The 57671-nt window shown below is 72.2% G+C and carries 35 protein-coding genes and 3 pseudogenes (2 of these 38 cut by a window edge); 20 read left to right on the top strand and 18 right to left on the bottom strand.

The features are described 5' to 3' along the window. Positions 1–600, bottom strand: partial view of an ATP-binding protein gene (locus ACGFI8_RS30090; RefSeq protein ID WP_392810024.1) — the beginning only. The gene continues 2151 nt to the left of window position 1, outside the view; only the first 600 of its 2751 coding nucleotides appear in the window; it begins with the start codon at positions 598–600; the stop codon falls past the left edge of the window. Between the two features lie 378 nt (positions 601–978). Between ACGFI8_RS30090 and ACGFI8_RS30095 the strand changes: the two genes are divergently transcribed. Next, complete coding sequence (locus ACGFI8_RS30095; RefSeq protein WP_392810026.1) at positions 979–3891, top strand: BTAD domain-containing putative transcriptional regulator; 2913 nt, start codon at positions 979–981, stop codon at positions 3889–3891. Here the strand turns inward: ACGFI8_RS30095 and ACGFI8_RS30100 are convergent. Next, positions 3879–4793, bottom strand: coding sequence for a BTAD domain-containing putative transcriptional regulator (locus ACGFI8_RS30100; protein ID WP_392810027.1), 915 nt, complete (start codon positions 4791–4793; stop codon positions 3879–3881). The genes ACGFI8_RS30095 and ACGFI8_RS30100 overlap by 13 nt on opposite strands. Positions 4794–5138: 345 nt before the next feature. Here ACGFI8_RS30100 and ACGFI8_RS30105 point away from each other — a divergent pair, with 345 nt between their 5' ends. Beyond that, positions 5139–7154 carry an ATP-binding protein gene (locus ACGFI8_RS30105; RefSeq protein WP_392810029.1) on the top strand — a complete coding sequence of 672 codons (2016 nt, stop codon included), beginning with the start codon at positions 5139–5141 and terminating at the stop codon, positions 7152–7154. A 162-nt stretch (positions 7155–7316) separates the two neighbouring features. Further along, the gene (locus ACGFI8_RS30110) at positions 7317–8438 is read left to right on the top strand and encodes an FAD-dependent oxidoreductase (protein ID WP_392810032.1); all 1122 of its coding nucleotides are present in this window, start codon (positions 7317–7319) and stop codon (positions 8436–8438) included. Between the two features lie 34 nt (positions 8439–8472). On the opposite strand, the gene ACGFI8_RS30115 is transcribed toward ACGFI8_RS30110, so the two are convergent. The 3 genes from ACGFI8_RS30115 to ACGFI8_RS30125 form a co-directional block, all read right to left on the bottom strand. Beyond that, the gene (locus ACGFI8_RS30115) at positions 8473–9291 is read right to left on the bottom strand and encodes a DNA-binding response regulator (RefSeq protein ID WP_392810034.1); all 819 of its coding nucleotides are present in this window, start codon (positions 9289–9291) and stop codon (positions 8473–8475) included. Continuing rightward, positions 9276–10442, bottom strand: a complete 1167-nt coding sequence (locus tag ACGFI8_RS30120) for an ATP-binding protein (protein ID WP_392810036.1) — start codon at positions 10440–10442, stop codon at positions 9276–9278. The genes ACGFI8_RS30115 and ACGFI8_RS30120 overlap by 16 nt, the downstream gene beginning before the upstream one ends. A 256-nt stretch (positions 10443–10698) precedes the next feature. After that, positions 10699–10980 carry a DUF2277 domain-containing protein gene (locus ACGFI8_RS30125; RefSeq protein WP_392810037.1) on the bottom strand — a complete coding sequence of 94 codons (282 nt, stop codon included), beginning with the start codon at positions 10978–10980 and terminating at the stop codon, positions 10699–10701. Positions 10981–11075: 95 nt separating this feature from the next. Here ACGFI8_RS30125 and ACGFI8_RS30130 point away from each other — a divergent pair, with 95 nt between their 5' ends. Genes ACGFI8_RS30130 through ACGFI8_RS30150 form a run of 5 tightly spaced genes read left to right on the top strand, consistent with a single transcriptional unit; the run spans position 11076 to position 23775 of the window. Then, positions 11076–11951 carry a DUF4132 domain-containing protein gene (locus ACGFI8_RS30130; RefSeq protein ID WP_392810038.1) on the top strand — a complete coding sequence of 292 codons (876 nt, stop codon included), beginning with the start codon at positions 11076–11078 and terminating at the stop codon, positions 11949–11951. Then, entirely contained in the window at positions 11948–16774 is a 4827-nt protein-coding gene (locus ACGFI8_RS30135) for a hypothetical protein (protein ID WP_392810040.1), read from the top strand. The genes ACGFI8_RS30130 and ACGFI8_RS30135 overlap by 4 nt, the downstream gene beginning before the upstream one ends. Next, positions 16771–17931: an AAA family ATPase gene (locus tag ACGFI8_RS30140; RefSeq protein WP_392810042.1), complete on the top strand. Its 1161-nt coding sequence runs from the start codon at positions 16771–16773 to the stop codon at positions 17929–17931. The genes ACGFI8_RS30135 and ACGFI8_RS30140 overlap by 4 nt, the downstream gene beginning before the upstream one ends. Further along, the gene (locus ACGFI8_RS30145) at positions 17915–21604 is read left to right on the top strand and encodes a DUF5682 family protein (protein WP_392810044.1); all 3690 of its coding nucleotides are present in this window, start codon (positions 17915–17917) and stop codon (positions 21602–21604) included. Before ACGFI8_RS30140 ends, ACGFI8_RS30145 begins: the two co-directional genes overlap by 17 nt. Continuing rightward, on the top strand, positions 21601–23775 hold the full coding sequence (locus ACGFI8_RS30150; protein WP_392810045.1) for a hypothetical protein: 2175 nt from the start codon (positions 21601–21603) through the stop codon (positions 23773–23775). Before ACGFI8_RS30145 ends, ACGFI8_RS30150 begins: the two co-directional genes overlap by 4 nt. A 16-nt stretch (positions 23776–23791) precedes the next feature. Here the strand turns inward: ACGFI8_RS30150 and murD are convergent, their stop codons facing one another. Genes murD through ACGFI8_RS30170 form a run of 4 tightly spaced genes read right to left on the bottom strand, consistent with a single transcriptional unit; the run spans position 23792 to position 28530 of the window. Further along, entirely contained in the window at positions 23792–25156 is a 1365-nt protein-coding gene (gene murD, locus ACGFI8_RS30155; RefSeq protein WP_392810047.1) for a UDP-N-acetylmuramoyl-L-alanine--D-glutamate ligase, read from the bottom strand. A gap of 11 nt (positions 25157–25167) precedes the next feature. Further along, positions 25168–25917 carry a succinate dehydrogenase/fumarate reductase iron-sulfur subunit gene (locus ACGFI8_RS30160; RefSeq protein WP_392810049.1) on the bottom strand — a complete coding sequence of 250 codons (750 nt, stop codon included), beginning with the start codon at positions 25915–25917 and terminating at the stop codon, positions 25168–25170. Beyond that, positions 25917–27854 (bottom strand): fumarate reductase/succinate dehydrogenase flavoprotein subunit, encoded by a 1938-nt coding sequence (locus ACGFI8_RS30165; protein WP_392810051.1) that lies wholly within the window; start codon positions 27852–27854, stop codon positions 25917–25919. The genes ACGFI8_RS30160 and ACGFI8_RS30165 overlap by 1 nt, the downstream gene beginning before the upstream one ends. Position 27855: 1 nt before the next feature. Continuing rightward, positions 27856–28530: a succinate dehydrogenase cytochrome b subunit gene (locus tag ACGFI8_RS30170; RefSeq protein ID WP_392810103.1), complete on the bottom strand. Its 675-nt coding sequence runs from the start codon at positions 28528–28530 to the stop codon at positions 27856–27858. A 130-nt stretch (positions 28531–28660) separates the two neighbouring features. On the opposite strand from ACGFI8_RS30170, the gene ACGFI8_RS30175 reads away from it, so the two are divergent. The 3 genes from ACGFI8_RS30175 (at position 28661) to ACGFI8_RS30185 (ending at position 31238) form a co-directional block, all read left to right on the top strand. Continuing rightward, positions 28661–29569 carry a LysR family transcriptional regulator gene (locus ACGFI8_RS30175; RefSeq protein ID WP_392810053.1) on the top strand — a complete coding sequence of 303 codons (909 nt, stop codon included), beginning with the start codon at positions 28661–28663 and terminating at the stop codon, positions 29567–29569. Positions 29570–29643: 74 nt separating this feature from the next. After that, the gene (locus ACGFI8_RS30180; RefSeq protein ID WP_392810055.1) at positions 29644–30339 is read left to right on the top strand and encodes a hypothetical protein; all 696 of its coding nucleotides are present in this window, start codon (positions 29644–29646) and stop codon (positions 30337–30339) included. A gap of 62 nt (positions 30340–30401) precedes the next feature. Continuing rightward, on the top strand, positions 30402–31238 hold the full coding sequence (locus ACGFI8_RS30185; protein ID WP_392810058.1) for an undecaprenyl-diphosphate phosphatase: 837 nt from the start codon (positions 30402–30404) through the stop codon (positions 31236–31238). A 7-nt stretch (positions 31239–31245) separates the two neighbouring features. On the opposite strand, the gene ACGFI8_RS30190 is transcribed toward ACGFI8_RS30185, so the two are convergent. From ACGFI8_RS30190 to ACGFI8_RS30200, 3 genes are all read right to left on the bottom strand, one after another. Beyond that, complete coding sequence (locus tag ACGFI8_RS30190) at positions 31246–31656, bottom strand: DUF2809 domain-containing protein (RefSeq protein ID WP_392810059.1); 411 nt, start codon at positions 31654–31656, stop codon at positions 31246–31248. A 1418-nt stretch (positions 31657–33074) separates the two neighbouring features. Next, the gene (locus tag ACGFI8_RS30195; protein WP_392810060.1) at positions 33075–34601 is read right to left on the bottom strand and encodes a hypothetical protein; all 1527 of its coding nucleotides are present in this window, start codon (positions 34599–34601) and stop codon (positions 33075–33077) included. After that, positions 34583–38989: a hypothetical protein gene (locus ACGFI8_RS30200; protein ID WP_392810063.1), complete on the bottom strand. Its 4407-nt coding sequence runs from the start codon at positions 38987–38989 to the stop codon at positions 34583–34585. The genes ACGFI8_RS30195 and ACGFI8_RS30200 overlap by 19 nt, the downstream gene beginning before the upstream one ends. A gap of 151 nt (positions 38990–39140) precedes the next feature. Here ACGFI8_RS30200 and ACGFI8_RS30205 point away from each other — a divergent pair, with 151 nt between their 5' ends. Next, the gene (locus ACGFI8_RS30205) at positions 39141–39746 is read left to right on the top strand and encodes a hypothetical protein (protein ID WP_392810065.1); all 606 of its coding nucleotides are present in this window, start codon (positions 39141–39143) and stop codon (positions 39744–39746) included. Between the two features lie 26 nt (positions 39747–39772). Here the strand turns inward: ACGFI8_RS30205 and ACGFI8_RS30210 are convergent, their stop codons facing one another. Further along, a complete protein-coding gene (locus tag ACGFI8_RS30210) occupies positions 39773–41278 on the bottom strand; it encodes an NYN domain-containing protein (RefSeq protein ID WP_392810068.1) in 1506 nt (501 codons plus the stop codon). A gap of 526 nt (positions 41279–41804) precedes the next feature. Here ACGFI8_RS30210 and ACGFI8_RS30215 point away from each other — a divergent pair. Further along, complete coding sequence (locus tag ACGFI8_RS30215; RefSeq protein WP_392810071.1) at positions 41805–43454, top strand: LuxR C-terminal-related transcriptional regulator; 1650 nt, start codon at positions 41805–41807, stop codon at positions 43452–43454. 173 nt (positions 43455–43627) lie between these two features. Here the strand turns inward: ACGFI8_RS30215 and ACGFI8_RS30220 are convergent, their stop codons facing one another. The 3 genes and pseudogenes from ACGFI8_RS30220 to ACGFI8_RS30230 form a co-directional block, all read right to left on the bottom strand. Then, entirely contained in the window at positions 43628–46174 is a 2547-nt protein-coding gene (locus tag ACGFI8_RS30220) for a hypothetical protein (RefSeq protein ID WP_392810072.1), read from the bottom strand. Beyond that, positions 46171–46569: a hypothetical protein gene (locus ACGFI8_RS30225; RefSeq protein WP_392810105.1), complete on the bottom strand. Its 399-nt coding sequence runs from the start codon at positions 46567–46569 to the stop codon at positions 46171–46173. The genes ACGFI8_RS30220 and ACGFI8_RS30225 overlap by 4 nt, the downstream gene beginning before the upstream one ends. A gap of 95 nt (positions 46570–46664) precedes the next feature. Beyond that, positions 46665–47231, bottom strand: a pseudogene (locus ACGFI8_RS30230) (hypothetical protein); the annotation flags it as partial. A 191-nt stretch (positions 47232–47422) separates the two neighbouring features. On the opposite strand from ACGFI8_RS30230, the pseudogene ACGFI8_RS30235 reads away from it, so the two are divergent. Further along, positions 47423–47734 (top strand): annotated as a pseudogene (locus ACGFI8_RS30235) (transposase); the annotation flags it as partial. A 126-nt stretch (positions 47735–47860) separates the two neighbouring features. On the opposite strand, the pseudogene ACGFI8_RS30240 reads toward ACGFI8_RS30235, so the two are convergent. After that, positions 47861–48268 (bottom strand): annotated as a pseudogene (locus ACGFI8_RS30240) (transposase); the annotation flags it as partial. A gap of 235 nt (positions 48269–48503) precedes the next feature. On the opposite strand from ACGFI8_RS30240, the gene ACGFI8_RS30245 reads away from it, so the two are divergent. The 5 genes from ACGFI8_RS30245 to ACGFI8_RS30265 all read left to right on the top strand — a co-directional run bounded on the left by ACGFI8_RS30245 (position 48504) and on the right by ACGFI8_RS30265 (position 55659). Beyond that, the gene (locus ACGFI8_RS30245; RefSeq protein ID WP_392810074.1) at positions 48504–53333 is read left to right on the top strand and encodes an Hsp70 family protein; all 4830 of its coding nucleotides are present in this window, start codon (positions 48504–48506) and stop codon (positions 53331–53333) included. Between the two features lie 126 nt (positions 53334–53459). After that, the gene (locus tag ACGFI8_RS30250) at positions 53460–54293 is read left to right on the top strand and encodes a hypothetical protein (RefSeq protein WP_392810076.1); all 834 of its coding nucleotides are present in this window, start codon (positions 53460–53462) and stop codon (positions 54291–54293) included. Positions 54294–54691: 398 nt separating this feature from the next. Next, entirely contained in the window at positions 54692–54895 is a 204-nt protein-coding gene (locus ACGFI8_RS30255) for a hypothetical protein (RefSeq protein ID WP_392810078.1), read from the top strand. A gap of 123 nt (positions 54896–55018) precedes the next feature. Then, positions 55019–55519 carry an FAD-dependent monooxygenase gene (locus tag ACGFI8_RS30260; RefSeq protein WP_392810081.1) on the top strand — a complete coding sequence of 167 codons (501 nt, stop codon included), beginning with the start codon at positions 55019–55021 and terminating at the stop codon, positions 55517–55519. Then, positions 55450–55659 (top strand): hypothetical protein, encoded by a 210-nt coding sequence (locus tag ACGFI8_RS30265; protein ID WP_392810083.1) that lies wholly within the window; start codon positions 55450–55452, stop codon positions 55657–55659. The genes ACGFI8_RS30260 and ACGFI8_RS30265 overlap by 70 nt, the downstream gene beginning before the upstream one ends. 70 nt (positions 55660–55729) lie before the next feature. Here ACGFI8_RS30265 and ACGFI8_RS30270 read toward each other — a convergent pair whose 3' ends face one another. Further along, positions 55730–56332, bottom strand: coding sequence for a TetR-like C-terminal domain-containing protein (locus ACGFI8_RS30270; RefSeq protein WP_392810085.1), 603 nt, complete (start codon positions 56330–56332; stop codon positions 55730–55732). A 138-nt stretch (positions 56333–56470) separates the two neighbouring features. On the opposite strand from ACGFI8_RS30270, the gene ACGFI8_RS30275 reads away from it, so the two are divergent. Further along, on the top strand, positions 56471–57671 hold the 5' portion of the coding sequence (locus ACGFI8_RS30275; RefSeq protein WP_392810087.1) for an MFS transporter. 287 nt of this gene lie beyond the right edge of the window; only the first 1201 of its 1488 coding nucleotides appear in the window; it begins with the start codon at positions 56471–56473; its stop codon lies off the right edge, out of view.

Here is a 57671-nt window from a genome sequence, read left to right on the forward strand (position 1 = left end):
GTCGGCGTCGAGCGGCTCCGGCCGCACCACGGAGGCGGCCGTGGCCTCGACGAGGCCGCGCAGCCGCTCCAGCTGCGGGGGCTGCGCGTACGGGCGGCATGTGCCGACCAGCAGCAGCGGCATCTGGTCGACGGTCTCGGCCAGGCGCTCCCACAACACCGCGGTGCACGGGTCGGCCCAGTGCAGGTCCTCGAACATCAGCATCATCGGCCCGGCCGCGCAGCGCCGGTCGACGAACTCGAGGGTGCGCTCCACCGCCGCCAGGCCGGCGTCGAAGACGCGGTCGTCGCCGCCGTTGAGCAGCTCGGCGATCTCCTTGTACGGCCGGTCCGCGGAGCCGTCCGCGATGTCGAGGGCCTGCACGAGCGGCCGCAGCGGGAACGGCTGGAGCAGCTCTTGGGCGACCGCGCGCACCACCGCGGCGCCGGCCTCGGCGACGTCGGCGGCGAGGCGGTCGCACAGTGCCGTCTTGCCGATGCCGGCCTCGCCCTCGATCCACAGCACCCCGCCCTGGCCGCCGGCCAGGTTCCGGGCGCGTGAGCGGAGCACCGCGAGCTCCCGCTCACGGCCGACGATTCGCTGCGATCCCACGACGTCCACGTGAATCAGGGTAGTCGCGGTCAAAACCGCCGTCAGGTTGCTGACGTCTCGTGCGTCCACGCCTCGAACACTGTGTGTCATGACTATGACCGTGCGATTTCAGCGTGCTCGGGCCGAACACTAAACTCGACGTTTCCCCGGTCGGCCGAGTGGCGATCCCACCACCGCTGAGCTGGGTTCGCGGCCACAAGCACCACGCGACACCGCGCCGAGCCCGAGGCCGCCGGCCGTCACCGCGCCCGGCGCGGCCGGATCACCCCGCTCGCCGTTGCGCACCGGCCGCACGTGCACCTGGGCGACGCGCGCGACACCACCCGGCACCAGGCGCCCGGGTGCCCGCCGTGTAATCGCACCGAAGATGAGCTGGGAGTACAGCACATGCGTGACAGAGAACGGCCGGCCGTCCGCTTCTCGGTGCTCGGGCCTGTGCGCGGCTGGGAAGGCGACGCGGAGCTCGACCTCGGCGCACCGCAGCAGCGGGCGCTGTTCGCGCTTCTGCTGGTCCACGCCGGACAGCCTGTCCCGCTGACCAGCATCGTCGACGTCCTGTGGCCGGCCGGCGCGCCGGCGACCGCGGTGAACATCGTGCACCGGTACGTCAGCCGGTTGCGGCGGCTGGTGCCCGACGGCACGCTGGCCCGCTCGTCCGGGGGCTATCGCCTGGATCTCGACGACGCCGAGTTGGACCTGCTGGCGTTCCGCCGACATGTCGCGGAGGCCCGGTCCGCCGCCGAGCACGATCCGCACAGCGCCCTCGCTTCCGTGGTCCAGGCCCTGCGGATGTGGCGCGGCCCGGTCGCGGTCGGCGTGGAGGCCCAGATCCGCGCCGCGCCGGCATTCGCCGCCATCGACCAGGAGATCGCGGACGTCCTGTTACAGGCCGCCGGCCTCGCCGAGCATCCCGACTGCGCCTCCGCGCTGCTGCCCTTCCTGCGCCAGGGATGCGCGTCCGCGCCGCTGGACGAGCCGATGCACGCGGCGCTGATCCGTACGCTCGGCCGGTCGGGCCGGCAGGCGGAGGCCTTCGCCGCGTTCGCCGCGCTGCGCGGACGCCTCGTCGACGAACTCGGGGTCGACCCGGGCCCCGAGGTCGCCGCCGCCCACCGGGATGTGCTCCTGGCTCACACGACCGCGCAAACGACGCCCCACCCGGCTTCCCCCCAGGCCCAACCCACCGGCCCCGGGCCGGTCGGTGCGCAGCCGACCGTGCGGCCGGCGCAGCTACCGATGGACCTGCCGACGTTCTCGGGACGCGCCGAGCAAATGCAGCACCTGACGACCTTCCTGCGCGGCGAAGGGGCCGGGCCGACGGCGGCGCGGGTCGCCGTCATCAGCGGCATGAGCGGCGTCGGCAAGACGACCCTGGCGGTGCACTGCGCCCATGTCGTGGCCGCCGACTTCCCGGACGGCCAGCTCTACGTCAACATGCGCGGGTTCGACCCGTCGGCCCGGCCCCTGCCCGTAGACGAGGCCGTACGCGGTTTCCTGGCCGCCCTCGGCGTGCCGGACTCGGACCTCCCCGCCGGGCTGGACGAGCAGGTCGCGCTGTACCGGACCATGACCTCCGGCCGCCGGATCGTGGTGGTGTTGGACAACGTCCGCGACACCGAACATGCCCGAGTCCTGCTGCCAGGGGCGCCGGAGTGTGTGGCCATCGTCACCAGCCGTCACCTGCTGACCGGACTTGTCATCCGCGAGGGCGCAGATCCGACGGTGCTGGAGCCGATGTCGGCAGCCGAGTCCGAGACGTTCCTGGAGCGGCGGCTAGGACGGCGGTCCGTGGCCGAGCCCGCGGTCACCAGGCAGATCGTCGCGCTGTGCGGCGGACTCCCGCTCGCCCTGGCCATCTTCAGCGCCCGGGCCACAACCCATCCGCATTTCACGCTGCATGAGCTCACCGCCGAGCTGCAGGCGTCGCTCAACCGGCTCGACGCCTTCGACCTGGCCGACGGGACCCTCAACCTTCGCGTGGTGTTCTCGTGGTCGTACCAGTTGCTGACCCGCGACGCGGCGGAGCTGTTCCGCCTGCTGAGCCTCGACCCGGGCCCGACCCTCGAGCTCGCGACCGCGGCGAGCCTCGCCGGGCGCGAGCGGACGCAGACGCGGGACCTGCTCGCCGAGCTGGCCCGCGCCAACCTGGTCACCGAGTTGGCGCCGGGGCGCTTCCGGGTCCACGACCTGGTGCGGGCGTACTCCGCCGAACTGCTGCACAGTGAGGACCCGCCGGGCGCACGGCAGGCGGCCTCCGCCCGGCTGCTCGACCACTACGTGCACAGCAGCCTACGGGCCGCCGTGCTCATCAACCCCCGGCGCAGGCCCGAGATCGTCGGCGCCCGGGCACCGCTGCCCGGGGTGACGCCCCACGCACCGGCCGGCTACTCCGAGGCGGTGGGTTGGTTCTTCCAGCAGCGCTCGACGCTGCTGAAGATGATCGACCTCGCGCTCGCCGCGCCGGCCGACCCAGCCGTCTGGCAGCTGGCCTGGTCGATGGAGAACTATCTGCAGCGGCACCACTACTGTGCCGACTGGGAAAGCGCCCAGCAGGCCGCGCTGACCGCGGCCCGGCGGGCCGGTGACGTCGGCGCGCAGGCACGCGCGCAGCACGGCCTCGGCATCGTCTACTCGGATCGCGCCCTGAACATCCCGGAGCGCAGCCGCACCCATCTGCTCGAGGCCATCCGGCTCTTCGGGGAGAGCGGCGACGCGCTCAACCAGGCGACAGTGCACCTGCGGTACGCGACCATGGAGACGCCCGGCAGCGGGAATCAGCAGCGGCACGTGGCCGAGGCGCTGCGGCTGTACCACGAGCGCGAACGCCAGGGGTACACCGACGCGCACGACTACATCGCCGCCGCGTACGTCCGCCTGGGCGACTACAAGCAGGCCCTGCCGTATGCGCTGGCCGCCGTCGACCTGCTGGAGAGGGTTGGCGACCGGCATCACCAGGCGTGCGCGTGGTCCGAGCTCACGACCATCTACACGGCGCTCGGCGATGATGTGCGTGCACTCGGGGCATGCGAGCGTAGTGTGACCCTGTTCCTGGACGCAGGCGACCGGTTCCTCGCCGCTGACGAGCTGGAGATGATGGCCCGCCGCTACGCCAACGCCGGCCGACCGCTGTTTGCCCTCAACACGCTACGGCGCGCGCTGGCGCTGTACAGCGAGATCTGCTCGTCACGAGCGGCGTCGGTCCGCGCCGCGATCACCGCGCTCGCCGCCGAGGCCGGGTGGCCCACGCCGGCCGGAACCGGCAGCACCGCCGGGCGGGGCCGGACACCTCAGCGGCGCTGACGCGTCCGGCCGCCGTAGGGCGCCGACACCGACCGACGGCGGGCGACGCTGCGCCGGCCGGGCATCCGGGCCGGCTCGGCCGAGCCCTGGTTCGGGCCGCCGAGCAGGATCTGGCGGTGCAGGTCGCGCAGACGCGCTCCGGGCTCGATGCCGAGCTCCTCGACGAAGCGCTGCCGCATGACTTGGTAATGCGTCAGCGCGTCGGCCTGCCGCCCCAGCCGGTAGAGGGCGGCCATGAAGAGCTCGTGGAGCCGTTCGCGCAGCGGATGCTCCACGAGCAACGCCCGCAGGTCGGGCAGCACCTCCTGGTATCGGCCGAGCCGGAACTCGGCCTCCACCAGGCTCACCTCGGCGTCACTGATGAGCTGCTGCAGCCGGGCGCGCTGGCCCTGAACATAGGGCCCGGGCAGGCCGGTGAGCGGCAGCCCGTGCCGCAGGGCGAGCGCCTCGCGGAGGCTCCGCGCCGCGCCCGCCGCGTCGTCGCGCCGCATCGCCGCGCCGGCCTCGAGCGTCAGCCGCCTGAAGCAGACCACGTCCACCGACTGGGGTGGCACCCGCACGGCATAGCCGCCGGCCATCGAGTCGATGCGGATCTGCCCCGAAGGCGACGCGTCGCCGATGACCTGCCGAAGCCGGGAGATGTAGGTGCGGATGACGGTGACCCCGGAGCGCGGCGGGGTGGTGCCCCACAGCGCGTCGATGAGCGATTCCACGGTCGTCACCACCCCGTCGTGCAGCAGCAACGTGGCCAGCAGCGCCCGCTGCTGCGGCGCGCCGAGGTCCACCTCCTGCCCGCCTGCCCAGCACCGGAACGGGCCGAGCAGGCTGAATGCGACCGGCACCGGCCGGCGGCCGGCGTCGACCGCACCGACGGCGCCAGTACCAGTGAAATCAGTATGCAAATCAGGATCCTTCGGCTTCGTTCGGAGTTGCACGAGCTCTCCGAGCCTAGAAGTCCCCGTTGGTAAGGATCGTGACTGGAATCTGAACGAGGGAACGGAGCCCGGTCAGCCGACGGCAAGAACCGCCCCGCCGAGGACTCAATACGCGTCCGGGCCCCTCGGGGGCCCCTTCCCCATTCGAACCGACGGCGGTCAACATCCGGTTGACGTCGGCTCACCGCGGCCGGGCGCGACGTCCACCGATCGCCGGTCTGTCGACGTCCGCAGGGGAGCATGGGCCCTGTGGGCCTTCCCCCGATCGCGATCCGGACTAGAATTCCGCCGGGCGATGACGGAAGGGCGCCTATGGCCACATCAGCCTGGGTTCGCCCGGCGCAGTTACCGGCCGACCTGGCCACGTTCGCCGGCCGGGAGGCCGAGCTCGCGGTCATCGGCGAGCCGCCCGCTGGGCCGGGTGCGGGCCCGGCCACCGTCGTCATCACCGCGCTCGGGGGCATGGCCGGCGTCGGCAAGACCACCCTGGCGGTGCACTGGGCCCACCGGGTGGCGGACCGGTTCCCAGACGGGCAACTGTATCTGGACCTGCGCGGATTTGGCCCGGCCGACCGCCCGGTCGAACCGGCGGATGCGCTGCCGGGGCTGCTGCGCTCCCTCGGCGTGCCCGGCGGCGACCTGCCGTCCGGCCTCGACGCGCAGGCCGCCCTCTACCGCAGCCGCCTCGCCGGCAGACGGATGCTCATCCTGCTCGACAACGCCCGCGACAGCGAGCAGGTCCGGCCACTGCTGCCTGGCACACCCGGCTGCCTGGTGCTCGTCACCAGCCGCAACGAGCTCACCGGCCTGGTCGTCGTCGACGGCGCTCACCCTGTGCGGGTCGACCTGCTCGACGACGCCGCGGCCCGGAAGCTGCTGGCCCGGCGGCTGAGCAAGCGGTTCGACGAGGCCGCACCGGCCGCGGTCGCCACGATCGTCGGGCTGTGCGCCGGCCTGCCGCTCGCGCTGGCCGTCGTCGCGGCCCGGCTCGCCACCTCCCCCGGCCACACGCTCGACTCGGTCGCCGACGACCTGCGCGCCGCCGGCGGCGGCCTGGAGGCGTTACGCGGCCCGGACGCCACGACCGACCCCCGGGCGGTGTTCTCCTGGTCCTACCGAGCACTCAGTCCCTCGGCGGCGGCGCTGTTCCGGGCGCTCGGCGTGCACCCGGGGCCGGACATCGGCCGGGCGGCCGCGGCGAGCCTGCTCGGCGCCCCACCCGGGACCGCCCGCGCCGCCTTGCTGGAGCTGGAACGCGCCAGCCTCGTGGTCGAACACCGGCTCGGCCGGTTCGTCGTGCACGACCTGCTGCGGGAGTACGCCCGGGAACGCTTCGCCGACGCCCCGGCCGACGAGCGTGACGCGGTGCACCGCCGGCTGTTCGACCATCACCTGCACACCGCGCACCGGGCCGAGACGCTGCTCACCCCGACCCGTGTCCCGGTCGAGTTCCCCGCGCCGGCCCCCGGTACCACCCCCGAGCCGCTCGCCGACGAGGAGCAGGCCCTCACGTGGTTCGCCGCCGAGTACCCGGTGTTGGTTGCGCTCCTGCACCGGGCCGCCGACCAGCGCCGCGACGCGGACGTGACGCGGCTGGCGTGGGCGCTCGGCACCTTTCAGCGCCGGCACGGGCACTGGGCCGACCAGCTGGCGACGCAGGGCCTGGTGCTCGCCGCCGCGCAGCGCCTCGGCGACCCCGCAGCGGTGGCCGACGCGCAGCGCGACCTCGGCCACGCGCTGTCCCGCACCGGCGACAGCGACGCCGCGCGGGAACAGATGAAGCTTGCCATCGCCGGCTACGCGGCGCTCGGCGACCACACCGGCGAGGCGCACGCCGAACGCGGCCTCGGCTTCGCGCTGCTGTCCGCCGGCCGCCACGCCGAGGCGCTGCGGCACATCGGCCGGGCCGGCGAGCTGTACGAGGCGCTCGGCAACCGGGGCGGGCTGGCAAAGTCGCTCAACGAGACGGGGTACATCGAGACCCTGCGCGGCGACCACCGCGCGGGGATCACGCGCTGCGAACAGGCGCTGGTGCTGTTCCGGGAGCTCGGTGACCGGCACGGCGAGGCGGCCACTCTCGACAGCCTGGGCAACGCCTACCACCGCGCCGGCGACCTCGACCGTGCCCTCGCCGCTCACGCCGCCTCCGTGGAGCTGTTCAAGCAGGTCGGCGACCGCTACGAGATGGCCGTCGGGTACGACAGCCTCGGTGACGTGCACCGCGACGCCGGCGATCCGGACGCCGCACGGTCGATGTGGCAGGCCGCGCTCGCGCTGTACCGGGAGCTGGAGCATCCGGCCGCGGACGCCGTCGCCGCCAAGCTCTGAGCGGCCGACCCGGCGCGACGAAAGGCCGTCGATTCCTTGTCGATCGGGAATTGACGTACGCGCGATTCGATGTCGCGAGACGCGCCGGCAGTAGCGCCGATCGATCAGCCCATCACCGCTCGTTACGTGGGCAACCAGCGATGAAGGAGGCGTTGAGGCGTCATGGATGACCGAGTCCTTGTCGTGGGTGGCGGGATCGCCGGTCTGGCCGTGGCCCGCGCGCTGCACCGACATGGCATCCCGACGGTGGTATCGGAACGGCTGGCCAGCCCACCCCACCAGGGGCTGGCCGTCAACCTGCCGGGAAACGCGGTCCACGCGCTGACCGCATTGGGGATGGCTGACGACCTTACCGGCCTGGGTGTGCCGATACGTCGGCGTGAATACCGCAACGCACGGGGGCGGTTGCTGTTCTCCGTGAACGAGAGCGAGTTCTGGGGTGAGGCGGCCACGCCGCGATGCGTGCGTCGTTCAGATCTCATCGATCGGCTCGGGCGCGGCCTGCCGGCCGGTACGGTACGACCGGATTGCCAGGTGACCTCAGTACGGCCGACCTCGCTGGGCGTCGAGGTGGGGCTGGCCGGGGCTGCTACCGAGAGTCACCCGTTCGTCGTCGGCGCCGACGGGGTCCGCTCGACGGTACGTCGGGCCGTGTCGGGTGAGAAGGCGCTGGGCACGGCACTGCTGTCGGCGGCCAGCTGGCGATTCATGGCACCAAATCCCGGCGTCGATTGCTGGACTGTCTGGTCGGGCGCACAGGGTACCTTCCTGCTGATCCCCGTCGACGCGCACGAGGTCTACGGCTACGCCTCGGCAACCCGCGGCGGCCCGGTCGACGCGGACCCCGAGTGGTTACGGGCTAGCTTCGCCCGCTTCCCCGACCCGGTGCCGCACGTCCTGACCACCGTGCTGGCCGAAACGTCGTCCCTGTACCACTCCCCCGTTGAGGAGGTACGCATCGGGCGGTGGACTCAAGGCCGGGTGGTGCTCATCGGCGACGCAGCCCACGCCACTGCCCCGGTGTGGGCACAGGGCGCGGCGCTGGCCGTCGAAGACGCCCTGGTCCTGGCAGAACTGCTGGCCACCCACCAGGACTGGAGCCAGATCGGACCGGAATACGAGCGGCGACGCCGACCCCGCGTAACGCATGTCCAAGCCATGACCGACCGGTTCTCACGCGCCGCCGGGCTGCCCACCTGGTTCCGAGATGCGATTTTGCCCTTCGTTGGCCCCCGCAGCTACCGGGAAACCTACCGTCCACTACAACCACCCGTCGTGGCCTAACCGGTTCCGTTCGAGATCCCGGGCTGGATCGGGCTCAGCACAGGTTCAGCTCGCGGGCCCACAGCTGCGCGGCGGTGCGCTGCGGCAGCGACGCCGGCGCCTCCGGGTGCACCAGGCGGTACTTGCGCCGGATGGAGCGCAGGTGGGTGTTGGCGGTGTCGATCGTCACGAACAGCCGCCGGGCCACCTCGGCGGTGGACAGGTGCTCGCAGCCGACGAGGCGCACCACGTCGAGCTCGCGCGGGGTGAGCTGGTACTGCTGGCGTCGTGCGACGGCGGCGGCGAAGATCCGTCCGACCGCCTCGCGCCCCTGTGTTTCGGTGAGCCCGCAGCTCGCGGCGGCCCGCGCGGGCGGCTCGCCCTGCACGACCGCGCGCAGCACCCGCCGGTCGCCGGCGGACAGCTCGGATCCGGCCGGCAGCGGGCGGCGGCGCAGGTCGGCGTAGAACATCGCGGCGAGCGCGGCGGACAGGTGCAGCCCGCTGTCGTGCACGGCCAGGACGGCGGCGACGAGACCGGCCGGGTCCTCGGACTTCTCCACGTAGCCGGCGGCGCCCGCGCCGATCGCGTCGAGGACCTGCTCCTCGGGGGCGTAGCCGGACATGAGCAGCACCCGCCAGCCGTGCTCGGCCAGCGCCCGCACCGCCTCCGGACCGGAGGCGCCGGGGCCGAGGATCACGTCGCAGACCGCGATGCCGGCCGGGCCGGTGGCGATCGCGGCGGACACCGTCGGCGCGAGGGGGCGCACTTCGAAGCCGTGCCGGGCCAGCAGCGGGTCGAGCACGCTGACCAGCGGCCCGGCGACGAGGCGGTGGTCGTCGACCACGACGACGGGGACTATGGGGACGTCCACCGCAGTACCACCTTGGTGCCCTCCCCCGGCGCGGACGTCACGCTCCAGGCGGCGCCGACCGCCTCGACGGCGGGCAGCGACTCGGTGTGGCCGTGCCCGCGGGGGGTGGCGGCGGCGTCGAAGCCGGCGCCGTTGTCGAGCACCGAGATCTCCACGCCGTCGCGGGTCGCCTCGGCGAACAGGACGACCTCGGCGTCGGGGCCGGCGTACTTCAGCGCGTTGGCGAGCGCCTCGTGTGCGGCGGACAGCAGCGCGCCGGCGACCTCGGGCGGCGGCTCGGCGTGGACGTACACCCGCGGCAACAGCAGCAGACCCAGGTCGAGGAACGTGTCGGCGAGCTCGAGGACGCGCGCGGAGAACCCGCCGCCGCCCTCGCCGGCGGTGTTCAGCAGGGCACGGGTCCGGATCGCGCCGCGGCGGGCGGCCCGGCGGGTGGCGCGGCCGACGCGCTCGTCCAGGGCGATGCCGTCGAAGATCGGCAGGACGCCGTCGTGCAGCGACCGCCGGAAGCCCTCCCGGTGCAGGGCGAGGTCCAGCCGGCGGGCGTGCGCCACGGCCGCGGCCGTCTGCGCCGCCATGCCGCGCAGCATGGTCGCGACGGCCAGGCCCGCGACGTACCAGATGACGAATCCGAGAATGTCGGAGGCGAGCTTCTGCGACACGTCCGGCCACACCGAGGCGGTCCACGTGGCGGACAGCAGCAGGACCGCGGCGGCGGCGCGCGGGCGCAGCCCGACCGCGAACGCCAGCACGACCGGGCTGACCAGGCTCACCGGGACGAGCTCGGTGAGCACCGCGTTGCGCTGGCCGGGCAGGCCGGCGCGCGACCCGGCGGCCATGAGCGCCACGCAGAACGCGGCGTCGGCGAAGGCCAGCAGCCCGTCTCCGCGCAGGTCGCCGGTGCGCCGCGCCCGGCGCAGGAACCACAGCGCCTCGCCCGCCGCGGCCAGCAGCGCGGCCACGATGATCCACGGGTGGGGCAGGTGCCGCCATTCCATCAGCGGTACCGCCAGAAACGGCACCGTCGCGACCCGGACGTAGGCGACCATGCGGGCCAGGCGCTGCTCGTGGGCGCGCACGATCTCCGCGTCGGAGTCGGCGGGGACCCGCGACCAGTCCAATGCGGCGAGCACACGCTGAGTCAGGGCCATCGATACAGCATGTTGCCGCAGTGGAGCGATCGATGGGATCCCCGCGACGGCGGATGGCATTCCGTGTCCGGCCGTGCCTCCGGTTTCGGAGCCCAGGTCCGGAGGCACGGCCGGCACGCCCCCGCCCCCTCGGCGTGCCCCCAGTTCGGCACAGGCGGGGAAAGGTGCGACGCCATTATCGCCCGTCGGCGATCAAACCACGTCGATCGGGAGCTCGTGCTGCCGCCCTGTCCGCTCCTGCCCTGTCGGGCTCGCGTCAGTTCTGGTCGCGCGGGCCGTAGCGCTCCGCGGCCCGGGCCCGGGCGCGGACCGCCTCGACCTCGCGGTCCCGCGGCGGGGTGCGGGTCACCAGCTCGTCCAGCAGCACCCTGGTCGCCTCGGCCACGGCCCACACGGCCGCGTCGAACGCCTCCTGGTTGACCGCGGCCGGCCGGGTCATGCCGGAGACCTTCCGCACGTATTGCAGCGCGGCGGCCTCGATCTCGTCCTCGGTCGCGGGCGGCTCGAAGTTGTTCAGCACCCGGATGTTCCTGCACATGTACCCCACCTTGCCAGGCCCGCGAAAAAATGTCGCACCCCCTCGCTAGTCTCCCGGGCATCCGATGGAGCGCGAGGCGGCGGAGGGCGGATCGCATGGGTTGGCTGGCGACGGCCGGTGGCTACGAGGTGACCCTGGAGGCGGGGCGGATAGCGTGCCGCAACCAGAAGGGCAAGGTGCTCAAGTCCATGCCCCCGGCGCTGCGCGACGACCCGGTGGTCACCGGGCTGCGGCAGCTCACCGAGTGGCTCGCGCGGCACGAGGCCGAGGTCCGCGAGCAGGTCGACCTGTGGATGATCCGCTCGCTGCCGGTGCCGGCCGAGCTGCTCGCCCGGGTGTGGCCCGACGAGACGTGGCGAGCGGCGCTGACCGACCTCGTGGTGGCGGTCCTCGACGACGAGGGCGGGTTCGACCCGGACGAGGCCGGCTTCCTGCGCGACGCGACCGCCGACGGGATCGGCGTGGTCAACCTCGACGGCGAGACGGTGCGGCTGCCGGCGGAGCGGATCGCGGTGCCTCACCCGGTGCGCCTGCCCGACCTCGAGGATCTCCGCGAGTTCGCCGCCGACCTGGGCGTCAAGCAGTCCGTCGACCAGCTGTTCCGCCAGACCTGGAGCCGCCCCGACGACCTGGAGGCGGGCGCGAGCAGCGTGCGCGACTATGCCGGCGGCCGGTTCGGGGAGTTGCGGCACCTGCTGGCCCGGGCCGCGTCGCTGGGCTATCCGGTGCGCGGGGGCTACGCGGTCTGTCGCGTCTTCGAGGACGGCCGGGGGCTGGAGGCGCGCAACTGGGTCGGCGCCGACGACCCGTATTCGGAGGCCGAGACCGGCGACCTGGTGTTCGTCCGCCCCGACGGCCGGTCGATCCCGCTCGCCGAGGTGGGGCCGGTGGCCTGGTCCGAGGGCATGCGCATGGCCGCGGCGCTATACGCGGGCCGGCTGGTCGAGGAGAGCACGGAGGAGGCGGCGTGAGCGCGGAGGACAACACCATCGAGGCGTTGCTGGACGCGGGGGCGGTGCTGCCCGTCGGCACCGACGCCGCCAAGGACACGATCGACACGCTCACCACCCGGGCATATGCGCACCCGGTGCTCGGCGACCGGAAGGTGGTCCGGCTGGTGCCCGGCACGCTGGGCCAGGCCGAGGACCTGACGATGGAGTTCCTCGGCTTCGCCGCGCCGGAGACCGTCGCCGAGGTCGGCGTGGTGCGCCAGCAGGCGCTGGGCTTCCCCGCCTGGGCGCTGGTGCACGACCCGGCCAACGGCCACCACGCCCTGGCCCTGGTCAAGGACATCGAGCGGCTGGTGCGGGTGGCCAAGTCGCGCATCGGCCCGGCCCGCGACGGCTTCAACGAGCTCGGCGACCGGCTCGCCCGCTCGGTCCCGCACTTCCTGCCGACGTTCTACGAGGAGGCGGCCCGGGCATTCCTCGCCGCCGACAGCCAGACGTATGCCGCGAGCATGTTCGGCAAGGCCCGCGAGGCCGAGCGGCTCTATGCGCTGGAGATCGACGAGGAGCGCCAGCACGCGGTCTTCCTCGAGTTCGCCCTCGCCGGCGCGCTGACCGCCAAGGCCCTCGCCCAGCACGCCCGCGACCTCGCCGCCCGGTGCGCGCCGGAGGTCGCCTACGAGCGGTTCCGCCGGCTGTGCGTGGAGCGCACCCTCGGCGGGATGCCGCCCTATGCGCAGATGCACGTCGACCTGGGCCGCCTGGCGAAGGCCGCCGGGCTGGGCGCCGAGGAGGACGAGGCGCTGCTGGCCGAGGTGCTGCTGGCGCCGTCGATCCTGCGGGCCCCCGGTGGGTTCTGGAAGGCCTACCGGCCGGCCCTGGTCCGCCTCGCCGGGCGCGAGCCGCGGGTGCGCGGGCAGCTGCTGGGCATGTTCCCCGGCGAGTGCCCGTTCGGCACGTGGCTGGACATCATCGAGGAGTGCGGGGCGACGGCGGCGCTGACCGGCCCGGCCGGCGGGGTCGAGGCGGGCGCGGAGTCGCCGGACGGTCCGGCGGGCTGGCTGGCCCGCGCCGACCGCAGCCGCGGCGGCTGGCGCCGGCCCCGCGACGCGCGGCTCTACGCCCTCGCCGAGCGGATGGCGCCGCGCCTGCGGGCCGACGGCGTCCCCGTCGACCTGGCCCCGAGCCGCCAGCGGGTCGACCTCGACCTCGTCGACCTGGCCCTCGCGCTGGGAATACCGGTGGCCGAGGTGGCCGAGGACGCGCGCTGCGACGTCGGCGACTGGATCGTCGACGGCGGCGAGGGGGCCCGCGACCTGACCGAGGTCGCCGCCCACGAGCGGCTGCTGCGGATGGCCGCGGAGAGTATGGAGTCGTATCTGAAGACGTGGTATCGCGCCGACCAGGCGGCGGTCGCGCCCGACCGGGTCGGCCGGGTGGTGGCCGTGCCGGGCCTGCGCACCGTGCTGCACTGGTGGCTCGACCGGCTCGCCGACCGGATCGCCGCGCAGGGCCTGACGACCCTCGACGACGAGCTCGACCGGCTGACCATGGTCGCCTGCCCGGCGGGCCTCGCGGTCAACCCGGAGGCGATCGCCCGGATCACCGCCTTCGACCTCGGCCCGGTGCTGGGCCGCACGCTGCGCGCCGGGGTCCTCGACGAGTTCGAGTGGCCGGCGCTGGAGGCCGGGGCGGCCGCGGTCCGCGGCGACGACCCACGCCCGCTGAACGAGGACCTCACCGTGGTGCCGCAGTGGCCGGCGCTGGTGCTGCGCCGCGGCGAGCGGGTCGCGGTCGTCGGCGATGAGGGCCTGGAGCTCGAGCACACGCTACGCATTCCGCCGGACGAGCGGCGCTACTCGTGGCACACGACCGTGCGCTACGTCGACGGCCAGCTGCTCGTCGCCTGGAACCGCGGCGGCGAGCGGGCCGGCTACTGGAGCGGCGCGCCCGACGACGTGTTCACCGCCGCGGAGGACGGGCTCTCTGACCCGGGCGAGGAGTCCGTCGCCCTGCCCGGCGGCGGGCGAAGCGCCGGCGGCCGGCCGCTGCACCCGGGCGACCGCCGCGCACAGGAGTTCGGCGCCGTCATCAGCGACGGGCAGCACTACTGGGTGCAGACCCAGGACCAGTCCGACTACAGCTGGCGCTGGCAGGAGTACGACCCGGCGACCGGCGCCCGGGGCCGTGTCTCGCTGCCGGCGTTCTTCGAGGAGGGCGCCGTCGACGGGCAGCCGCTGGCGTTCGCCGCGTGCCGGCTGCGGCCGGCCTCGCCCCGCATGGCGCTCAGCCCGCTCGGCCACCGCGACGGTCTCGTCGGCTGGCGGGTGCGGAACACCCCGGACGGGCAGGCCGGCGAGGGGATCGACGGACGGTCGTTCGCGCTGGCCGAGCCGGAGCCGGGCCGCAGCGGCCGGCAGGGCCTGCTCACCGGCGCGATCCGGTTTCCGGGCGCCGACGCCGCGCACGGCCTCGTCGCCGAACACGGCTGGCGGGTCGTCACGCTGCACCTGCACACCGCCGACGGCCTGCGCTTCGCCACCCTCGGCACGGCCGGCGTGCCCAGCCCGTTCGCCGAGGGCACGCCACTGATCCCGCCCCCACTGTTCTGGCACCAGCTGCGCCCGCGCGACGAGGCCGGCTCGCTGGCGCTGCGCGGGCTCGGCGACGAGCGGGCCGCGGGGCTGCTGGCCACCGTGTCCGGGCTCGCCACCGCCGCCGGCGACGGCGACGAGGTGAGGTTCCCGGACGCCGAGGTGCGGGCCGCGGTCCGCGAGGCGGTGCCGCAGCTGGCCGCCGAGGCGCTGGTCGCCGGCGTCGGCGGGGTGGTCAAGCACGCCGCCCGCGCCGCGCTGCGCCTGGCCCGGCTCACGGGCGCGGCCGAGGCGATCGCCGCGCAGGACCCGCAGGCCGCCGCCGAGGACCCCGACGCGCACCTGGCCGGCGACGCGGTTCTCGACAGCGCGATCGGTGGCCTCATCCCGCACTGCTACGACCACGGCCACGAGTGGGTGAAGGTCTTCGCCGACGCCGGGGCCGCGCTCGCCGGCCGCGAGCCCCGCGCGCCGCTGTCGCCGTGGCTCGGCTCCGCGGACCTCGACTGGTATTCCGTGCTTGGCGTGGTGCCCTCGATCATGCTGCGGGCGGCGTCGCCGACGACCGACGAGCAGCACCGAGCCGCCATGCTCGACCTGCTGGAGGTCCTGGCCGGCTCGGGGCTGCTCGACGGCGCCGGGCGCACCCGCCGCGTCACGGTGGACTCCGACACCCACCGGCCGCAGATGGTCGCCGGGGAGGTCGTGGTGACCGGCGACGGCCGGCGGCTGCTGCCGTTCCGCGTCGACGCCGCCAACGGCACGGTCGTCGGGATCGAGCACGCGGCGGACGGCCGGTTCGGCCCGGTGCCGGGGCACACGATCAGCTTCGAGCTGGTGTATCAGCGGTCCGCTGACGAGTCGGCGGCCGTGGCGCGGTTCGCCGCCGCCGGCCGCGCCCGCGGGGGCCCGGCCGACCTGCTGGGCCCCGACACGGTCCGCGCGGTCTCCGCCGCGGCCGGCGTCAGCCTCGCCGAGGCGACGGTGCTGTTGGCCGGCGCCACCGACGCCCAGCAGTGGAAGAATCACCGCCCGGCGGACTGGCAGGCGGCCGACGACTCGGTCACCGACTACGCGATCGAGACGGCGATCGAGCACGTGCGCTGGCGGCAGCAGCGGACGGGGGCCGGCGTCGGGCACACGGCGCTGCTGCCCGCCGAGCCGGCCGACCTGTGGACCGGCGGGCCGGACGTGGCCCGCTTCGGGGCCTGGCACGCCGAGCGTGTCGGCTCCCGCACCCCGGTCGGCGACGACCTCATCACCGAACTGCGCCGGGCGGGCGTTCCGCAAGGCGTGAGTGCCTCAGAGTTCCTGCACGGCGTCGCCAACCCGGAGACCTGCCCCTGGCTGCACCGCCCCGACGCCGGCGTCGACGGCGACGACCTGCTCGTCACCGTCGCGCGCGGGCTGCCGTGGCTGGCGCGGCGCCTGCCGGAGGACGACCCGATCCGCCGCAACCTGCCGCGGGTGCTGGAACTCGTCCGGCAGCTCGCGGCCGACCCGGCGTTCGAGGTGCTGATCGGCGGCACCGACGAGCAGAACCTGGAGAAGATCCTCGCCGCGCTGGCCATGCCGGTCGAGCGCACCGAGGACCGCATCGACGCGGGGCTGTTCGTGGTACCGGTGAGCGGCTACTGGCGGCGGGTGCGCCTGCGCCCGGCCCGCCTCGACGGCCTCGACGACCCGCGGGTCGACGCGCTCGTCGCGGGGCTGGGCAGCCGGGACCTGCCGGTCGTGGCGCTGCGGGCGGTCCTCGGCGACCGGCTCGACGCCTGGCTCGACGCGCCGGTCGGCGACGCGCCGCACGACCCGTCGCGCTCCGCGCCCGAGCTGGTCGCGCGGGTCGCGGAGCGGCACGGCCTCGGCGCCGACGCCGCGACGCTCTACCTGCAGCTGCTCGCCCTGCCCGACCCGACCGACCGCAACGTCGCGGCCTGGACCGGGTGGAAGCCGGCCCGGCTCAAGGCCGCCCGGGCCGAGCTGCTGGCCACCGACCTCGTCGTCGAGGCGAAGCGGCCGCGCGCCGGACGGTCGCTGTTCCTGCCCGGCGGGTGGCTGGCCTGGAAGGCTCCGCTGCCGCCGCTGGAGCGGTGGAAGCTGCCGCTGCTCATCGGCGCCGGCGAGGGCGGCGCCAAGCTCGGCGCCGTCATCCCCGTGGCGCCCGCGCCGCGGCTGTTCGAGGTCGCCTGGGACCGGGTCGTCGCCGGCGACTACCCCCGATTCGAGGAACTCACCACGAGAGGCCGCCGATGACCGCCACCGTCACCAGCCCCCGGCAGGTCGACCCCGCCGAGCACGCCCACGCGACGGAGCTCGCGTTCCTGGCCGCGTTCGACGGCGGGGCCCGGCCGCCCGGCTGGCGGCTCACGCCGCGGGCCGTCGTCACGTTCATCGTCGGCAGCGACGGCGAGACGCTCGCCTTGCCCAAGGGCGCGCGGCCCGACGGGGTGCCGGCGCGGCTGGAGATCCCGCGCAAGTTCGTCGGCGACCGGGCCCTGGTCGAGCGGTGCGTCGTCACCCTCGCCGGGGAGCGCGGGCTGCTGCTCGTCGGCGAGCCGGGCACGGCCAAGTCGATGCTGTCGGAGCTGCTGGCCGCCGCCGTGTGCGGCACCAGCGAGCTGGTCGTGCAGGGCACCGCGGGCACGACCGAGGACCAGCTGCGATACGGCTGGAACTACGCGCTGCTGCTCGCGCACGGCCCGAGCCCGGAGGCGCTCGTGCCCTCGCCGGTGCTGACCGCGATGCGCGCCGGGCGGGTCGCCCGGATCGAGGAGATCACCCGGTGCCTGCCCGAGGTGCAGGACGCGATGGTGTCGATCCTGTCCGACCGGCGCATCGCGGTGCCGGAGCTGGCCGGCACCCCGGGTGCGACGGTGCACGCCGCGCCCGGGTTCACGCTCATCGCCACCGCCAACCTGCGCGACCGCGGCGTGTCGGAGATGTCCGCGGCCCTCAAGCGTCGCTTCAACTTCGAGACCGTGGGCCCGATCCCCGACCTCGCCGCCGAGACGGCGCTCGTCGGCCGGCAGGCGCGCGCGGCCCTGGAGCGGGCGCAGACCCCGTTCGAGGTCGACGAGGCGGTCCTCGAGGCGCTCGTCACGGCGTTCCGCGACCTGCGGGCCGGCCGCTCGGTCGAGGGCTGGGAGGTGGAGCGGCCCTCGACGGTGATGAGCACCGCCGAGGCGGTCGCGGTCGCCACGTCGCTGGGGCTGGCGGCGGCGTACTTCCCCGGCGACCGCGACGTGCTGTCGCTGCTGCCGGCGCACCTGCAGGGCGTGGTCTGCAAGGACGACCCGGCCGACGGGGCGAAGCTGCTGGGGTACTGGGACGGGGCGGTGCGCCGCCGCGCCGAGGAGGGCGCCCGCCTGTGGCGCCGGCTGTGGGAGCTGCGCGATGTCCTCCAGCCCTGACACCGCGCTCGCCGGTCTGGCCGGCTGCACGGCGCCGTTCCTCATCGGGGTTCGCCACCACTCCCCCGCGCTGTCGGCAGTGATGGGCGAGCTGCTGGACGGGTTCCGGCCCGAGGTACTGCTGCTGGAGCTGCCGGCCGAGTTCGCCTCCTGGCTGCCGTGGCTGGCCGACCCGGCCACCACGGCGCCGGTGGCGCTCGCGGGCGTGGTCGGCGGCGACGGCGCGCCGGCGTTCTACCCGTTCGCCGACTTCTCACCGGAGCTGGTCGCGGTGCGCTGGGCGGCCCGCAACGGCGTCGAGGTCATCCCCTGCGACCTCCCGCTGGCCGCCCGGGAGTGGCATGCGCCCGGGTCGCCCGTTCCGCTCGGCACGCCGGTCTCGTTCCTCGGCGACGCGCTGAAGCGTTCGGCCACCGGCCGGTCCGACGAGGACATGTGGGACCGGGTCGTGGAGGCCCGCGCACCCGGGTCCGCTCCGGAGGCGGTGCGCCGGGCGGCGCTGCTGGTCGGCTGGGCGATGCGCGGCGACGCCACCGCGGGCGCGGGCGTCCCGGAGCTGGACCTGCACCGCGAGGCGTGGATGCGCCGCTGCCTGGCCTCGGTGGGCGACCGCCGGGCCGCGGCGGTCATCGGCTCCTTCCACGCCGCGGCCCTGCTCCCGGGCGCGCCTTCACCCCACGCCTCGGCCTCGTCCGACGGATCGCCGGCTCATGCCTCGACCTCGCGGTCGGCCTCGTCCGGCGGGCCGGCGGCTCGTGCGACGGCGGCTCGTGGGGTCGCGGTGGCGGACGGGGCGCTCGCGGGGCGGGGCGGCGTGGTGACCTCGCTCGTGCCGTACAGCTTCGCGCTGCTCGACTCGCGCTCCGGGTATCCGGCCGGCATCCGCGATCCGCGGTGGCAGCAGGCCGTCGTCTCGGCCGGCGGGCGGCCCGACGCGGTCGAGGCGGCCGCCCTCGCGAGCGTGGTCGAGGTCTGCGCACAGGTGCGGGCCGGCGGGCACCCCGCTGGGCCCGCCGAGGCGCGCGAGGTCTTCCGGCTCGCCATCGACCTCGCCCGGCTGCGCGGCCTGCCGGCGCCCGGCCGCGGCGAGCTGATCGAGTCGCTGCAGAGCGTGCTCGCCCACGGCGAGGTGCTCGGCCGCGGCCGGGTCGTCGCCGCGGCGATGGAGACCGTCCTCGTCGGCGACGTCCGCGGCGCCCTCGCGCCCGGCGCGCCGCGGTCCGGGCTGCGCCCGGCGGTGCAGGCACTGCTCACCGACCTGCGCCTGCCCGGCCCCGGCGAGCGGGCGAAGGACCTGCGCCTCGACCCGCTGCGCTCCGACCTCGACCGCCGCCGCGACGTCGCGCTGCGGCAGCTGGCCGCGTGCCGCATCCCCTACGCGGAGAACACCGCCGTCGAGGGCACCGCCGGCGTCGACGCCCTGACCACCCGCTGGAACGTCGAGTGGACGCCCGGCACCGAGGCGATGCTCGACGTCGCCGGCATCCGCGGCGTGACCCTGGCCCAGGCGGCCGAAGGCGCGCTACGTGAGCGGCGCCGCGCCGACGAGGGCGCGCAGGGCCCGACCGCGGCGCAGATCATCGCTGGGCTCGCCGCCGCGGCCGAGTGCGGGCTGCCCGGGCTGGCCGGCGAGCGGCTGACGGAGCTGGCCGAGCAGATCCCCGCGAGCGCGACGCTCGAGGAGCTCATGACGGCCCTCGCGCTACTCGACCGCCTCCGCAACGGCCACGTGCCCGGCCTGCCGGCCGAGGTCGCCGCGACCCTGGCCGACCTGCCGGCGCTGGGCGATGCGCTCGAGGCCGCGGCCGTACGCCAGATCGACGGCCTCGCCGGCTCCGACGACGTCGCCGACGTGCGCGCCCTGGTGGCCCTGGGCCGCCGCGCGGACGCCGCCGGCGTGGGCCTGCGCCTGGCCGACGCCCTGCGCCGCCTGGCCGCCACCGGCACCCCGACGATGTCCGCCGCGGCCGGCGCCGTCCAGGTTCTGCTGGGCCTCGACGAGCCCGCCGCCCTCGGCACCCGGGTCGCGTCGTGGATCGACGGCGCCGTCTCCGACGAGGGCCGCCGCCGGCTGCTGGGCCACCTGCGCGGCCTGCTGGCCGCCGCCGAGCCCCTGCTGCAGTCCGGCCCGGACGCCCTGGACGGCCTGCTGGACCGGGTGGCCTCGCTCCCCGACGCCGCGTTCCTGTCGAGGCTGCCGGCCCTGCGCGGCGGCTTCCAGACGGTGAGCCCGGCGGCCCGGGACCGCCTCCTCGCGGTGGTCGAGGACCGCCTGGGCGACGGCCTGACCAGCGACGTGGAGTCCACGGATCCGGCGGCCCTGCTCCGCCGCCTGCTGGCCGACCGCGCCGGCCGCGCCGCCGCCGACGCGCTGGGCCTCCTCCCGCCACCCGCACCCGCGGACACCGCATCCCCGGACGTCGAGGCCCCGGACGCTGCGGCGCCGGACACCGCAACCCCGGACACCGTGGCTCAAAAAGCCGCAGCCCCAGGCGATGCGGCCGCCTCCTTGAAGGGTGCGGCATCTCCCAGTGATGCTGTTGGTTCCGATGCTCCGGATAGCGGCGAGCGGTCGCTGGCCGTCATCGATCGGTGGCGGCTGCTGCTCGGGCGGCAGGATCAGCGGCTCGCCGGGGCGGCGCGGCGGTATGCCACGGCGCTCGACGAGCTCTACGGGGCGGGCACCGGCGAAGGGGCCGCGGCCGATGCGGCCGGGCGGGCCGGGCGGGAGGCGCCGTTCCCCGGGGTGCGGGAGTGGGCCGAGGAGTTGTCCGCGCTGTTCGGGCCGGGGATTCGCGAGGAGGTGCTCGCCCGGGCCGCGGAGGCGGGGCGGCACGACGCGGTGATGCTGCTCGATCCCGACGCGGTCAATCCATCGGTGGAGCTGCTGCAGACCGTGCTGTCGCTGGCCGGCGGCATGTCCGAGAGCTCCGTCGCGCGGCTGCGGCCCCTCGTGGCGCGCATCGTCGACGAGCTCACCCGGCGCCTGGCCACGCGGCTGCGGCCGGCGCTCGCGGGGATCAGCACGCCGCGGCCGACGTACCGGCCGGGCGGGCCGCTGGACCTGCCGCGCACGCTTCGGGCCAACCTGGCCACGACCCGGCGGGACGCCGACGGGCGGGTCCTGGTGATCCCGGAGCGGCCGGTGTTCCGCACGCGAGCGCGGCGCGGTGTCGACTGGCGGCTGGTGCTGGTCGTGGACGTGTCCGGGTCGATGGAGGCGTCGATCATCTGGTCGGCGCTGACCGGCGCGATCCTCGCCGGGGTACCGGCCCTGACGACGCACTTCGTGGCGTTCTCCACCGAGGTGGTCGACCTGACCGACCGGGTGAGCGACCCGCTGAGCCTCCTGCTGGAGGTACGCGTCGGCGGCGGCACGCACATCGCCAAGGGGCTGCGGCACGCGCGGAGTTTGGTGACCGTGCCGTCGCGGACGCTGGTGGTGCTCGTCAGCGACTTCGAGGAGGGGTACCCGCTCGGCGGCCTCCTCGCCGAGACGCGCGCGCTCGTCGAGTCGGGCGTGACCGTGCTCGGGTGTGCGAGCCTCGACGACTCGGGGCGGCCGCGGTACTCGGTGCCGATCGCCTCGCAGCTCGTGGCGGCCGGGATGCCGGTGGCCGCGCTGAGCCCCATGGAACTGGCCCGCTGGGTCGCGGAGAAGGTGCGAGCGTGAAGGGTTCCCTGCCGCCGATCGAGACGCCGGTACTGCTCGCGGCGCTCGACGCACTGCCGGCCCGGCTGCGCAAGAAGCTCGACGACGCCGCGGCGAAGCTCGCCGACCGGCCGGTGACGCGCGACGGCGACCGGCACACGGTGGCCATCGACGACGCGACGGCGGTGACCCTGACGACGGACGGCGGCGTGGTCCGCGCCCCGGACGCCGTCACGTGCACCTGCCTGCTCGCCCCGAACTGCCTGCACCGCGTGGCCGTGCTGTCCCTGGCCCCGGTCCACGACGGCGACGCCCCGGCGCAGGAGGACGAGACCCCGGCACAGGAGGACGAAACCCGGGCACGGGACGCTGGAACCCGCGCACAGGACGGCGACGCCCCAGCGCCGCACGACGAAATCCCGGCCCCGGACAACGGGACCCCGGCGCAGGACGGTAGGACCCCCGGGCGGGACGGCGGGACCCCGGCGCAGGACGGGCGTGCACCGGGGCGGGGCAGCGGCGGCGATGCCGAGGTCGCGGTGCCGGAGGAGGGCGCCGTGGTGCTCACCGCGCAGCAGGCCGCGGCGGTGGCGCAGCTGTGGCAGGCGGCCGTCGCGGTGCTCGCGGGCGGGGTCACCGGGTCCGGCACGGTCGCGCGGGCCGCGCTGCTGCGGGCGGCGCACGAGGCGCAGGCGTGCAAGGTGTACCGGGCGGCGGCCGCGGCGCGGGTCGTGGCCACGCTGCTGCAAGCGGGCCGGGGCGGGGACGCGAACTACCGGCTCGCCGACCTGACCGAGGCGCTGCGCGAACTGCTCGGCGTCGTGCATCGGCTGCACACCGGGGCGGGCGGGGGCGCCTCCGCCCAGTCTGGCTCGACGAGGCTTGGCGGTGACCGACCCGGACCGGGCGGGGAGGAACTGCTGGGCAGCGCGCGCCGGCAGTACCACCTGGAGGGCAGCCTGCGGCTCTACGGCCTGTGCACGACCGCGGTGCTGGCGGGGACGGGGCATGCGGGCGTGGTGACGTATGCGGCCGACCGGCGGGGGCGGCTGTGGATGATCGCCGACGTCATGCCGGGCGACGCGCGGCGGGCCGCGCGGGCGGGCGACGCCACCATCGCGATGGGCGAGACCGCGCTCACCCACCGCCGGCTGACCCGGGCGGGGCTGGTCGTGTCGGGGGCGACCGCGGCGGGCACCCGGCAGCTGGGCGCGGGGCGGGGCGTGCGGGCCGTGACCGCATCCGGGGCAGCGTGGCACGAGGAGCCGCTGGCCGGGCTGTGGGCGGAGCCGGTCGCCGCGCAGGTGCACCGGGCGTTCGAGGCCCTGGCGGTGCCGGTGACGGACCGTCCGGCGGGCGCCGACCTGCTGTTCCTGCGGGTGACGCTGCGCGGGCGCGACGGCGACGCGGTCCTCGCCGAGGCTCCTGACGGATTGCCGCTGAGCCTGCGGGTGGCGGCGGAGCATCCGGCGCTGGGCTATCGGGAGAACCTGCGCGTCCTCGGCCGCGCGGAGGGCCTCGAACTGCTGCTGGTCGCGCGGCCCGATCCGGGGCGGCCGGGGACGGTCCTGCCGCTCGCGGTCGCGCCGCCGCCGGGCTCGGCGTGGCACCTGCCGGCGCCGTTCGACGGGCATGCCGACCTGGCGTTCGACCGGCTCCACCGCAGCCAGCTCCGCCAGCCGGACCTGGCGAAGGATCCGGCGGGCGACGGCGAGGACGAGCCCGCGGCGACGGCGGAGACCCGCAGCGGCGGCAACAACGAGGCCACGGCGCCGGCCGGGAACGGCAACGACGGCAAGGACGAGGGCGAGGCGACGGCGGAGGCCAAGGGTGGTGTGGACGACGGGTGGCGGCCCGCGGTACACGATGCGGCTCTGCACCTGTTGACGGCGCAGGTGGAGCGGACGGTGTCGGGCGGGCGGGTCATGCTGACGTTCCCGAACGGGCGCGGGGCCTCGGACGCGGCGCGGCTGCGGCGCGCCCGGCTGGACACCGGCGCGGCCCTGCTGGACCGGCTCGCCGCCGCGGCCGCGGACCGGCCGCGGGACGCGTACGGGCGGCTCGCGGACGACGACGGCACGGCGTTCGCGCAGGCGTGGCTGGCCGCGGCGACGTACGCGGACGCCGCCGGGCGCGCCCTCGCCGAGGCGTCGTGGCTGCCGGGCGACTTCCAGCTGGAGCCGGCCGGATGATCCAGTAGACCTGGGATCAGGAGGGGCGGGTGGCCTCGATCGCGGCGATGAAGGCCTTCGCGCGGGCCTCGTAGTTGTCGTACCGGCCGTAGCTGGGGGCCGCCGGCGAGAGCAGCACCACGCCGCCCGGCGGGACGATCTCGCGGGACAGGCGGACCGCGTCCGGCAGGTCGGCGGCCACCACCCGGCGCACGGTGGGCAGGTCGCCGACCACGTCGAGGATGTGCTCGCCGCTGTCGGGCACCGCGACGAGGGTGAGGTCCACCGCCTTGTCGCGCAGGTAGTCGCGCAGCGGCGTGTAGTCGATGCCGCGGTCCTGGCCGCCGACGATGACGGCCAGGGCGCGGCCCGCGTACGCCTCGACGGCGTGGATCGTGGTCTGTGGCGCGGTGGAGAGCGAGTCGTTCACGAACTCCACGCCCGACGGGTCCGCGATCGGGGTGAGCCGGTGCGGCAGCGGCGTGTATGAGCGCAGCCCGGCCTCGACCGCCTCGCGCTCGGCGGCGACGTCGATGCCGGCGGCCTGCAGCGCGGCGAGGGCCACGCACAGGTTGCCGGCGTTGTGGCTGCCGCGGAGGGGAAACGCGTCGCGCGGGAAGAGCCGTTCGCCGCCGAGGACCACCCACCCGTCGACGACGTGGAAGGAGCCCTCGGTGGCGGCCGGGACGAGCGGCAGGCCCGGGCGGGCGGCCAGCTCCGCGGCGAGGGTCGGGTCGGTGGCGTTGTAGACCACCGACTCCGGGCCGTGCTCGGCGATGTTGAGCTTGTGGGCGTAGTACTGCGACGGCAGCCCGTCGCGGGTCCAGTCCAGGTGCTCCTCGAACAGCGAGGTGAGCACGGTGACGCGCGGCGAGTCCTGCAGGTCGGCGCACTGGTACATGGACAGCTCGAGCACGTAGCGCTCGGCCGGCGGCAGCGACAGCACGGCGATGCCGATGTTGCCGCCGAGCTTGTTCGGGCGGCCGGTGGCGGTGAGCAGGTGCGAGATCAGCGTGGTGGTGGTGCTCTTGCCCTTGCTGCCGGTCACGCCGATCGTGTGCTTGGCGTGGTCGGCCATCCACAGCGAGGTACCGCCGGTGATGGAAACCCCTCGGCGGCGCAGCTGCTGGATCCACGGGTTGGACTCGCCGACGCCCGGCGAGCGCACGAGGACCTCGACGCCCTCCAGGGCCGGGGCCATGGCCTCGCCCTCGTGCAGCGGGGCCAGCTCGGCGAGCCGCCCATCCCACTTCGTGGCCAGGAACGTGGTCTTGTCCTGCACGACGACCAGGGAGGCCGGGCCGACGGGAGCGATCGCGGCGATCGCCTCGATCGCGGCGACGCCCTCCCGGCCCGTCCCCCACACGGCCACCCGACGCCCGGCAAGCTCCGACAGATGCATGACTGGGTACTTTATCCGCGGCGGCCGGTCGACGCCTTGCGGTAGTCGCTGTTCAGTCTCCCGATCAGGGTGAGCGGGATGCCCTTGGGGCAGGCCGTGGTGCACTCGCCGGTGTTGGTGCAGCCGCCGAAGCCGGCCTCGTCGTGCGCGGCGACCATGTTCAGCACCCGGGAGTCGCGCTCGGGCTGGCCCTGCGGGAGCAGGCCGAGGTGGCCGACCTTGGCCGCGGTGAACAGCATCGCCGAGCCATTCGGGCAGGCGGCGACGCAGGCGCCGCAGCCGATGCAGGTGGCGGCCTCGAACGCCGCGTCGGCGTCCGCCTTCGGTACCGGGGTGGCGTGCGCGTCCGGCGCCGCGCCCGTGGGCGCGGTGATGTAGCCGCCGGCCTGGATGATCGAGTCGAACGCGCGGCGGTCGACGACGAGGTCGCGCACGACCGGGAACGCCGCCGCCCGCCACGGCTCGACGTCGATCGTGTCGCCGTCGGAGAAGTGGCGCATGTGCAGCTGGCAGGTCGTGGTGGCCTTCAGCGGGCCGTGGGCCACGCCGTTGATCATCATGCCGCACATGCCGCAGATGCCCTCGCGGCAGTCGTGGTCGAACGCGATCGGCTCCTCGCCCCGCAGGATGAGGCGCTCGTTGAGCACGTCGAGCATCTCCAGGAACGAGGCGTCCGGCGAGATGTCCTTGACCTCGTACGTCACCATGCGACCCCGGTCGGCGGGGCCCGTCTGGCGCCAGACGCGCAGCTTGATGTTCATTACTTGTAGCTCCGCTGGGTCGGGTGGACGTATTCGAACTCGAGCGCCTCCTTGTGCAGGACCGGCGGCTCGCCGGTGCCGGCGAACTCCCAGGCCGCGACGTAGGAGAACTCGTCGTCGTGGCGCAGCGCCTCGCCGTCGGGCGTCTGGCTCTCGGCGCGGAAGTGCCCGCCGCACGACTCGGCGCGGTGCAGGGCGTCGACGCACATGAGCTCGGCCAGCTCGAAGAAGTCGGCGACGCGGCCGGCCCGCTCGAGGTTCTGGTTGAGCTGCTCGCCGGTGCCGGGCACCTTGACCCGGGTCCAGAACTCCTCGCGCAGCGCCTGGATCAGCGAGACGGCCTTGGTCAGGCCCTCCTCGGTGCGTTCCATGCCGCAGTACTCCCACATGACGTGGCCGAGCTCGCGGTGGAACGAGTCGACGGTGCGGTCGCCGTTCACGGCCAGCAGCTTCGAGATCCGCTCCTCGACGGCCGCGCGTGCCGAGACGACAGCGGGATTCGCCGCCGAAACCGGAGGGAACGGGCCGGCCGCCAGGTAGTCGTTGATGGTGTTGGGCAGCACGAAGTACCCGTCGGCGAGGCCCTGCATGAGCGCGGACGCGCCGAGCCGGTTGGCGCCGTGGTCGGAGAAGTTGGCCTCGCCGACGACGAACAGCCCGGGGATGTTGGACTGCAGGTCGTAGTCGACCCACAGGCCGCCCATCGTGTAGTGCACGGCGGGGTAGATGCGCATCGGGGTGACGTACGGGTCCTCGCCGGTGATCCGCTCGTACATCTCGAACAGGTTGCCGTACTTGGCCTCGACCGCCGGGCGGCCCAGGCGCGCGATCGCGTCGGCGAAGTCGAGGTACACCCCGAGGCCGCCGGGGCCGACGCCGCGGCCCTCGTCGCAGACGTTCTTGGCGGCGCGGGAGGCGATGTCGCGCGGGACCAGGTTGCCGAACGACGGGTAGATGCGCTCGAGGTAGTAGTCGCGCTCGTCCTCGGGGATGTCGGCCGGGGCGCGGTCGTCGCCGGCCCGCACCGGCACCCACACCCGCCCGTCGTTGCGCAGCGACTCGCTCATCAGGGTGAGCTTGCTCTGGTGCGTGCCGGACTCGGGGATGCAGGTCGGGTGGATCTGCGTGTAGCACGGGTTGGCGAACAGGGCGCCCTGGCGGTGCGCCCGCCACGACGCGGTGACGTTGCAGCCCTTGGCGTTGGTGGACAGGAAGAAGACGTTGCCGTAGCCGCCGGAGGCGAGCACAACGGCGTCGGCGAAGTCGGTCGTGATCTCGCCGGTGACGAGGTCGCGCACGACGATGCCGCGGGCCCGGCCGTCCACCACGATCAGCTCCAGCATCTCGTGGCGGGCGTTCATCTCCACGTTGCCGGCCGCGACCTGCCGCTCCAGGGCCTGGTACGCGCCGAGCAGCAGCTGCTGGCCCGTCTGGCCCCGGGCGTAGAAGGTGCGCGAGACCTGGGTGCCGCCGAAGGAGCGGTTGTCGAGCAGGCCGCCGTACTCGCGGGCGAACGGCACGCCCTGCGCCACGCACTGGTCGATGATGTTCACCGACACCTGGGCGAGGCGGTACACGTTGGACTCGCGGGCGCGGAAGTCGCCGCCCTTCACCGTGTCGTAGAAGAGCCGGTACACGGAGTCGCCGTCGTTGCGGTAGTTCTTGGCGGCGTTGATCCCGCCCTGCGCCGCGATCGAGTGCGCGCGGCGGGGGCTGTCCTGGTAGCAGTACGAGCGGACCTTGTATCCGGCCTCGGCCAGCGTGGCGGCCGCGGAGCCGCCGGCCAGGCCGGTGCCCACGACGATGATGGTCAGCTTGCGCTTGTTGGCCGGGTTGACCAGCTTGGCGGAGAACTGCCGCCGCTCCCAGCGGGTCTCGATGGGCCCGTCGGGGGCCGCCCGGTCCGCGACGGGGTCGCCTTCGATCCAGTACGTCATGTCACTTCACCAACCCGGTGAGAACGGCGAACGGAACGCAGAGGTAGCCGGCGACGAGCACGACCGACAGGGCGAGGGCCACGGCCCGGGCCCGGCGCTCGCCGTGCGGGGTCTGCTGGCCGAGGCTGCGCAGCGCGGAGAAGATCCCGTGGCGCAGGTGGAACCCGATCGCCACGATCGCCAGGACGTAGAAGAGTGTCACGTACCAGCGCGAGGGCGCGAAGTCGGCGACGACGTTGGCGTAGGGGTGCTGCTTGTCGCCGACCGGGTTCACCGCGCCGGTGGTCAGGTCGAGGATGTGGAAGACGACGAACAGCAGGATGATGACGCCGCCCCAGCGCATGGTGCGCGCCGCGTAGCTGCCCTGCACCTTGGGCCGGTGCGCGTAGCGGACCGGGCGGGCGGCGCGGGCCCGGCGGGCCAGCACGACGGCGGCGAGGATGTGCGCGAGCACCGCTACGGTGAGCCCGGTGCGCTGCAGCCAGAGGAACCCGGTGTGCGGCAGCAGGGGCGCGCCGAGGTCACGCAGCCAGTGCCCGTAGTGGTCGAACGCTGCCTGGCCGACGAAGATCTTCAGGTTGCCGGCCATGTGCGCGAACAGGAACAGCACCAGCAGGATGCCGGTGCCCGCCATGAGCATCTTCAGGGCGACGGACGAGGCCTTCTTCTTCCGGATTGCCGGATGCTTTTTCCGGATTGCCGGTTGCGCCCGTTCTGCCGTTATTACCGCCACACCCGCCGACGCTAGGTCGGTCGGGCTTGATTCGTCCAATGCATGAAGACCGCAGTGGTCATAGCCATAGGCTATGAGGGTGCAGCTGCAACAGCTCCGATACTTCGTAACCGTCGCCGAAGTACGACATTTCACCCGGGCGGCGGAGCGACTCGGTGTGAGCCAACCGACACTGAGTAAACAAATTCACACCCTGGAGCATGCGCTCGGCGCCCCGCTGTTCGACCGCTCCCGAGGCAACGTGGTCCTCACGACCGCCGGCGAGACGCTGCTGCCGCTCGCCCGCCGGGTCGTCGCCGACGCCGACACCGCGCGCGACGCGGTCCAGGAGGTGGTCGGCCTGCGTCGCGGCCGGGTGCGCCTGGGCGCGACGCCGAGTCTCTGCACGTCATTGGTACCGGTGGTGCTGCGCGAGTTCCACGCACGGCACCCGGACATCGAGTTGCACGTCGACGAGGGCGGCTCGCAGGACCTGGTGGCCGACCTGGTCGCGCACTCGCTGGACCTGGCGCTGATCGTCGAGCCGGCGCGCGGCACCGACCCGGCCCTCGACACGGTGCCGCTGCTGCGGGAGAGTCTCGTGGTCGCCTCGGTCTCGCCGCTGTCGGAGCGCATCGCCCTGACCGAGTTGCGCGACACCCCGCTGGTCATGTTCCGCACCGGGTACGACCTGCGCGACACCACCCTGGAGGCGTGCCGCCGCGCCGGGTTCACGCCGCGGTACGCCGTCGAGGGCGGGGAGATGGACGCGGTGCTCGCGTTCGTCGAGGCCGGCCTGGGCGTGGCGCTGGTGCCGAGCATGGCCCTGGTCAACCGGCCGCTGCTGCACGCGGCCCCGCTGGTCGCGCCGGGCGTGCACCGCACGATCGCCCTCGCCCAGCGCCGCGAGTCGGTCCTGCCGCACGCCGCCCAGGCGATGCGCACCACGCTGCTCGACCACGTGGCGCGCGGCCCCCTCCCCGTCGGGGTCCAGCCCCTCTGACGCCGGGGCGGGTGGATGACCCGCACCATCGGCGGCCGCGCGGGAAATCTGAGAACCGGCGATACTTGTCGATCGTGGAAACCGCACGAAGTGAACGCACCCGTCAGTGGCTGGCCGCACACGACCTGACCACGGAGGGTGACCCCGACGACGCCGCCCGCGCGATCATGCCCGAGATCCGCAACGACGCCGAGCTCGGCCCGGCCGATCGGCTGGAACTCGGCCTGGGCCTGCTCGAGCTGCTCGACGCGTACTGGGTGACGGTCGAGCTGCGCTGGTTCGTCAACGCGGCGAACGACGACGCGCTCTGGGCGACGCACTGGCAGGCGATCCGCGATCATCTGGAGCAGCCGGTACCGAGCGAGGCCATCCTGTACTCGCTGTGGGTCGACTGGTTCGAGGACATCACCACCGTCGAGCGCGCGTTCGCCGAGGTGCTCGCCAACGACGTACCGCGGCTGCCGGAGGCCGACGACGGGCTGCTGCGGCGCGCGGCGGCGGTGCTCAAGGTCAGCGGGCCGGTGCCGTGGACACTCAAGCACCCGGTGTACATCGCGGCCCAGGAGGTGCCGAGGCTGCGTCCGGCGGTGTTCAACGGCGTGCTGTACAGCTACCACGACGTGTACGGCTTGCTGGAGATCGCCCCGGCGCTGGAGCTGCTGGACCGCCTCGACCTGCCGGAGGACACCGAGCACCTGGCCGAGCTGCGCGCCGAGCTGAACGAGGGACACGCCAACCGGCACCACCGCGACCCCGCGCCGCCGCAGTAACGCTCGACGCCGTCCGGTATGTTCGCCTGCGGCGTGTCGGCCATGGCGAGGAGGAACGGGCGTTGCAGATCTGGGAAGCGATCGTGCTGGGCGTCGTGGAGGGCGTGACGGAGTTCCTCCCTGTGTCCTCGACCGGCCATCTAACCATCACCGAGAAGCTGCTGGACATTCCGATCGACGACAAGGGCGTCACGGCGTTCACCGCGGTCATCCAGGTCGGCGCGATCTTCGCCGCGATCATCTACTTCCGTAAGGACATCATCCGGTTCATCACCGGCCTGTTCCGCGGGCTGTTCAGCGCCGAGGGGCGCCAGCACCAGGACTGGCGGATGGCGATCAACGTCATCGTCGGCTCGGTGCCGATCGCCATCGTCGGCCTGGTGCTCAAGGACCTCATCGAGGGCGCGCTGCGCAGCCTGTGGTTCGTGGCAGGGGCGCTGGTGGTGTGGAGCGTGGTCATGGTGCTCTCCGAGTACCTGGGCCGGCAGAAGCGCGCCGAGGGCGACGTGACGTGGAAGGACGCGCTGCTCGTCGGCATGGCTCAGTGCATCGCGCTGGTGCCGGGCGTGTCCCGCTCCGGCGCGACGATCAGCGCCGGCCTGCTGCGCAACCTGGACCGCGTCACGGCCACCCGGCTGTCGTTCTTCCTGGGCATTCCCGCGCTCACCGCGGCCGGGGCGCTCGAGGGCGTACAGCGGGCCGACGAGATCGCCGCGACGGTCGGCTGGATGTCCACCGCGATCGGCACGGCGGTGAGCTTCGTCGTGGCGTACGTCAGCATCGCCTGGCTGCTGAAGTTCGTCGCCGGCCACTCGATCGGCGCGTTCGTGTACTACCGGGTCGCGGTCGGCGGCATCCTCGTCGGCCTGCTGTGGACCGGCGCCATGGCCGCCACCTGAGCGGTTCCTATCGCCGGCTCCCCCTGGTCTTCGCGAGGACCTCGACGAGGACCAGGGGGATCACGCCGGCCGGGTACCACCACACGTCGACCCAGTCGAAGGCGACGCCGAAGATCAAACGCAGCACGATACTGTACTGCGAGAGCGTGCGCGGCACGTCCGTGAGCTGGAACGCCTCCATCGCCCAGCACAACCCGATCGCCCAGGCGCCCGCGGCCACCGGCGAGATCCGGGGCCGCAGGAAGACGACGCCGGCGTAGACGGCGGATGCGTAGAGCGCGGTGCCCGAGTACTGCTGCAGCGCCCCGTTGCTGTTGAGGTGGCCCCCGGCAACCGCGCGGATGCCCAGCGCCACGACGATCGCCGCGACCGCCGTCACCACCGCGGCGACGCGCACCGCCCGCGTAGACTCGAGCATCCCGCGATGCTAGTCGATCTCGAACCCCGTCCGCTCGGATCTTGGTCTGGTCGGCTGGGGTCAGCGTCTGGGGTGGCTGGTCGAGCTCGAGTTGCGACCTCCGGACTGGATGGTGGGGTCACCCGCGGGCGAGCTGTCGCCGCTCACGGAATTCGGCTTTGCCGCAGGAAGTGTGGCGCCGCACCTGTCTGGAGTGCTGATCGCGCGGGCGGAGTCCGGTCCCGCGGCCAGCTACCTGTTCGGCCGGGCTCGCGGTGAGACAGCCGATCCGCACCGCGCCCGCACGGAACCCCGAATCGAACCGGCGTCTCGTCTCAGCCATGAACCTCTATCCCTCAAATTCTGGCCTCCACGCCCCGGGGGAACCGCAGGTGATCGAGTACCCGTCCAACGACCTGCCGCGGAACTGCGGTCACAGGTCCAGGAATCGGTACGTCGGGTTCAGGCGGAAACCGGATGGGAGTACGACACGACCTGGCCGTCGCCTCGGGGATCAAGGTTGGCGACCACCCTGGCTGAACGCAGTCGCCGGACTGGCCGGTCTGCGGGTGCGGTGCCCGGATGGAGCATCTACTCACAGTTGCGAGCTGGGAGTTCAGCCGGGCGACGAACGTCGATGGGTTCTGCCAGAGGACCGGGCCGCCATGGCTGGCTGGGGCTTCGACAGCCCAGACGAGCATCCGCGGCGGACGCTCCAGAACCCGGCAGGACTGATGCTCGGCGACGTCGGCGGCATCTACTCGCCCCCACGATCACCGGTTCGACTGCTCCTGACTCCTCCGAGACCGGTTGCCCGAAGCTGAGCAGACTGCTGCGTCCTCTTCTACCGCCGACCGTGCGCGCCCGCGTTCGGAGGCCCCGCCATCCTCCGTGGGCGTGAGCCCTCGGTTGAGGCGCCCAAAGTACCGAAAAGACTACGACGCCGACTGCACAGACCAGCTCGCCCTGCCAGGACGTCATCGCGATGAACGCGGCCGTGTCCGCGCCGAAGCCGTTGGCCTGATGCGGCTCGTGGAAGGCGGCCCGGGCACGCTTGGCGCCTACGGCGTTGGGAAGCACGGCGTTGATCGGCGGCTCGTGCGCCACCAGCGTGACAACGTCGCCGGGGTGGGTCGCAACCAGCTCGAGCGCGGTCACCGCACCGCCGCTGCTCGCGAATAGGTCGACCGGACCGGCGCCGAGCGCCTGGATCAGCAGGTGCAAGTCGGCCGCCTGCTGCTGCGGCGTGCGCGACCAACGCAGGAATCGCGCAGGTGATGGAGACCGGCACCGTGGTGCCTTCTCTGCGGCGGTCTGCAGCTTCGGCTCACGGTGATCGAGTACGACCCGGCGCCGTTGCGGCCCGGACACCGAGCTGCACAACGCCAACGCCACCTCGTCTTCGTCGACGAACCCTCGTCCACCAGCGGTAACGGCGGCTACCGGTGCAGCGCGACGCCGCCGACGGTTGCCTCCACGTGGCCTAGGCGGCGTAGCGTTTCGACAATCGCCGTGGCCGCGGACTGGGCCGGCAGCCGCACGCCGCCCGGGATCGGCCGAATGTGCATGACCTCGTTGCGGGCTCGGGTCACCGCCTCGCCGCGACCCTGCCAGAGCTGGCGGGTCTCGCCGACGACGGGGCCGAACAGGTCCCACCGCACGACAATGATCTGGAAGAGATCGACGGGATAGAGATAGTCGACGGTGTCTAGCAACAGGTCGGCGACGGCGACGTCCTTGGCCTGCCGCTCGCGTGCCTTCCCCACGACCTTGCGCATCGAGTCGGGCAGCAACGCCAGGTAGTCCCCGCCATCCGCGGCGGCCCCGAGCACCGAGCGGATCAGACGGCGCAGGCCCACCTCGCAGTCGAGCCACAGGCTGCGAAAGTCGCGGCCGTCGGCGATCGACAGCAGGTAGCGGCCAAACTCGTCGGAGAACGGGATCAGCGACTTGCCGGGGCCTTCCACCACCAAGCCGTACTGGACGAGGGCGAGGGCATCGTCGACGGACACGTCGAGGCCGATGCCGTCGACCACCTGGTAGAGCTTGTCTACGCCGGATCCACCGAGATCCGCATCGATGATCTTGATCAGGCGGGCGAAGAAGTCGGCGTAGGCCGAACGGACGTTGCGGTAGGCCGCGTCGATGTCGATCGCGCCGTGCGTGAGCGCGGCCTCAACCAGCTCATAGCAGAGCAGCTCCAGCAGGTACGGATGATATCCGGTCAGGGCGGTGATCGAGCGGGCGAGCGCCTCGAGGTCGACCCCGGCGGCCCCGGCGCGCCGCAGCATGGCCACTTGTTCCGCAGGCCGGAACAGCTCGGTGTAGGTGCGCACCGCAAGCACTTGGTCGAGGCACGACCCGCCAGTGGAGTCCAGCTCCAGGGTCTTGACCCGCCGGCGGGACACCGTGACGAGGCCGACCGACGACCACTCCTCCGTGCACAGGTCCCGCAGCAGCTGGAAATGCGCGGTCTGCGCTCCGGTGAGGTTGATGCGGTCGAACTCGTCGAGCACTACGAGCACCTTGAGGTCGCGGCGCCGGATCGTGCCGAACAAGTGCATGAAGTGGCCGAGGATGCCGTACCAGCCGGTCTCACGCTCCAGTTCCGCGAGGATCGAGAGGACGCCGGGCCGATCGCCGGCCGGTACCCGGTCGCCGAGCGCCTGCACGGTCTGGCGGCCGATGTGCCGGAAGACGTCCTCGATGCGGTTAAGCGTACCGACGCCGACCATGACGACCGCGAGGTCGGGGCGGGCCGGCACGGTGTCGATCAGGCTGCGGTACACCAGGCTGGTCTTGCCTGTCCGATGGTTGCCGATGATTGACATGTTGGACGGCCGATCGCCCCCCACCACGCCGCGGACCCGCGCGACGAGGTCCTCGCGCCCGACGAAGCGCTCGCCGCGGGCCGGGCGGCCGACGTTCTGGTACGGGTTGACGCCGGTCACGCGGTCCTCCGGCACAGCCAGTCGTGGTAGAGGCGGACGAGGATGCGGTATCCGCCCGACTCTTGCACAACCACCTCGCGCGCCTCCAGGTCCTTGAGGATCGCGGCGAGATTGGGCAGGTTGCAGCGCCGCTCCACGTCTTCGAGCGTCGCCCGCCCGTCACGAGCCGCGGTCGCCACGGCGGTGAGCGCCTCCCGAACCGTCTCCGCGGCGATCGCAGTCGTGGACGACTCGCCGCTGGTCTCCAGGTTGTCGAAGTCGCTAGGGCCGAACTCGTTTAGTAGCCGCTCGCGCACCAGCTCGACGTCGGCCTCTGTGACGAACGGTGCCTTGGAGTGGTTCATGTGCTCGACCAGCTGAAAGCAGAACTGCTGGATATAGAACGGGTTGCCGCCGGTGAGGTTGTAGATCTGCTCCTGGGCCCGCTCTCGGTACCGGGACTGACCGTCGCGCCCGCCGATTCGGATCGGCAGATCCATGAGGGCGAAGGCGTACTCTCGGGCCAGGTAGTTGACCCGGCGCTTGGAAAACACGCCGAACTCGTTGGCGTACCGGTCGATGAACGACTGCATGGCGTCCAGGCCCACCACCACCAGGTGGAACAGCCGCTGCTCCAGCACCGCCTTGAGCGCCTGGATGAACGTCGACGGCACGCGCCGCTCCGCGATCCAGTTGCCGATCAGCTGGAACTCGTCGATCACCACGACAAAGGCGCGGTCGCGCCAGCCCGGCCGGGTCGCGGCCACGCCGTTGAAAAGCTCGAAGGCCGCGATGAAGTCGATGACCGGGGCCGGGCTGGCCAGGAACTGGTCGCGGGTCAGCCCGGCCGGGAGGAACCCGATCGGCTCCCCGCCGAATTCCTGCTCGCGAACGACCCGGTCGGCGTTGGAAAGGATGTGCCACAACAGGATCTGCAGGGTGTCTGTGCTCGGAACATCAATACTGGTCGGGGCGAGCCGCCCGATGTTGGCGATGTCAACGACGAGAAAACGGTCGCTCTTGCGCAGTCGGCCGGACAGGTGCAGGCGGATCGAGGACTTTCCGGCCCGTTTCTGACCGTAGATCGCCACGCCGGCGCCCGGGTGGGTCGAGCCGACCAGGAGCGCCACGATCTGGTTGACCAACTCCTCGCGGCCGAAGAACATGTCGGGGTCGGTGACCGGCCGGCCCGAGGCGCCATCCTCGAACGGGTTGGGTGCGATCTCGGCGAAGTCGGCCTCGGTGGTGAGCCGCACGGCCAGAGGAGCGCTGATCTCGCGCTGCCTGGTCCGGGTGCGGTAGGTGACGGCGATCGGCAGGCTGAACGCGCCCGAAGCGACCAGCTCCCTGCTCAGCCCCACCGGAATCCGCGAGATCGCGGACTCACCGCCGCGCACGGTCGGCACCGCCGTCTTCGCCGCAGTCAGCACCTCGATGCCGTCGCCGGTGCCGTCCAGACTGACGATAAGCTCCGGCGACTCGACCGGTGCGCAGCCCGGTTCGTTGGACAGCTTCACCTGCACGTTGATCCGGCCCGCGGCGTCCGGGGTGTACTCCTCCAGCGCCAGCGACAGCCGGGGATCCGGCTCTCGGTCGGCGTAGAGCCGCTCGAGTGTCCGCTCGATCTGAGTGGCCGCCAGCGATGCGATCGGCAGCAGATTGCGCACCGCCAGACGGGTCGGCGACTCCTTCACCGACTCGGCGAAGTCGCTCAACGCGTTGCGCACCTTCAGGTAGCGGAACTCGCGCTCCTCGAACCCGGGCTCCTTGAGCGCCTCCTTCAGCAGGTAGAAGTAGCTCAGCAGCTTGCGGCACGCCTCCCGGTCGACCTGCAGCGCGAACGTCCGCTCGTTCTGCAGGCTTTCCAGCACGGCGCAGGCGCGGTTGAGGCTGACCTCGCTGATCTCCAGATCGTGCAGGAGCCGGACCTGCTTCTCGATCTCGTCGCGGCCCGACTGGCGGCGCCGGCCGGCCGCGCGCCAGGCGTCGACCATGCGCTCGACCGCCACGTCGGCCGTTGTCGAATCGAAGTACTCGGCGAGGTGGCGACGCGACTGCTCGGCGAGCGCGGGGATGTGCTCGATGCCCCGGATCACCGACTCCGAGGCAAACTTCGTGCGCGCGGCGAGCTCGTCGACGGCGTCGAACAGCTGCGGGATATCGTGCTCTGGCACGTCGCGGAGATCCTGGGCGATCACCGAGCCGACCTCCGCGGCCGACCAGCTGATGTTGCCGCCGCGGTCGTGTGCGACGGTCAGCGCCTGCGGACCGTCGAAGACCGAGCGGATGTAACGCGCGAGTGCGTTCCAGAAGTCCTGCTCCGTGGCCCGCTCGTCGAGCCGGTCGGCCACGTCGAGCGCCTCGGCGTAGATCTCCCGGGCGACCTCGCTGTTGGTCGGCAGTAGCGTGTCGCCAAGCGCGGTGAGCCCGCGGAACAGGAACTCGAAGAACGACTGCGCGTCGTGCTCGCTGCCCTCGGATATCTCGAGCTCGACCTTGGCGGCCGAGATGTAGCTGTCGTAGCGCTCGCGGCTGCGCTTGCCCCGGGCCTCGTTCGCCCGCACGCGCAGGTACCGCAGGTCGTTGGCGGCGAACCGGCGCTGCTGGCGGATGCCGTCGGCGGCCTCGGCGAAGTTGTCCAGGATGTACTCGCCGAAGTCCGAGATCGCCGTGATCCGCACGTCCCACAGCTTGCGCACCAGGTTGTCCAGGTCAGCGGTGTGGCCGCCCTGGCGCATCTGCCGGATCTTCTCGGCAATCTCCAGTGCCTGGGTGTCCTGGTTGCTGCGCAGCGGCTCGATCACCTCCTCGGCCCGGTCCAGGTCGCCGCTGCCGGCGCGGCGCATGAGGGCGATGGCGTAGGTGCGGCGGGCTGAGGCATCCGACGGGTCGATGCCCATCAGCTGCTCGGCGAACGACGTCGCGTCCTGGGCCAGGCTGAGCCGGGCCTGGCAGATGCGTCGCAGGACCACGTTGCGCTGGCCGAGCAGCAGGTCGGTGTCGAGCATGGGCTCCAGCAGGCGCAGCGCATCCTCGTAGCGCCCGGCGCCCATGTAGAAGTCGATGAGGATCTGGTCGAGGGCGGTGCTAGGCGGAATGCGGTCGCGGAACTCATCCTCGATGATGCGCAGCGCGGCCTCCGGGCCGTCGACCCGGCGGGTCAGCCAGGCCAGGTCCTTGATGGCGCTCGCGGCGTTGATGTCCTTGCGGATCGCCTCGCGGTAGGCCCGCTTCGCGCCAGGGAGGTCCTTGGCCCGCTGTTCGAGATGCTTCGCCCGGTCGTAGTCGTTACGGAACTCTCGCCCCCGGCGAGTGGTGGAGGCCGTCGACGGCTTAGACACGTACGCCGGCGCCGGATAGAACCGCGGCTTCGGCGGCTCCGGCCGTGCTGTCACCGGCGCGCGCTCGGCGGCGGCCCGCCGGGGCATCTCCAGCTCCGGCAGCGGCGAGGCGGCGGGCCCGGCACCGGCCGTCAGCAGCCGCGCGGCCTGCTCCGCTAGCGCGACGTCGCCGGCCGCGGTGGCCAGGCTGTGGCACGCCTCCAGGACCGAACGGCGCACGTCTGGCGCCGCCCCGGCCTCGGCCCGCACCAGGTGCAGCAGGTTCGCCGCGCCCGCCTTGCCGGACAGCGCCAGCAGGGCCCACCAGGCGTCCGCGTCCTCCTGCGGCGTGACGCCGTCGAGGTAGCGCAGCAGGGCGTGCTGGCCGAGCTCGGTACGCTCCGCCCGCAGCGCGGTGATCGCAGTGTCGAGCCACCAGACGGGCGGCGCGTCGGGGGCCATTAGTGCCGCGGACAGGTAGCGGTCGCTGGCCACCTCGGCATCGTCGGCGAGCCCGTGCAGGTATCCAGCCAGCCGGAATGCCGAGGTCGAGCGGGGCTCTGCCCGCAGGATCCCGTCGAGCTCGCCAGCCATAGCGGCGCAGCGGCCGAAACGCAGGTCCAGCTCCTTCACCCGCACCGCATAGTCGAACTGCTGCCGGACCCGGTCCAGGGCGGTCTGATGCAGGGCGGCGTTGAACAGTTCGTCATTGGCGTAGGCGACGAACTCCGGAGCCGAGACTGGGCGCTGCGCGATGACGCTCGCCGCGCCCGGCGGCACGATAAGCCGCGGAAAGACGTACGGCGTCTCCCTCGGGGCCGACTCCAGTCGGGCTGCGGCGGGTGGAGGCGGCGCCGGGACTGGCGCCGCCGGGGCCACGGGCGCCGCCGGGGCCACGGGCGCCGCCGGGGCTTCGCCGGTGGTGACCGAGATAATGCTGGACAGTGCGACCGCGTGCTTGGCTCCCGTGCCAGGCTCCTCGACGACGAGGTGGCTCATGCTGAGCGTGGCGAGCGTTCCGGCGACCTCATGACCGGTCGTCTGCTGTACACGCACGAAATCGCCGACCCGCGCAACCGCCTGGACGAGATCAAGGTCCACCATCGATCCCCCTGAATGCACTGGCCAAGTGGCATTCGATCCTAGGCGTGACGGGCAAGGCCGCGCCATCGCCGAACAACCGAGTCCGTTCCGGCAATCGGTCATCACGCGCCGATGATTGTCCCGGTCGAGGCCCGCTGCTTAGATGTGCCGCGTGAACATAGAGGATTGGAGCCTCGCCGTAGCCGGTGCGAGCCTGCTCGCCTCGATCGGCGGCACCGCGGTCGCGATATGGCAGGCGCGCATCGCCCGCCACGCGGCGGCATTGTCGGAAAAGGCGGCCGACGCGAGCGCGGCCCAGGCTCTCGCGGCGGTCGAACAGGCGAATCTGCTGCGCCGACAGCTCGCCGCCGAGCAGAGCGACCGCGCGCTGCGCGATGCTCCGGAGTACACGCTCGAATTCGCCGACAGCGGGGAGTGGGGCGCCTGGCGCAAGGTCCGGGACGGCGGCCGCGAATTCGCCGAGATATCGCAGCGCAACAATCCCCCGGTCCACGAATGGGTCAAGCGGCGGGTGCTGGTGCTCGGTCACCGCGGTGGCCCAGCCGTGCGGGCGTCCGTGACCCTCGACGGGGTCTCCCCCGCGGCCGTCGAGATCCTCGCCGCCGGCCCCTTCGAGCTGGTGGCGGGGGCGAGTGAGTCCATCCCGGTGGTGACGGCTCACGCGCTGGAGGGTGCGGAGCTGACCTTCGTGGTCACAAGCCAGGAACGGCACGGCGAGGGGCGCAGCTGGGTGTTCCGCCGGGCGGTCCAGCTGTGACACCGGTGGAGTGACCGCCTGGCCCACTATGAGATCCGCTCCAGCCAGGGCGTGCGCTTGAGTCGTACCGATGGCTCGTTGCCAGGCGGCCGCTCCAGCAGGCCGGAGCGTCGCAGCACCCGCAGGAATCGCTGCCGATCGCGTGTGTCGTAGCCGAAGATGACCGGCCCGCCGCCGTGCTCGTCGCGCTCCCGCATCAGCGTCAGCACCTCGTGCTCGGGTACAGCGGTGCCGATGCGGTCCGCCAGCAGACCGCCGAGGGTGCGCAGGCCGCCGGAGATCCACTGCGCCACCGGGTGCGCCTCCACCACCGCCAGGACGTAGCCGTCGGCGCCGCTCGGAATGGCATCGATGACGCCGATACGCCGGGCGTACTCGATGACGTCCCGGGCCGCCGGGCCGCCCTTGCGGTCGGTGTCGTACGCAATGGGCGTGGAGCGCAACGCCTGGAAGAGCTTGTCACGGGAGACGCCCTCGGCGTGTTCGGCGAACGCCCGTCGATTGACCTCGCAGATGACCCGCCACAGCGGCTCAAGCAGCCCGTCGGACGACCACTCCAGGCGCGCCTCGAACCGCCCGTCGGAGCGCTCGAGCAGCCAGCCCACGTCCTTCAGGGCGCGGATCACGCGGCCGAGGCGCCGGCCGTCGTCGTCAGCGAAGCGCCCGACGCCGAGGTCACCGACGGTCGGCGGCCGGGCCACGTTGCCGGTGCGGCGCAGCACCCAGTCGGCGTCCTCCACCACGTCGCGCACCGCGGCCAGCCCGAAGTTCAGTGTGGTGCGCCGCTGCACCGCGGGACGGTTGCCGGTCTCACGCTTGGCCGGCACCGCCACCTTGCGGCTGTCAACCCGGGTGAACTGCTGCATGCACGCGGTGTGCTCGACCTCCTCGTCGCCGGGCTGCAGCAGACCCCACCCGGTCAGCAGGCGGATGTTGCGCGTCTGGTCGCCGCCGAGGACGCCCCCGTCGAGGCACACCCGGTAGAGGCCGAGAATGCGGGTGGCGGCCGCGTCGGCATCGGACTCCGGCAGCGGCTTGATGTCGAGCACGTCGGTGATCGACAGCATCTTGACGTTCTGCTGAGCGGCGATGCGCCGGTACTCGGGCGACAGCGTGCGGGTGGAGGCGACGATGAGAATCACCTGCGCCCGGGCGTCGATCATCCGGTCGACGAGCGGGACGAAGTCCTGGTCGCCGGTGGCGAGCAGGAACAGCGACGGCGTCCCGCCGGACGCGTGGATGTGGTCCATGGCTAGGACCGCGAGCACGAGATCCGCCTGCTCCTTGGCCGTCCGCGTCTTGTGGAACCGGGCGATGAGCGTGTTCTCGATAGCGTCCTCGACGCTGGGCGCGAACCGCTCGCCGACGAAATGCGCGCGGACCAGCTCGGCGCCGCCGTGCTGCACGCACTCGTGCCGCGCCACACGCACCAGCTCGCCAACCAGTTCGGAACCGAACGACAGGCGCTGGTTCTTCAGGTGAATGCTCAGATTAAGCCAGTCGACGAGCAGCACCGCTTCATTGATCGTCATCTGCGCACCATCCGTTTCGCGGCATCAGCCGGTTTGAAAAGCCTTACGCATGACGTCGCGGCACGGAACCGTACAATCGGCTGACCGCTCGGTGGCATTCCGGCGCACCAATTCCGGCTGCGGCCAACCACCCGCCCGGAAAGGCGCAAGATCCTCAAGATACGCAAGTAAGCCTCGACCTAAATCGAGGCTTACCGGGGATCGTGGTTGGATCGTGCTTCGGTGACCGACATATCGGTCGCAATCCACCAACCGCCCTCTGTGCAAGAGATACTACGCGGTTACTCGAAGCGCTGTCAACGTCACCACCCTAGCGGCGGTCGGTCAAGCCGACCGCGGACGCACCTCAAGCCCACGAACCCGAGGCACCAGGCCGCACCCGGCACCCAGGATTTCGCGCCAGCACCGCGAGATCGGCTTTCTGGGTTGGGGGCGGGGGTCGCAGGCGGGAAGGCAAGCATCCGCCGCGTTCGCTCCCGCCGAAGCGTCACGCCACCTGGAGCGGGCACTGCAGATATGGCCGCGTGTGCCGGACGCGGTCGACTGCGCCGGCGTGGACTGGACCGCACTCCACATCATGGCCGCGGAGGCGGCGTTCGGCGCGGGCGAGCTCAACCGCGGCCTGTCCATTGTGGACCAGGTGCTTGCCGAGACGGACCTGGGCCTCGACCCGGCCCGGCGCGCCCACCTGGTGGAGCGCCGTGCTTTCATGCTGCGCGCACTGGGCCGTGACAACGAGGCGGCCCGGCAACTCCAGGACGCGCTGGCGCTGCTTCCCGACGGGGAGGCGAAACCTATCCGCGCGGTGGTGCTGGCGTCGCTGGCCAACTCCCTCATGCGCGCCGACGACATGGAAGGCGCCGCCCGCACGGCGCGGGAGGCGGTCGCCGTCGCCGCCGAGGTCGGCGCCGTCGCCCAGCAAGCCGACGCCCTCATCACGCTCGGCAGCGTGCTCGCGTACCTGGGCGATGGCACCGGCGAGCCGACCGCCCTGCGCGAGGGGCTGGAGCTGGCCGAACAGCACGGGCTGCCCGGGGTGGCGGTCCGCGGGTACACCAACCTCTCCGACGCCCTGGCTATGCTCGGCCGCTTCGCCGATGCCGCGGAGATCGCCCGGGCCGGAGTGGCCCTGGCAGGCCGCATCGGACACGCCAGCTCATGGGGCGCGATCATCACCGGCAACCTCGCCGAGCCACTGATCCGTCTGGGACGGTGGCGTGAAGCGTTCGACCTCATCACCGAATCGCTCGCGGACGAGCCGAGCGGCCCGTTCGCCAGCGCTTTGCTGATGCTCCGCGCCGAGATACACCTGTGGCAGGGCGACGAGGAGGGCGCCGAGCGCGACGTCCGGGAGGCGCGCCGGCAGTTCGGCGACGGGTCCGAGTTTCAGTTCGTCACGCCGATGCGCTACATCGAGGCGGAGTTGGCACGCAGCCGCGGTCGGCTGACCGAGGCTCGGCAGCGGCTGCAAGACCTGGGCGAGCCATCCACCAGCGCGTACGCCCGTTACGTATGGCCGCTGATCTGGCTCGGCATGCGGGTCGAGGCCGACATCGCCGCGTCGCCGTCACCCGACGCTCACACCACACGCGAGCGCGACCGGCTGTGCGCTCTGTCGCGCGTCGTCCCGATAGTCACGCCGCCCGCGCGCGGGTACCGGGCTCTGGTCGACGCCGAGGCAGCACGTCTGGACCGCCGTGACGAGGTGGCAGCCTGGCAACGCGCTGTCGACGCGACGCGTGCCGCCGACGACGCGTACCCGCTGTGCTACGGCCTCTTCCGGCTCGCCGAGGCACAGGCGGCGGACACGGCGACCAGTGCGGACCGCACCTCCGCCACCGCGGCCGAGTGCATGCTGCTGGCCGAACGGCTCGCCGCCGCGACCGCCGACGACATTCGTACGCTGGCCCGGCGCGCTCGGCTACGCAACGTCCCCGCCGCGGCCGACGCCACCGCCACCCATCCGAGCCTGCGGATCCGGCTCACCGATCGTGAACTTGAAGTCCTCGGCCTGGTCGCCGAGGGTCACTCGAACGGACAGATCGCGGCGGCGCTCTACATCAGCCCCAAGACCGCCAGCGTGCACGTGTCGAACATCCTGGCGAAACTCAACGTCTCGACCCGTACCGAGGCGGCCGCGCATGCCCACCGGCTCGGCCTGCTGACCACGGCATAGTCACGCGGTCAACGACCGGATCTCTTGTCTGTGACAGCCCGTACTTGGCCCCACCCGGACGGTCATACGCGGTCCCACGCCAGCGGTGAGGCCGCGCCGACCGGCCTGCAGGTCGTGCGCACCAGCAGCAACGCGGTCTGCGCGGCAGTCGCCAGCGGCATCGATGTGGCCGACTACGCGGCCGAGCCGTCGATCTGCAGGCAGACCACGCCCAGCTCGGTGCCGACCACCAGGATGCCGGGGCCGGCCGGGCACGCGCATTGCACAGGTGAGCCGAGTGACACGACGATCGGGTGCTCTCCCGAGCGCGGTTGGGGCCAGAACCGGAGGTCGCCGTCGTGGCCACCGGAAACCGTAACGGTGGCGCCGGACGGAAGGTTCAGGGCGCATAGGGCACTGACGCGACCAAGGTGTCCACTGTGGACGTTTGTGCCGAGCGGTGCGAGGCGGTCGTCGAGGTGGAACAGGGTCACGGCACCGTCGGTGCCGCCCGCCGCGAGGAGGCCATCACGGATCGCCAGGGTGCTGATACGCACGATCCGGTCGTCGACGTGCCGGGCGAGTTGCCGGCCGGTGGCGAGCTCCCACACGTACACCGTCGAAGTCTCCGAAGGAGACCAGGAAGCGACGACCGGGCGGCCGCCGACGACGCCGGTCGCGAGGACCGTCGCCTTGTGGGAGCGGGGCACGCGACGGCGGCGCCTGGAGCGGCGGCGGTCTGCATCGAGGACCCACAGCCCGCCCACGTACGAGACGGCGACGAAGGCCGGCGTCGGCGCGGCGGTGACCGCGGCCAGCTGGCCCCCCAAGTGCCAGAAAGGGTGCCGCAGCAGTGCGCGTTCGCGCAGCTCCGCGGCGCCTGTCTGCCAGCTGCGGCAAGTCCCGTCACGGCCGACGGCGGCGATCTTCCAGCCGCCCGGCTCGGGTGCGACGGTCAGTGCGAGAACCGCCGGCGCGTCGAGCGTCCGCTCCGGGCCGGCCGGGATGCCGTCGGTGGCACTGAGCACCGTGACCGTGGGCCGCACGCGGGTGTCGTAGCGAGTGGTGGTCTCGGTGGTCACGTAGCCGGGCGTCTCGATGGTCGTCTGGTAGCCGCCGCTGCCGCCGCGCGCGACCACGATGAACGGACCTTTCGCGGCGCCGACGGCCGTGACGGTGGTCGGTGTCGTGCTCCTCTCGCCGGAAACGTTCGGCAGGCCGACGTCGGGTCCATGATTCGTCTCGAGCAACGACCTCGAACGCACGCATGACCAGGCCCGCAGCGTGCCGTTGTGTCCGCCGGCCAGCACCCGCGGCGGATCGGCGATCGAGCTCAACGCGGACACACCTTCGACACCGCCGACGCTCAGGTGTGGCGAGTCGTCGGCGAACAGCTCCGCGATGAGCTCCGCACCGGCGGCGCACACCCACAAGGGTCCGTCGGGGCCGGTGAGCACGCACGCGGCGGTGACTGCGGGCCGGCCGGTGATGTTGAAGGTCCTGATGTTGCACGAGAAGACCGGCCGGATCGGCATGAGCCGGGCCTCGTCGCCGACGGGCTCGTCGAGTCTGGCCGTGATCGTCCAGACGCTGACGGACCCCTCCGACGAGCCGGTGATGGCATAGCCGACGCCGTCGACCGCATGCAGGGCGAACGCGGTCAGCCCACCGCCGCCCGGGTCGTCGAACGAGCCCAGGTCGGTGCCGTCGATCGGATCCCAGAACGTCATCCGGCCGTCCCAGCCGGCGGAGACGAGGATCTCGCCGGCGTCGGGGCCGATGGCGGCGCAGACCAGGCCGACGACACCGCCGATGTGTGCGCGGGCCGGCTCGTTGACCTCGTCGAGATCGTCGGGATTCCAGGCGCGCACTGTGCCGTCGGCACCCGCCGTGACGAACCCGTCGTCGGCCGGGACGATCGCGGTGACGGGTCCGTCGTGCGCGCCGGGGAACCGGGCGAGCACGCTCCATGTGCTGGTGTCCCAGATCGCAAGACCGCCGTCGACGCCGCCGGTGATGAGCCGCGGGACGGCGCCGGGCAGGTCCGCCACCGCGGTCGCACCGCCGACGTGCGCGTCGAGAACCGTCGCCGGGCCGAAGCCGTCGTCGGTCAACAGCCGCACCATCAGCGCGCCGTCGTCGGCGCACGATACGATCAGCGTGCCGGAGGTGGTCACGCTACGGACCGCGCCCTGATGCGAGTCGGCGATGCCGGCGGGTGGGCCCTGGAACCACAGCGGGCGCCATCCCGCGGCCGGCACGGTGCGCAGCACCTCATCCGCCAGGTCGTCCCTGCCGCGGTATCGCAGACGCAGCGCGATCGCCGCCGCTCGGTCCGCCGCTTCCTCGGGCAGGGGCCGCGCGGTGAACCCGGCCAGCACGTGACTGATCTCGCGGCCCAGGACGTGCCCGGAACGCTCCTGGGCCCGCAGGACGTCGCCGGGGTCGGCGACGGTCAGGTATCCGGCCTCGCCGAGCAGGTCGCCGAGCCGGTCGGCCTCCTGGGCGTGGTGGGCGAGGTAGCGGCGCACGTATGTGGGCGCGGCCGTCCAGTCCCGCCGCCCGTCTGCCCGCACCGGCACCGCGTCGAGCAGCCCGTCGAAGAACCCACTGGCGAGTGCTGCCGGGTCGGGGCTGACGCTTTCGGCGAACGCGGCGTGGAACAGCCGGTGCCGATGCCGCCCGTCCGGCCCGACGGCGGTGCTCAGCAGTGCCGGCGCCCGGTCCAGCAGCCACGTCACGTCGGCCGGCACGTAGTCGCGGCCGGCGAGCCGCCCGGCGAGGGAGGCCCACAGCGGCCCGGCCGACAGCCCGTCGCCCTGTGCGAGAGCCAGAGGCCGCAGCAGGTCCGTGCACGGCGGGCGTCGGTCAGGGTGAACGCGCGCAGCAGGTACGTGTCGAGGGCCTGCGCGACTGTCGTCGGCAGCGGGCCGTTGTCGTACGCGCCGGCGCTCGGCGCGGTGAGCGCGTCGACGGTGAGCTGCGCGACCAGGAACAACGGGTAGGCACTGTCCGCGATACGCACCGCGAGTTGGCCCGCACGCTCACCCGCGTGGTCGTTCGCGCTGAGCCGGGCCGCCGTGTAGGCGATGAGATCGTCGCGTCCGGCGTAGTGGGGATCGTCGAGGGCGACCACCGCGAAGTCGTCCCGAGCACGTCGACGAGGTGCGGCCGGGTGCCGACGAGCAGCCGCAGCCGGCTCGGGTCGCCGTACGCCGCAAGGGGTTGCAGCAGCCCGTGGATGATCTCGCGGCCACCGTCGACGGCCTCGTCGAGTGCGTCGAGCACCAACCCGAACGGCTCCTGCCGTTCGCACAACGCCGGGATGAGCCTCTCGGGCCGCTGGTCGGCGATGTCGGCGGCTTCGGCGACCGCAGCACACACGTCCGCCAGGCGCAGAGCCCTTGCATGTACCGCCAGCTGCACCGCTCCGGCCGGCGGCACGGTCGCTGCCGGCGCTTCGGACCAGGCGGCGGGATGCTGCGCCCGGAACGCCTCGGACGACAGCGTGGCGATCCGGGCGAGCACGGCCGATTTCCCGGCGCCGGGCGGGCCGGTGATGACACATCCCACCGGCGCCGGCCCCAGCTCCGCGTCCGGCTCCCTGGTCGTGAGCCAGCGGGTGAGGTCGGCCAGCACGGCGTGGCGTCCGGTGAAATACCAGCCGGTACCGCCGGTCCGGATACCACGGACCGCCGGCTCCCAGTGGGTCTCGTACGCCGCAGGGTCGAACCGCAGGCTTTCGGCGAGCGCGTCCGCAACACCCGGGAGCCCCGCGATCCGGTGCAGGGGCAGCATGCAGCCGACCCGCCGACCCCGGTCGCTGTCCCTCGGTGACGACGATGCCGACGACCGCTCCGTCGGGGCCGCTCCTTCGACTGGTCGCGGGCCAGCATCGACGCCATGCACGTACGGGCGCTCACAGGGGGACCTGACAGGGCCGAGCCCGGTCGATCGCGGTAAGCCCGACTCCAAGATTCACGCGGTCGGTGATCGGAACGGGCTTTTCGTTGCATGCCGATATCTCTGCTGCCAACGTCAACGACCACAAGGTTCTGGAGGATGTGGTCGACGGCGTCACATCGGTGCGTCAGCCGATCGGCCGGCCCCGGAAACGGCCGGCGAAGCTGCATGGCGACAAGGGCTACGACTACCGGGCCTGCCGGCGAGCCCTCGCTCAGCGCGGGATCAAGGCCCGTATCGCCCGCAAGGGCATCGAGTCCTCGACCCGGCTCGGCCGGCACCGCTACGTGATCGAGCGCTGCTTGGAGTGGGTCACCCGGTTCCGGCGCCTGGCTCGTCGCTACGAACGCAAAGGCCTCCCACTTCCGCGGATTCCTGCGCCTGGCATGTGCTGTCATCTGCTACCGCCGCGCCGTCAAACTGAACCTGTTGCCCAGCAACAACCCCAAATGAGATGCGGTCTAAGGCAGGCCGCCGCGGGCCTCGATTCGCTGTGCCCAGGCCAGTTCCCGCGCCGCGGCACGGCCCTGCCGCAGCCTGTCGAGCACGGCACTGTCCAAATCGGACAGCAGTCGCCACGCCGTCGGGTCCGAGGCGACCGGCCCCAACAGCTGCACCTGGTCGCGCAGCACGGCCAGGTCCGAGATGGCCTCGCCACCGTCGGCGAGCATCACCGCCAGGTCCACCGCGATCCGGCCTGGATCGTGGGTACCGCGCCGCTGCCGCAACCCCGCGAGGGCATCGCTGCTCGCACCAGCCAGCCCGGTCGCCTCAGCGACATCCGCGAGGAGTCGGGCGCCGGCATGATCGACCACGCCACGCCCATCGGCACTCACGACGATCCTCGGACGCGTTGCGGTCGCCTTCACCACGCAGGTGCCTTCCGCCCGGGATGGATATGACCCTTAGCAAGTCCTATCTTGCCAGCTCAGAAGGCACCTGCCTTCTATTGATCCACCATGCGGACAGCCCCTAACGAAGGGCCGAGGCTAGCCGAGGCCCGGTCCTGCCGATCACGAGTAGTCGGTCAATCGGACCAAGCGGTACAACGGCGTTCGCCTATTCGGACGGTATGAGTCCAGTTCAGCGCGCGATAGCGTCACCTGGGTGCTCGACAAGGTCGTTCAGCAGCGTCGCGCTCTGTGCATCGGAATTGGAACGTTTCCCTCCCAGACGCAGAACGCCTGGCGTCAACTGCCCTTCGCCGGTGAGCGTGCGATCGCCCTGGAAGGTGCACTCACGCGGCTCGGCTACAAGTGCACCCGGTTGGACGACCCGTCCGCGGCCTCGCTCGGGCAAGCCGTGCATGATCTGCTCGACGAGCTGGGCAGCGACGACGTCTTGATCGTCCACGTGCTCAGCCACGGCACGATCACGGGCGCCAAGGCGTTGCAGGTGGTTGGGGCTGAGGGACAGTCCGACTGGAGAGCCGAGATCGAGGTCTGGCTGCGTCGCGTCACCGCAGAGCAGAGCGCACCTCTCACGCTGTTTCTGATAGACCTCTGCCACTCTGGCAAAGAGGCACGGCATCAGTGGGAGACCCAGATCGACAGTGATGGCCGGCGAGCATGGGTGATCGCGGCCTGCGATCCCGACGAGGCCGCCTACCATGGTCGCTTCACCCAGGCCACGACGAATGTGCTCGCGGCACTGGCCGACGGGGTACTGGATGTCGATCCTTCCCTCCAGTACGCGCCGATCAGCACGCTTGCGCAGCGAATCCGACGTGAGGTCGCACAACTCGTGCGCGCTGACGACGGACTTCCGCAGCGGGTGACCGCGAGCCTCGTCGACATCAGCAGCGAGCTCTCTGACCTGCCGTTCTTTGTCAACGCCCGGTTCTCGCCCGATCCGCGACAACACATCCGCTCGGTGCTCGACGCGGGAGTCGTACCGTTCTTCGACGATCTTGACGAGGCTCTGGACCCGGCGCATTTCATAGCCCGCGCGGCGGGTCACGGCGTCGATTTCGCCCAGCGCGGCGGGTCGTTCAGTGGTCGTGCCGAAGAGTTACGTGATCTGTCGCCTTGGGTGAACCTGCAGGGCAGCCTTGGTGTCAGGGTCGTCACCGGCAGCCCCGGCGTCGGCAAAAGTGCGCTGATCGGCGTGTTGGTCTGTGCCGCGCATCCGGGGCTACGCGAGTTCACGAGGAACATCTGGGACCGGGTTGCGCAGCAGCCGTACGTCAATCGTCACTTGGCGGCCGTGCACGCTCGGCAGCGCACCACCCAGCAGGTCATCGATTCGATTGCGCGGCAGTTGGGTTTCAAGGTCCCGAAACCCGGCTCCGCGGTCGACCCGGAATCCCTCACGGCGGCCGAGCTGATCGCTGCGGTAATTGACGCAATTCCTCACCCTGTCGTCATCGTGGATGCGCTCGATGAGGCGATCGATGGATCCGAAATCATGGAGCAGTTGCTGCTTCCGATGGCCCAAGGGAGGCATCCGGACGGCGAACCGGTTCGGCTGCTGGTGGGGGTGCGGCCCTGGGCTGAGTTCGGCCGCTTGCGTCACCTGGCTGAGCGGCAGGGCGGCCTAGTCGACCTTGACGCCGTTCCGACCGAGAGGCTCCGCGGCGACGTTGCGCAGTATGTCTCGCGGTTGCTCACAACGGACCCGAAGTGGGATTCCCTTGAGCGGGTCGGTGCGACACATACGGTCGCGCGGGCCGTCGCCGAGACCCTGACAGGAACAAACGAGCGTCGTGAGCTGGGTGCTTTTCTGGCCGCGGGTCTGTTTGCATATCACCTGCTCAACGCCTACCCGGACGGCCTGTCGGACCAGGAGGCGTTCGCGGTGGGCCGGTCCGTGCCGCACACGCTGCCGGACCTCCTCGACCTCGACCTGGAGTCGAGGAGCGGCAATCCGCTGCTTCGACCGATTTTGAGGGCGCTTGCTCACGGTCATGGCGACGGCATGCCGGCTGAAATCATCCGCTATGTCGCTCGAGCTGCCAGTCCAGTCGACGCCCTGGCCGCGATTGAGGAGATCCGCTTCTATCTTCGTCACCGCCCGGGCGGTGACGGCATGACCCGCTACCGCCTCTTTCATCAGGGCCTCGCGGATCATCTACGGAAGGAGCTCGGTGCCAGGGAGGTGCTCGACGGCCTCCTCGCTTCCGTAACGCCGACCGCCGGCCGCCCCCGCTGGGACCTTGCCGAGCAGTACGTCCGGCAGTACGTCGTTGACCACGCGGCCGACGCCGGACGGTTGGAACAGCTGCTCACCGACGCCGAGTTCTTGCTGCGTTGCGACCTTGACACCGTAAGGCGCCGGCTGGACGACGTGCGAGGCACCGAGCGGAAGGTGGTCCAAGCATTCGTCGAGGCAGCAGCCAAGCCTGCTCAGGACGACCCGGTCCACCGGCGCCACCTGCTGTCGTTGCTTGCGCTAAGGCCAGGCGGTGAGCCGCTGCGGCGGTCGCTAAAGCGGACGCTCTGGCCGTCCGACGCACCCTGGCGGCCGCGGTGGATGGCCGAGGGAGCGTACACATGCGGCGCCCTTGCCTTCGGTGGAGAGCTGGCACTGTTGGGGCGCGCGGATGGCACGGTCGAGGTCCGGTCCGCCGCCGACGGCCGTCAGCGGCTCGTGCTCGTCGGTGCCCAACCGACCCGCATCACGGCGCTGGCGGCCGGCGAGATCCGGGGGCGCCGAGTGTTGTGTGCGGCGACGGACACGCGGACGCTGCGGCTCTGGGCGATTGACACCGGCGATCCGATACTGCCCGACCTGGACGTTCCAGGCCCGTTGGACACGATCCTGATCGGCGGCCTCGGCGATCGCCCGGTGATCGTCGGCGGCTCCGGCGACGGGCCGGCGAGTATCTGGGATGCCGACACCGGCCGGCCGGTCGGTTCCATTGGCGACGGCGTCCTCGGCACATGCCGCCTCCGGACAGCTACCGCACTGCTCGAGCTTCGCCGCAGGCATGACCCGGATGACGCGCTCGAACTGCTCGCCGATGGCGAGCCGCTGGATCTGCCTTTGGGCGATCATTGGTTCGCATCTGCGGCCGCCCTGGGTACGGCCGGTGTCGTCCCGCTGCTGTACACCGGCGATGCCGACGGCACGATTCGTGCCTGGCGGACGCAGACGGCGGAAGCCGCTGGAACCTTTACGTTGTCCGGAGCCATCGACCAGCTTGCGGCTGGCCTGCGCGGCGAGGTGCTAGCAATTGCCGACGGCATGGTGTGCACTCTTGAGCTCGTCTCCGAGTCGCGTGCGGACGAGGCCGTGCCGCGTCAGCGCAATGCGCGCACCGTGGCCATCGACTTCGGCACGACGAACACTTTGGTCAGCGTCATCCAAGACGACCTGGCCACGGTCATTCCGAACGCGGAGGGGAGTCGATCGACGCCGTCGCTCGTCGCATTTGGCGACGGCGGAGAGCTGCTGGTCGGTCACGCTGCCGAGCGGCAAGCCCGCACCGATCCCCAGTCGGTGGTCCATTCCATCAAGCGGTCGATCGGTACGAAGCAACGATTCGACGTCAGCGGCCACGCTTACACCGCACAGGAACTCGCCGCGCGGGTGCTCATGAAACTCAAACGCGACGCCGAAGCTCAGCTCCGTGAGCCGATCACCGGTGGGGTCATCACCGTTCCGACGCACTTCGACATAGCGCAGCGCAGCGCGATGCAAGAGGCGGGCGCGATCGCCGGGTTCGAGGAACTGCGAATCATCAGCGATTCCACTGCCGCCGCTTTGGCATACGGACTCGAGCCCGGCGTTGGCGAGCAGACGGTGCTGGTCGTAGACGTCGGCGGCGGCTACTCGAGCTCCGCTGTGATCGTCATGCGGACGGACGGCCACGAGGTCAGATCCGCCTCCGGCAACGATGGTCTTGGCGGCGAGGCCTGGAACGAGCGGATCGGCACGCACCTGATCGACGCCTTCCGCGCTCAGCACGGCATCGACCTGCTCGCTGAACCTGCGGCAAGGTACTGGTTGCGCGAGGCTGCCGAGAAGGCCAAGATCGAGCTTTCGACGACGTATGAGACCTCGGTCACCCTGCCGGACGCCATCAGTGGGTTCCGGCATCCGAGGGTCCGGGTTACCCGCACGGAATTCGAACGGATGTCGCTGGACCTGCTCGAACGCCTGAAACTGCAGATCCAGCAAACGATCGCCGAAAGCGGCGTCGGGCCTGCGGCCCTGGACCGCGTGATCCTGTCGGGTGGCTCCACCCGCATGGCGGCCGTCGTGGAGTTGATCAAACATCTCGCGGGCCAGGAACCGTATGCGCCGGCCGACCGGAACGAGGCCGTCACGGTGGGCGCCGCCAAGTGGACCGGCATGCTCAAGAGGTTCTTCATCGCGGACGTCGTGGCTCTGCCGTTATACGTCAGGGTCGACGGTGGCGCCGCTCAGAAGGTGGTCGGCCGCAACACTCCCATCCCGGTCAGCCGCACGGTGACGTGCATTACCTCGGTGGACGGACAGCGTGCCATCACCGTGAATGTCTACCAGGGTGAAGGGGAGGAATCCGCACACAACAGGCACCTCGAGACCATCGAGTTGGTCGGCCTGGCCGCCTTGCCGAGCGGATTCGTGCAGATCGAGCTCACGTTCGACATCGATGCTGACGGCATCGGGCACGTCGCCGCCAAGGATGCGGACACTGGACGGGAGCAGCCGATTCTGATCACCCGACATTCGCGGCTGCCGAAGGATGAACTCGAACGCATGAAGCGCGTAGCGCAGGGTTTCGCCGATGAGGACCGGCGCGTTCGCAGAGAGGTCGAGCTCCGCAGAGATGCGGAAACTCTGGAGCGCTCCGCCGAGCGTCTTCTCAGCGTCAAGGGCGATCTCTCCGATGACGCTCGGGGGCAGGTCGTCGATGCGGTTACTGATTTGCACAACGCGCTCGGCGGCAGTGACGTCGGCCGTATCCGGGCCGCGTACGACACACTCTCTCGCCTCGTTCGCGCGCGCTGACCCGGCGCCCGTCGCGGTCGGACCGAACTCGCCTTCGCTGCGACGACTCCGGCGCACATCCACAGCTGGAATCAGTTCGGCTGATCGGCCGTGGGCACCAGCCACGCGTTGCGCCAGAATCGTCGCATGCAGGCACCGATCATCGCGGTTCATGGCATCGGCAACCGGCAGTCGGGGATGGATCCGTTGGCCGCATCGATCGCCCTGGCCAACCGGTGGACCTCGAGACTCGCCGAGGGGTACCGCAACGCGGGCCTGGCCAGTCCCGCACCGCGGCTGACGGCCGCCTACTATGCCCACCTGCTCGACCCGCACTCCCAGGGTGGCCCGTCCGACCTCGACGTGCTCACGCCGCGGGAACGCGAATGGGCCTGGGCGTGGATGAACGCACTCGGCGTGCCGGACGACGCGGCTCAAGGACCGGCGACACGTCCGTTCCGGCAGGCGTTGGACTGGCTGGCCCGTCGGCGGGGCCGCCCCGCGCAGGCGCTCGGGCGAACCATGTCGGCGCTCTTGCGCGAGGTGTACGTGTACATGACCCGGCCCGCCGTCCGTGACCAGTGCCGCGCCGCGGTCATCGAGGCACTCGACGCCAGCGGTGCCCATATCGTCGTGGCGCACTCGCTCGGCACCGTGGTCGCCTACGAGGCCCTATGCGCGCATCCTGACCGCAAGGTCGAACTGTTCGTCACCCTCGGCTCGCCCCTCGGCCTGCCCGATGCGATCTTCGAGAGCCTGCAGCCCGCGCCGGTCGACGGTCGCGCCATCCGCCCGGCCGGCGTCGGCCGCTGGGTCAACCTCGCCGACCCCGGTGACCTGGTCGCCGTGCCGTCCCGGCTCGGTGATCGCTTCCCGGTCGACCTGCATGACGAGTCCTACATCGGCGCCGTGGACTTCCATACTCTCGGTGGTTACCTTGCCAGCGGACTTACCGCGGCGGCGATCAGTGCATACGTGTGACGCTCGGCCGGCACCAAGTGCGGGCACGATATGTGCCGCCAGCGAGGATGGCGGCGATGAGGCGGAACCGGGGGCGTTGACGCGGGCGACCGCGCCCGACACCGTGACGTGTGGTGGGTGGTGGCCTTCGGCCGGAGCAGCGTCCCGCCGCTGGCCCCGGGCCCCTCGCCGGGGAGGCAGGCTCCGGGGACCGGGAAGGAGTCAGTGGCTGGAGCGATGGTGCGCCCCGGCTTACCTGCCCCGAGGGGATGTCAGACCGGTGGACGGCGCAGCAGGCCACCCCTGCGCCTGCCGAAAAGTACGTCCGTGCTGGTCAGGTGCCACTTTCCGGCCCTCGTGCCGATCTTGCTGTTCCTCCTTATCCATCGCCGGTGATGACTGCGCGATGATGCCGACCCATGCTGCTGCGACTGGCGTACCTGGGCATCACCAACGCGTTCGCGCTGCTGCGACTACTGCCAGACAGTGACCGGGATAAGGACCCGGAAATCCTCGCGCTACACCACCAGCTCGCGGTGCTGCACCGCCGGCTCGCCGGGCAGCGGGTCCGGTTCGAACCAGCCGACCGGGCATGGCTGGCCGCGCTGCTGCACCAGCTTTGACACGGCCGCGCGCACGGTGAAGCTCGCCGACGGCGACGTGATCGCCTACGACCGCCTGGTCATCGCGACGGGCGTGGCCCCGCGCCCGCTACCGGGCCTGACGGGCCGCGCCGGCGTCCACACGTGCTGCTCGCCGGCGACGCCGCCCGCATCCACTTCGCCTCGGGCGCGCAGGGCCTGAACACCGGCATCCAGGACGCGGTGAACCCGTTGTGGAAGCTGGCTGCGGAGGTCAACGGCTGTGCCCGGCCGGGATTGCTGGCCTCCTACCACACCGAGCGCCACCCGGTCGGGCGCCGCGTGTGCACGTTCTCGCAGGCGCAGGTCGCCCTGTACCACCCCCTGGACCGCGTCGGCCCGCTGCGCGAGCTGCTCGGCGGGTTGCTGCAGCTGGAGGACGTGAGCCGCCACATGCTGGGCCTGGCAACGGGCGTCGACATCCACTACCCGATGCCGTTCGCCGCGGACCACTCGCTGGTCGGCCGCCACATCCCCGACGCGACCCTGTCGGACGCCCTGACGGTCTTCTCGATGCTGCGCGAGGGCCGCGGTGTTTGCTCGATTTCACGCCCAATGGCGGCATTTCGCCAAGCTCGGCCCCCTGGGCGGACCGCGTCGACGTGATCAGCGCCGAGCCGGTGTCCGACTACGCGGCGGCCCGCCTGCTCGTCCGCCCCGACGGTTACGTCGCGTTCGCTGACCCCGACGGCAGCGACGACGAGGGCCTCCGCGCGGCGCTGACCACCTGGTTCGGCACCCCTTGACCCCAGGTCGAGCTATACGGTCCCTCCGCGATCTCGCGTGATCGTGGAGGGAATCGCTGCTGCAGGGCCGTCACCGTGCGCGAAGCATCGGCAGCACGACGCCGTCCACGACCGCGATGATGAAGTCGTCCGGTAGGTCGGGGCCCTCGAGGAAGTGGCGGTGGATGAGCATGGCCGGGCCGACGTTCGCCGCCAGGACCGTGCTCTCCTCCGTCGCCGTCACCTCGGGGCGGACCTCGCCGCGCTGCACGCCGGCGCGCAGGGCGTCGCCGACCAGGCGGCGATACGGGGCGAAGACGCGGTCGCGCACCGCCGCGTGGACCAGACTGGCGCCGGGGCCGGGCTCGGCCTTCAGGACCTGGAACGTTGCGCCGTAGGACGACTCGAGCGCGTCGCGCATGCGCATGAGCAGCGCGAGGATGTCGGCGCGGAGCTCGCCCGTCGAGGGCACGTCGGCCGTGGACGGCATGGCCGCCCGTAGCGCGTCGACGATCAGGGCGTTCTTGTCGGGCCAGCGTCGGTAGAGCGCGGCCTTGCCGGTGCGCGCGGCCGCGGCCACGCCCTCCATGGTGAGCCGGCCGTAGCCGACCTTGCCGAGCTGCTCGAAGACGGCCTCGAAGATGGCCTGCTGCAGGGCCTCGCCGCGACGCCTGGTCTGCACGTCAGATGTCACCGGATCACCTCGCCTCTCTCCCCAGGATAGTGAACGGGCGCGTACTCTTCCAATAGACGGTGGCGTTCCCTATACTCGGCCAATAAGAGACGACTGCGTTCACTATTGCCATCCGGTTTGTTGGGGAGACGCACTCTCATGCCATCGCCAGCCAGCTCAACGGCCGACAAGGGTAACGGGCTCACGCTCGCCATCATCCTGTCCTTCATGCTCCTGATCGGCGTGGACTCCACGATCGTCAACATGGCGCTGCCGCAGCTCAAGAATTCGCTCGGCTTCTCGACGGCCGACCTTTCCTGGGTGCTCAACGCCTACACGCTCACCTTCGGCGGCCTGCTCCTGCTCGGCGGGCGGCTGGGCGACGTGCTCGGCCGGCGCAGCGTGTTCGTCGCGGGCGTGCTGGTCTTCACGCTCGCCTCGCTGCTCGGCGGCCTCGCGACCACCTCCTGGTGGCTGCTCGGCGCCCGGGCTCTGCAAGGCGTCGGTGCCGCACTGGCCGCGCCCAGCACCATGGCCCTGATCGTCACCAACTTCGAGGGCCAGGCCCGCGCCCGCGCGTTCGCGGTCTTCTCGGCCGTCATGGGCGCCGGCGCGTCGGTCGGCCTCATCGTCGGCGGCGTGCTCACCGACCTGGTGTCGTGGCGCTGGGTGCTGTTCATCAACGTGCCGCTGGGCATCGCCGTGGCGGTGCTCACGCCCCGCTACGTCAAGCAGCCGGACACGCACCCGGCGAGGTTCGACAGCCCGGGCGCGATCACGTCCACGATCGGCATGGGCTCGCTGGTGTACGCGTTCATCGAGGTCGGCAACAGCGGCTGGTCGGACCGCACGGCGCTGGGCGCGTTCATCGTCGCCGCCGTGATGCTCGCGGTGTTCTTCGTCATCGAGACGCGGGTCAGCCAGCCGATCATGCCGCTGCACCTGTTCGCCAACCCCTCGCGTGCCGGGGCCTACTCGGCGACGCTGCTGCTCACGGCGGCCATGTTCAGCGTGCTGTTCCTGCTCACCCAGTTCCAGCAGGGCGTGCTGAGCTTCAGCCCGATCCGTGCGGGCCTTGCCTTCCTGCCCATGACGCTGATGCAGTTCGCCGCGGTACGTCTCGTGCCCAAGCTGCTGCCCAAGCTGGGCGCCCGGCCGCTGCTCGTCGGTGGCGCGATCTGCATCGCCGGCGGCATGGCCTGGCTCACGCAGCTCAGCACCACGAGCAACTACTTCGCCGCGATCTTCGTGCCGCTCTTCCTGATCGGCCTCGGCGTCGGCATCAGCTTCCCGACGCTGAACATGACCATCATGTCGGGTGTCGCGCCGCAGGACTCCGGCGCCGCCTCCGGCCTGCTGC

Origin of the sequence: Dactylosporangium sp. NPDC048998, from assembly GCF_043197855.1 — a bacterium.
In the GTDB taxonomy this organism is placed as follows: Bacteria; Actinomycetota; Actinomycetes; order Mycobacteriales; family Micromonosporaceae; genus Dactylosporangium.

Excerpts from the sequence above, each read along its gene's own strand:
- ACGFI8_RS30095 (WP_392810026.1), top strand. The coding sequence starts at position 979 with ATGCGTGACAGAGAACGGCCGGCCGTCCGCTTCTCGGTGCTCGGGCCT.
- ACGFI8_RS30105 (WP_392810029.1), top strand. The coding sequence starts at position 5,139 with ATGGCCACATCAGCCTGGGTTCGCCCGGCGCAGTTACCGGCCGACCTG.
- ACGFI8_RS30110 (WP_392810032.1), top strand. The coding sequence starts at position 7,317 with ATGGATGACCGAGTCCTTGTCGTGGGTGGCGGGATCGCCGGTCTGGCC.
- ACGFI8_RS30120 (WP_392810036.1), bottom strand. The coding sequence starts at position 10,442 with ATGGCCCTGACTCAGCGTGTGCTCGCCGCATTGGACTGGTCGCGGGTC.
- ACGFI8_RS30125 (WP_392810037.1), bottom strand. The coding sequence starts at position 10,980 with ATGTGCAGGAACATCCGGGTGCTGAACAACTTCGAGCCGCCCGCGACC.
- ACGFI8_RS30130 (WP_392810038.1), top strand. The coding sequence starts at position 11,076 with ATGGGTTGGCTGGCGACGGCCGGTGGCTACGAGGTGACCCTGGAGGCG.
- ACGFI8_RS30140 (WP_392810042.1), top strand. The coding sequence starts at position 16,771 with ATGACCGCCACCGTCACCAGCCCCCGGCAGGTCGACCCCGCCGAGCAC.
- ACGFI8_RS30145 (WP_392810044.1), top strand. The coding sequence starts at position 17,915 with ATGTCCTCCAGCCCTGACACCGCGCTCGCCGGTCTGGCCGGCTGCACG.
- murD (WP_392810047.1), bottom strand. The coding sequence starts at position 25,156 with ATGCATCTGTCGGAGCTTGCCGGGCGTCGGGTGGCCGTGTGGGGGACG.
- ACGFI8_RS30160 (WP_392810049.1), bottom strand. The coding sequence starts at position 25,917 with ATGAACATCAAGCTGCGCGTCTGGCGCCAGACGGGCCCCGCCGACCGG.
- ACGFI8_RS30165 (WP_392810051.1), bottom strand. The coding sequence starts at position 27,854 with ATGACGTACTGGATCGAAGGCGACCCCGTCGCGGACCGGGCGGCCCCC.
- ACGFI8_RS30175 (WP_392810053.1), top strand. The coding sequence starts at position 28,661 with ATGAGGGTGCAGCTGCAACAGCTCCGATACTTCGTAACCGTCGCCGAA.
- ACGFI8_RS30190 (WP_392810059.1), bottom strand. The coding sequence starts at position 31,656 with ATGCTCGAGTCTACGCGGGCGGTGCGCGTCGCCGCGGTGGTGACGGCG.
- ACGFI8_RS30200 (WP_392810063.1), bottom strand. The coding sequence starts at position 38,989 with ATGGTGGACCTTGATCTCGTCCAGGCGGTTGCGCGGGTCGGCGATTTC.
- ACGFI8_RS30210 (WP_392810068.1), bottom strand. The coding sequence starts at position 41,278 with ATGACGATCAATGAAGCGGTGCTGCTCGTCGACTGGCTTAATCTGAGC.
- ACGFI8_RS30250 (WP_392810076.1), top strand. The coding sequence starts at position 53,460 with ATGCAGGCACCGATCATCGCGGTTCATGGCATCGGCAACCGGCAGTCG.
- ACGFI8_RS30255 (WP_392810078.1), top strand. The coding sequence starts at position 54,692 with ATGCTGCTGCGACTGGCGTACCTGGGCATCACCAACGCGTTCGCGCTG.